Raw genomic sequence first — 49099 nt, forward strand, 5'->3', positions numbered from 1 at the left:
CGCGCGGCGGCACCATATCGCCAATGATGGCTTGGGCCACCGAAATCATCCCGCCGGCACCGATGCCCTGGATGATTCGCGCCAGCACCAGCTGTTCCATGCTTTGCGCCATCGCACAAAAAGCCGACGCCAGGGTGAACAGCCCAACCCCGAACAACATCAGGCGCCGACGGCCATACAGATCGCCCAGCTTGCCGTAGATCGGCACGGCGACGGTCATGGCGACCATATAACCGGAGATCACCCAGGCCAGCAGGGAAACATCGTTGAATTGCGCAGAAATGGCAGGCATCGACACGGCAACGATGGTTTGATCAAGGGCGCCGAGAAAGATCGCCAGCATCAGCGCGACCAGCACGCTGCGCAAGGCAGGTTTGGGAGTGTTCAGATCGGTCACGGGCAGCCCTGGAAGCAGTGATGCCCGCACGCCAGGCGCGCGGGCTGAAGTGACCGTCAGTGTACTCGATAGCTAGCTAAGCGTCTTACTCGATCGCTCCGTAAGGCAGGTTCTTTCGGCGCATGAGCGGGATGTCGCCAAAGACTTATCGGCAGCTCGGCAGCTCGGCGGCAAGGCCGAAGCATCTACCTGACAGCAGCCATCGAGGCGGTGTGCGGAACGCACTGGGTGAACATGCACGACGACTGGTCGCGTGGCGCATTGCGGGCTTGCTCGAGGCGATAGGCGGCGGCTGCATACAAGCCAATCACGGCGGCAATGGCAAAGATAAACGCGCATTTTCTTGTTTTTAGGGTCATGACACTCACCTCTTGCACGTAAAAAGGCTCTGTCTGAAGCGTAGGCCAGGATCAGCGACCGCGCTCAGTCCAGATCGCAGGTCCAAAAGCCTGCGCGCGCACGTTAACGCTCCCCGGCCTGCCGGCACAACCAATCCATCAACTCCAGCAATCCTGGTGATGGTGTACTGCGTGGCGGCAATACCACGTAGTAGGCCAGTCCCGTGGGCACTTTCAATTCGAATGGCATCACCAGCCGTCCACTGGCCAGGTCCTCGGCAATCAACGCCCAGTCGCCGATGGCCACGCCCGTCCCTTGCGATGCCACTGACATCGCCAAGTCCAGCGTCTCGAAATGCTGGCCCTTGCCGATGTTATTCAGCGTGATGCCCGCCACCTTCAGCCAGGTTTCCCAGTCCTGCTCGTCGCAAGTCGGGTGCAGCAGCATGTGCGTGTCCAGGTCGCTGTAAGTGCTCAACGGCAGGGGGCCGGCCAGCAACCTGGGTGAGCAGACGGGTGTCAGTTGTTCATCGAACAGATGCCGCGCGGTCAGCCCGTGATTGGGTGGCGGGCCATAGACCACTGCCGCATCGAACGCCTCGCGGCGAAAGTCCACCCCGTGGGCGACTGTGGTGGTCAGCTCCACCGGCACGTCCGGGCGTTGCGCCTGCCACTGCATCAATCGCGGCAACAACCAGCGCATGACACAGGTCGGGGCCTTGAGTTGAAGGGCTTCGCGCTTGGCGCCGACGTGCTCGACGGCCTCGTCAATCAAATTGAACACCTGTTGAATCCGCGCAAACAACTCGCGCCCCTGGGGTGTCAGGGCCAGGCCCCGGGCCTGGCGAAAGAACAGCGCATAACCCAGATGATCCTCCAGCCCGGCGATCTGTCGGCTCACCGCGCCTTGGGTGATATGCAATTGCTGGGCGGCCCGGGTGAAGTTGCAACACTGGGCGGTAATCAAAAAGGTGTGCAAGGCCGGCAAGGGCGGAAGGCGTTTCATGGCGGTACCAGGCATGATCTGTGGACATGGCTAGTATGACTATTTTTGCATTGTGCAGGTACGTCGCCGCCAGTTCCAATGAAGCCACTTTTCAGTGTTCCTCGAACAAAAGACAGGCATTCGAACATGGCTACTTGTGGCGAAGTGTTGGTAAAACTGCTTGAACGCTACGGCGTCGACCAGGTATTTGGTATTCCCGGCGTGCATACCGTGGAGCTTTACCGCGGGCTGGCCCGCTCCCCGATCGAGCACGTGACCCCTCGCCACGAGCAAGGTGCCGGATTCATGGCTGACGGCTATGCGCGCACCAGCGGCAAGCCGGGTGTCTGCTTCATCATCACCGGCCCCGGCATGACCAACATCACCACTGCCATGGGCCAGGCCTATGCCGACTCGATCCCGATGCTGGTGATTTCCAGCGTCCAGTCCAGTACTCAACTGGGGGGCGGGCGCGGCAAGCTGCACGAGTTGCCGAACCAGGGCGCATTGGTGGCGGGCGTGGCGGCGTTCTCTCATACACTGATGAGCGCTGACGACCTGCCCAGTGTGCTGGCCCGTGCCTTTGCTGTGTTCGAGGGCGCCCGCCCGCGCCCCGTGCATATCGAAATTCCGTTGGATGTTCTGGTGCAGCCGGCCGACCACTTGCTGAGCAGCGAACCGGTGCATATTGCCCGTGCCGGTGCCGCACCTGAGGCGGTGAGTCAGATGGCCGCACTGCTGGCCGAGGCCAGTCGCCCGCTGATTCTTGCTGGCGGGGGCGCCATTGATGCTGCCGCAGCACTGACCCGCCTGGCCGAACACCTGCAGGCGCCGGTGGCGCTGACCATCAATGCCAAAGGTATGCTGCCTGGCAAGCATCCGCTGCTGATCGGCTCGACCCAGACCCTGGACACTACCCGAGCACTGATCGAGGAAGCCGACGTGGTACTGGCCATCGGCACCGAGCTGGCGGAAACCGACTACGACGTCACCTTCGCCGGCGGCTTCAAGATTCCCGGCACCCTGCTGCGTGTGGATATCGACCCGGATCAGACAGTGCGTAACTACCCGCCGAAGGTGGCGCTGGTTGCAGACGCCCAGGTGGCCGCCCAGGCCCTGTTCGACGCAGTGGTCGCCTTGCCCTTGATCGAACGTGTGGCCGATTGGGGCCCAGCCCGGGCTGCGGCCTTGCGCGAGGTCAACGAGGCCTCGTGGGATACCGCCATGCGTGGCCAGACCCTGTTCCTCGACACCTTGTTGGAAGAACTGCCGAACGCGGTGCTGGTGGGCGACTCGACCCAGCCGGTCTACACCGGCAACCTGACGCTGAACCCGGACCATCCGCGCCGCTGGTTCAACGCTTCGACCGGCTACGGCACCCTTGGCTATGCCTTGCCGGCGGCCATGGGAGCCTGGCTCGGCGGCAGTCCATGGCGCGATTCCCGTAGCCCCGTGGTGTGCCTGATCGGTGACGGCGGCTTGCAATTTACCCTGCCGGAACTGGCCAGCGCCGTTGAAGCGCGAATCCCTGTCATCGTCCTGCTCTGGAATAACCAGGGCTATGAAGAGATCAAAAAGTACATGGTCAACCGCTCGATCGAACCGGTTGGCGTAGACATCCACACCCCGGACTTTATCGGCGTTGCCAAGGCCTTGGGCTGTGCCGCCGAGGCGGCGGATGGGGCGGAGGAACTGCGGGTTGCGCTGCGTGCCGCGAGCGAGCGCAACGGACCGACTCTGATCGAGATTGACCAAGGTGTCTGGATGAAAGGCCTTAAAGCATGCTGAATTTTCCCCAAACCCTGCCGGGTGTTTACATCAATGGCACGTGGCAACACGGCAACGCACCGTTGACGGTGATCAACCCTGCCACTGAACAACCGCTGGCGCAGGTCGCCGGTGCCGACACTGGGGCGGTAGAGCACGCGGTCCAGGCCGCGCAGGCTGCCTTCAGCGCTTGGTCGACGACCTCAGCCGCCGAGCGCGCCGTGTACCTGCGTGCTATCGCTGAGGGTGTTGCCGCCCGGCGTGAGCACCTCATGCAGCTTCAGTCGAGCAACAACGGCAAGCCGCTGTTCGAAGCCGGCATCGACGTCGATGATGTGATCGCGACGTTCAATTACTACGCCGACCTTGCCGACGCATTGGGTGTGTCCCAGGACAGCAATGTGCCGCTGCCGAGCGACGCCTTCAGCGCGCGCGTGCGCCGTGAGCCCTGCGGCGTTGTCGGCCTGATCGTGCCGTGGAACTTCCCGATGGTCACCACGGCCTGGAAGCTGGCGCCGGCCCTGGCGGCGGGGTGCTGCGTGGTGCTGAAACCTTCGGAAGTCACGCCGCTGCCTGAGCTTGAACTGGCTGCAATCATCGCTGAAAGCGGCCTGCCTGACGGAGTGTTCAACCTGGTCTGCGGTACCGGGCTTGCTGTCGGTGCGCCACTGGCCGCTGATCCGCGTATTGCCAGGATCTCGTTCACGGGCAGCAATGCCGTCGGTGTTCAGGTCATGCAGCGCGCGGCAGAAACGATCAAGGGTGTAAGCCTGGAGCTGGGCGGCAAATCATCGTTGCTGGTATTGGAAGACGCCGATCTGGAACTGGCCGTGGAAATGGCCAGTGGCGGCGGCTTCTTCAATGCCGGGCAAATGTGCTCGGCCACCAGCCGGGTGGTAGTGGCTGATGCTCTTTACGATGAATTTCTGGAACGTCTGAAAACCCGCGCCGAGGCCATCAAGGTTGGTGATCCCTTTGCCGAGGACACCGAAATGGGCGCCCTGGTGAACCAGGCGCAGTACGAGCGTGTGCTGGGGCATATCGATCGGGGCGTGAGCGCCGGTGCGCGACTGATTTGCGGCGGTCAGCGTCCGCAACACCTGCCGTGCGGCTACTTCTTGCGCCCGACGGTGTTTGCCGATGTGCCGCAAGGCAGCGCCTTGTGGCGGGAAGAAATCTTTGGCCCGGTGTTGTGCGTGCGCCGTGCGACCAGTGAAGCCGAGGCCATTGCCCAGGCCAACGACACTGAGTTTGGCCTGGTGGCCAGCGTGGTCGGGCAGGATCCCGAAAGGACCGAGCGCGTGGCCAATGCGTTGCTGGCTGGTATGGTCTGGATCAATGCGCCGCAGGTGATCTTCCCGCAGACCGCCTGGGGCGGTTACAAGCAGAGCAGCATCGGCCGGGAGCTGGGGCCGTGGGGCTTGAGCGCGTTCCAGGAGATCAAGCACGTCGTGCGAGCGGTGTGACAGGAAGGGCGAGCCTTACGGCAAACTCCGCAACCTCGCCATGTCCCGCAACGGCGGCGCCCCATACAACCGGCTGTACTCGCGGCTGAACTGGGAGGGGCTTTCATAGCCCACCCGGTAGCCTGCCGCCGACGCTTCCAGCCCCTCACTGAGCATCAACCGTCGGGCCTCCTGCAAACGTAATTGCTTCTGGTATTGCAGGGGGCTCATAGAGGTCACGGCCTTGAAACGATGATGCAGGGTCGACACGCTCAAATTCACCTGCCGCGCCAGGTCATCGATCCGCAACGGGCTCTGGAAGTTGCTGTTGAGCCAATGGATCGCCTGGCTGACGCGGTGGGTCTGGGTGTTGCCCAGGGCAATCTCATACAGACGGTGGCCTTGCTTGCCACGCAGCAGGCGATACAGGATTTCGCGGCGAATCAAGGGCGCCAGGATCGGGATGTCCTTGGGCGTTTCCAGTAGCCGGGTCAGGCGCAGCACCGCGTCGAGCAAGTCTGAATCCATCTGCTCTACATACAGCCCACGTCCTGTGGGGCGGCTGGGCACACCCAATGGCCCGGCCTCGGCAATCAGTGTGTTGATCTCGCTCGGGTCGATATCCAGCCGAATAGACAGGCTCGGGTTGCTCTGGCAAGCCTCCAGAATTCGACCGCTGATCGGCATGGCGACCGAGACCACCATGTAGTTGAGCGGGTTGTAGAGGTAGGTTTCATCGCCCAGGCGAACCTCTTTGCTGCCATTGGCCATGATGCACAATGCAGGCTGGGCGAGCGTCGGAAAGGAGGACGTACGTTCGCAGTAGCGCACCAGGTGCAACGACTCGATGGCCGTGCAGAAGCTGCCTTGTTCCGGGGTGTGGCGACCGATCAGGTTGGCCAGCTCGGTGCGCTGCTGCTCAAGGTCGGGCGGCAACGGGAGGCTTGGGTGTTCACTGTTCGACATGGGGGAATCCTGAAGGCGAGGGCCGCTGACCGGATCAGAATACGTTTGTGCAAGCCGGGACGGTAGGCGGATTCTGCGAGGTTCTTGCCTGATTCTGTCGTGGAGTCGTTCGACTGGAGGGACAGTGGGGCCCCATCGCGGGCAAGCCCTGCTCCTACCGCAGGCCGGTAGGAGCGAGGCTTGCCCGCGATGCTTTTTTGCACATTCATTGTCGCCGCGATCTGCACGGTCCGGCGCGCTATCAGCCGCCTTGCCCATGCCCCGCGCAGAATCAGGCAAGTCATCGACAGGATTCGTCTAACGGCGGCTGGCAGCCACCCCGTAACCTGTGCAACGTGGCCTGATTGGGGTCGCGATCACCCAGGGAGAATCCTTCATGAGCCAGCCGTCAGCGGTCAGTCATCTTGCGTTAGTGCGCGCCAGCGCCGGTTCGTCCGTGGCATTGGGCGAGCGTTTGCACGGTTTGATCGAGCCATCGCGCAAGGCCCCGGGGTGCTTGCACTTTGCCCTGCAACGCTCCCAGTGCGACGCCGATTTGTGGATGATCAGCGGTTTCTGGGCCAGCGAGCCGGCCATGACCGCCTACTTCGCCTCGCCGGCCATGCAGGTGTTCAGCGAGCTGGTGCAACACCTGATGGTCAACAGTCTGGATCTGCATACCTTCAGCGAGGTCTCGGCTAGAATGCCCGCCGTTGAATAATTGGCAGGGTAAGCAACATGGCACGTAAAGAGTTCGCCCACTTCGAAGCGGTTTCGGCCGTGGTCCCAGGTGAAGGTGGTTACAACGCGGCAATCGCGGTCAAGGGCCTGGGCGCCGGCGGAGCACCGCACTTTCACAAAGTCCTGGAAGGGCAAACCTTCAAGACCGCATTGAGCGCCGATGACGCCGCCAGCGCCGAGCTGGCAAGGCTGGTTGATGTGAACAGCGAAGGCGAGCTGGTCTGGTAAATCAGCGGTTAGCCTGCGGCCGGTTCATCTTGAACAATTCTCCCAGACGGAAGTAATCGGCCGGGCCGCCGCCGCGCAGAATCGGGTCGGCTGCGGCGGTGTCGTAGATACCGTCCTTGAGTAGCGACTTGTCGATATGAACGGCGACCACTTCGCCGAGAATCAGCCAGCTGGGCACGAGTTCTTGATCAGCGCGCTGCAGCTGGACGATTTGCGTCACCTTGCATTCAAACGAGACGGGGCTTTCCAGCACTCGAGGCACCGCGACCACGCGTGAAGCCATCGGGGTCAAATGGCTCAGGGCGAACTCGTCGACCTCCGGCGCCACGGCTGTGCAACTCTGGTTCATGGCCTCGGCCAGCGGAAAGGTCGCCAGGTTCCAGACGAACTCACCGGTTTGCTCGATGTTGTTCAGGCTGTCTTTGCGCCCGACACTGGAAAAACCAATGATGGGCGGAATGTAGTTGAAGGCATTGAAGAAGCTGTAAGGCGCAAGATTCAGGCGCCCGTCGCGGTCATGCGAGGAAATCCAGCCAATCGGGCGCGGGCCGACAATGGCGTTGAACGGGTCATGGGGCAGGCCGTGGCCCTGTGCGGGTTCGTAGAAATACTTGTCGTCGGACATACCGGATTCCTTGGTGTCGCAGCCAGCGACTTCAGACGTGAAAAGCGCACAGTGTGCTGGGCAAATGCCGGGCGTGCCACTGTTCACGATTCAAAAAGCCCATCCAGCATCAGGCATGAAAAAGGGCGATGCCGTTACCGGCATCGCCCCTTTTTTGCGCTACGAGATCAGTTGCTATCGATCTTCGAATGCTTGCGGGTGTCTTTCATGAACACGTACACCAGCAGCGAAACCGCAATACAACCGGTCACGTACCAGTAGTAGCCGGTTTCCATGCCGACGCTCTTGAACCACAGGGCCACGTATTCAGCGGTGCCGCCGAAGATCGACACGGTCAGTGCGTACGGCAGGCCGACGCCCAGTGCGCGGATCTCGGTCGGGAATAGCTCAGCTTTGACCACGGCGTTGATCGAGGTGTAGCCGCTGACGATGATCAGCGCGGCCATGATCAGGAAGAACGCGCCCCACCAGGTTTCGATGGTGTGCAGGGTGGTCAGGATCGGCACGGTGCAGATCGTGCCCAGCACGCCGAAGGCGATCAGGATCGGGCGACGGCCGATCTTGTCCGATAGCGAGCCGATCACCGGTTGCAAGCACATGAACAGGAACAGCGTGGCGGCCGAAATGGTGGTGGAGTCAGAGATGCTCATCCCGGCGGTGTTCACCAGGTATTTCTGCATGTAAGTGGTGTAGGTGTAGAACGCCAGGGTGCCGCCCATGGTCAGGCCGACCACGGTCAGCAGCTCCTTGGGGTGACGCATCAGGATGCGCATGGTGCTTTCTTTGGGCTTGTCCTGCTTCTTGGTGAAGGATTCGGTTTCCTCCATGCCGCGACGCAGGTACAGCGCCACCACGGCACACAGCGCGCCGATGGCGAACGGAATGCGCCAGCCCCAGCTGTGCAGCTCTTCGGTGGTCAGCACTTGTTGCAACACGATCAGCACGCCCAGCGCGATGAGCTGGCCGGAGATCAGGGTCACGTACTGGAAGCTGGAGAAGAAGCCGCGACGTTCCTTGGTCGCCATCTCGCTCAAGTAGGTGGCGGAGGTGCCGTATTCGCCGCCGACCGACAGGCCCTGCAGCAGGCGAGCCAGCACCAGCATGATCGGCGCACCGACGCCAATGGTCTCGTAGCCGGGGGTCAGGGCGATGATCAGCGAGCCGAAGCACATCATGACGACCGACACCATCAGGGCGGATTTTCGGCCCTTGCGGTCAGCGTAGATGCCCATGATCCAGCCACCGATCGGGCGCATCAGAAAGCCCACGGCAAAAATGGCGGCAGTGTTCAGCAGTTGAGCAGTGGTATCGCCGGCCGGGAAGAAGACCTTGGCGAAATAGAGGGAGAACGCAGCGTAGACGTACCAGTCGTACCACTCGACCATGTTGCCGACCGAGCCGCTGAAAATCGACTTGAGGCGGCTGGAGGTGGTTCGTTCGGCAGCGGGTGCAGCCGCCGCCCCAGCAGGCAGGGTATTGGAATTATCCATGATGGATCCTTCTAGTTGTTTTTGTGGAGCGCGTTGAAACGCAGCCTGGCAAGGCTATAGCAGGAGCTGTGCCAGGTCTGTAACGCCCGTTCTAGAAGGGTTTAAGGGTGTGGAGTGAGCGGAAATCCGCTCATTACCCTGCAATGGATAAGCGGAAATCTGCCGATCAATCGCCTTTGAGGAAGTCTTCACGGAGCAAACCGTGGCGCTGCATCTTTTCGTTGAGCGTACGCCGGGGGAGTTGCAACTCATTGAGTACGGCTTTTATATCGCCCTGATGGCGCGTCAGTGCTGCGCGCAGGCACTGGGCCTCGAATGCTTCCTGCTGGGCGGCGAGCGATTGCCCGCTGGCCGATACCTCGGTCCAGGTGCCGTCCAGCCCCAGGACATGGCGCTCGGCGGCGTTCGCCAGTTCACGGACATTGCCTGGCCAGTCGTGACTGAGCAGCCGCCCCAGTTGCGCACCATCGAGTGGGTTGAAACGACGGTCCAGGCGTTCTGCGGTGCTGCGGGCAAAATGGTCGAAGAGCAGGGGAATATCTTCGCGCCGGTCGCGCAGCGGTGTCAGGCGCAGTTCGGCGACATTCAGGCGGTAGGCCAGGTCTTCGCGAAAGCGCCCAGCCCGGGCTTCGTCGAGCAGGTCAGGCTTGGTCGCGGCGATGATCCGCAAATCGACCGTGATGCTCTGGTTCGACCCCAGCCGCTCAAGCTTTTGTTCCTGTATCACGCGCAACAGCTTGGCTTGTTGCGCCAGTGGCATGCTTTCGATTTCATCGAGGAAAACCGTGCCGCCGTTGGCGAATTCGAGTTTGCCGATGCGTTTACCCTGAGCGCCGGTAAAGGCGCCGCTTTCATGGCCGAACAGTTCGGCTTCGAACAGCTGCTCGGGAATTGCCGCGCAGTTGAGTGCCACAAACGGCTTGCTGGCGCGGGGGCCGAAGTCGTGCAGGCAGCGGGCCACGCGTTCCTTGCCGCTGCCGGTTTCGCCACGAATCAACACATTGACTGGCAGGCTGGCCAGATCGAGCACTTGTCGACGCAGGGTTTGCAGGCCCTGGGAGACGCCGAGCAGGGTATCGTCCAGGCGCGCCTTGAGGTCGGCCTGTTCGTGCAGGCGGCGGTTTTCCAGGACCAGACGGCGTTTTTCCAGGGCGCGTTGCAGGCTGTTGAGCAGGCTCTGCGGGCTGAACGGCTTTTCCAGAAAGTCGTAGGCACCGCTGCGCATGGCCTCTACCGCCATGGGCACGTCGCCATGGCCGGTGAGCAGAATCACCGGCAAGTCGGCGTCCAGCGCCTGCAGCCGTTGCAGCAGTTCCATGCCGTCCATGCCGGGCATGCGCACGTCACTCAGAATGACGCCGGGAAAGTGCATCGGCAGCTGCGCAAGGCAATCCTCGGCGCGGCTGCACAATTGCACCTGGAAACCCGACAGGCTCAACCACTGCTCAACCGCGGTGCGGATGCTGGCCTCGTCGTCGACAACGATCACCGAATTCAACATGGGGCCTCCGGGTTCGCGGGCAGGGTCAGGGTGAAGAGTGCGCCAGCACCGCGATTATTGGCCGTGAGCCGGCCGCCCAGTTCGTGAACGATGCCGTAGGACACCGCCAGACCAAGGCCCAGGCCATCACCCACCGGTTTGGTGGTGAAGAACGGGTCGAACACATTGGCCAAATGCTCTGGGGCAATGCCGCCGCCACTGTCGCCAACGCTCAAGTGCCAGTCGCCCTGGGCCTGCTCGATTCGCACTTCCAGGCGCTTGAGCGGTTTATTGCTCATGGCGTCCAAGGCATTGCGGATCAGGTTGATCAATACCTGTTCAAGGCGAATGGCATCGCCGCGGACCCAGGCCGGGCGGGTCAGGTGTAGCACCGTGCTGACCGCTTCGGCACGAATGCGCGGGTCCAGCAGGTGCAACGCCTGGTCGACCACACTGGCCAAGTCCAACCGTTCGCGCAGGCCACCGGGGCTTTTGCGGGCGAAGGTTTTCAGGTGCCCGGTCAGGGCGGCCATGCGCTCGAGCATCTGATCCAGCGGTTCCAGTGCCTTGTAGGCATCATCGGCGCGGCCGTGCTCGAGCAGCAGGCGCAAGGTGGCCAGTTGCATCCGTTGGGTGGTCAAGGGCTGGTTGATTTCATGGGCCAGCGCCGCCGACATCTGCCCCAGTGCAGCCAGTTTGGCCGACTGCACCAGGCCTTCCTGGGCTGTGCGCAAGTCACGGGTGCGTGCTTCGACCAATTGTTCGAGTTCTTCGCGGCTGCGCTGACGCATGCGCGCCAGGCGCCAGCGCTGGTTGAGGAACAACAGCAGAAACACCAGGCTTAGCCACACGGCCGCAGCGGCAAACGCGGCATTGCGCCCGTCTTCATTGGCGTGGTGTTGGCGCAGCAGGTGCAATGTCCAGCCTTCGGTCTGCAGTGGCAGGGATTCCCACAGGTAATTGGCCTCGCCCTGCGGGCCTTGGACGCGAACCAGGTCGCTGTTGTCGGCGAAGCGATCGAGGGTCTGGCGCTCAAGTGGGGTGAGTGGCTGGTTGTTGTATTGACGGGTCGCTGCCAGTTCGGCGCGATCACTTGCCGACAAGGGTTGCAGTTCGCGATAACGCCAGCCGTCCTGATTGGCGATAAAGACAATCCCGCGGGCATCGCTGACCAGGATGGTATCGCTGCCCTGACGCCAGTCGCGTTCCAGCTCCGGGAACTCCAGCTTGACCACCATGGCACCGAGAAAACGGGCATGTTCGTCGGTCACGGCACTGGCGAGGAAGTAGCCGGGGATCCCGCTGGTTACCCCCACGGCGTAAAAACTGCCGCTGCCGGTGCTGCGAGTCTGCTGGAAGTAAGGGCGAAAGCCGTAATTCTGGCCGACATAGCTGGTCGGCAGGCGCCAGTTGCTGGCGGCAACCGCCATGCCAGTGCGGTCCAGCAATTCAAGGGTCGAGGAATTGGCGGCACCGTTGATGCGTTCCAGCTTGAGGTTCAGCGCGTCCTGAATGCTGCCGTTGACCGTCCCGCGCAGGGCGTTGATCAACTCCGGGTCCAGCGCCAGCACGGCCGGCAAGGCGCGGTAACGCTCGATCAAGGTGTGCAGTGACGTGGCATACAAGTGCAGCTGTTCATTGGCCCGCGCTGCTTCATCAACCATCGCCACCCGCTCGGCATGACGCATGGCGAGGCCGGCTGACATCAGCGTGCCGAGCAGGATCAGCAGAACGATCAGCGAGAGGCGCAAGGCGCGAACGGATGGGCGCATGGGAATCAGAAAGGACCAGGGAGGAGGGCACGATAGCATTTATGCTCGTTGGACGCTGAGCCTGCAAGCGCCTGTAGGGGGCGCTCCAGGATCAATGACCTGACGAGAAATCACGATGGTGTACGTAGGAAATTACACATAACGGGTAGGGGCCGGGCTTGCCCGCGAATAAGGACACCGCGGTCTTTCAGGCATTGCGCGGTGCTTTCATTCGCGGATAAATCCGCTCCCACATGGGTCTCGCCTTAACTGACTGACATTGGGGCAAGCCCTGCTCTTACATTGGCAGCAGGGCCAGCGGCTATCTCAAAGCAGCTCGAAACTCTGCTGCTCCACCGCCTGCGAATCCAACCCGACCTGCACACTGAACTCCCCAGGTTCGGCTGCGTACTGCAGCTGGGTGTTGTAGAACTTCAGATCGTTCTCGTCGATGGAGAATTTAATGACTTTCGACTCACCGGCCTTGAGCAATACCTTCTGGAAGTTCTTCAGCTCTTTGACCGGCCGGCTCATGGAAGCCGTCACGTCCTGGATGTACAGCTGCACAACGGTTTCGCCATCACGCTGACTGGTGTTTTTCACGATCACGCTGGCTTCGAGCTTGCCGCCCTTGTTCAGCGTCTTGTTCGACAGTGCAAAACCGGACAGTTCGAAACGGCTGTAGCTCAAGCCATAACCGAAGGGGTACAGCGGGCCGTTGGGCTCTTCGAAGTACTGTGAAGTGTAGTTGCCCGGCTTGCCCGGTGTGTAAGGGCGACCGATGCTCAGGTGGTTGTAGTACATCGGAATCTGCCCCACCGAGCGTGGGAAGGTAATCGCCAGCTTGCCGGACGGGTTGTAATCGCCGAACAGCACGTCAGCAATGGCGTTGCCGCCTTCAGTACCGCTGAACCAGGTTTCCAGGATCGCGTCGGCTTCTTCGCGCTCACGGCTGAGCGCCAGCGGGCGGCCGTTCATCAATACCAGTACCAGCGGTTTGCCCGTGGCTTTGAGCGCCGTGATCAGCGCGCGCTGGCTGGCCGGGATTTCCAGTGAGGTTCGGCTGGAAGACTCGTGGGACATACCACGCGACTCACCCACCGCCGCGATCACCACGTCAGCCTGACGGGCTGCCTTGACGGCTTCCTCGATCATCGCTGCCGCCGGACGTGGGTCAACCTCCACTTCTGGGTGGTTAAAGTTGAGGAAGTTCAGGTAGTCGACGATTTTCAGGTCGTCGGTCACGTTCGCGCCTTTGGCGTAGAGGATTCGCGCGCGATCGCCGACGGCCTTGCGCAGCCCGTCATGCACGGTCACCGACTGGCGCGGAACACCGGCGGCGGCCCAGCTGCCCATCATGTCGATGGGGGCATCAGCCAGCGGGCCGACCAGGGCGATGGTGCCTTGTTTCTTCAGTGGCAGGATCTGGTTGCGGTTCTCCAGCAGCACCAGGCTCTTGCGCGCCACGTCACGGGCGGCTTCGCGGTGCAGGCGGCTTTCGGCGTTGGTGTCGGCCGGATCTTCGCTGGCGACACCAATGCGGCGGTATGGGTTGTCGAACAGCCCCATGTCGTACTTGGCGCCGAGGACTTCGCGCACCGCGTTGTCCAGCTCTTGCTGGCTGACTTCGCCAGACTTGAGCAGGCCTGGCAGCTCTTGGCCATACAGCGAGTCATTCATGCTCAGGTCGATACCGGCCTTGATCGCCAACTTCGCAGCCTCACGGCCATCACGGGCGACGCCGTGGCGCACCAGCTCGGTGATCGCGCCGTGGTCGCTGACGGTCACGCCCTTGAAGCCCCAATCCTTGCGCAGCAAATCTTGCATCAGCCAAGTGTTGGAGGTGGCCGGGATGCCGTTGACCGAGTTCAGCGCCACCATCACACCGCCAGCACCGGCGTCGATGGCCGCGCGGTAGGGCGGCAGATAGTCCTGGTACATTTTGGTCGGGCTCATGTCGACCGTGTTGTAGTCGCGGCCACCTTCAACGGCGCCGTACAGGGCGAAGTGTTTGACGCTGGCCATCAGGCTGGTGGGCGAGGCGGCGCTCTGGTCCTGGAACGACTTGACCATCTGCGCGCCGATCCGCGATACCAGGTAGGTGTCTTCGCCGAAGCCTTCACTGGTGCGGCCCCAACGCGGGTCGCGGGCGATATCGACCATGGGCGCGAAGGTCATGTCGATGCCGTCGGCACTGGCTTCGATGGCCGAGGTGCGGCCGACCGTGGCGATGGCGTCCATGTCCCAGCTGGAGGCCAGTGCCAGGCTGATCGGGAAAATGGTGCGGTGACCGTGGATCACGTCATAGGCGAAGAACATCGGGATCTTCAACCGGCTGTTCTTCACGGCGGCGTCCTGCAGCGGGCGGTTTTCGCTGCGGGTGATCGAGTTGAAGGTACCGCCGATGCGTCCTGCCGCGATCTCTTTGAGGATCTGTGGCTGAGGCATTTCCGGGCCGATGCTGATCAGGCGCAATTGGCCGATTTTTTCAGCCTCGGTCATCTGCTTGAGCAAATCGGAAACGAACGCGTTTTTTTGCTTCAGCGCATCGGCTTGCGTGTCGGCAAAGGCCGAGTGACTGGCCAGGCTGACAAGTAGGCCCAGCAAACACAACTTATTCATGTATTCAATTCTCAAGGCTCACAACAGTCTGCACGGCGCAGACTGTTCAGCCGAAGTTGGGGGAGCGGCTATTGTTGTATTCGCTGGTGCATCTTTTAGCCAATCGGGCAGGCGCAATCCAGCAGTGGCGACGGATTATGCCTCAAGTCCCGGGCTTGAGGGCGAAATGGGCCAGGTTCCCTCCATTGAGGAGCGTTACGCACATGCACGACCATCGGGTATCAGGCGCCGGTTTCAAGGTGCTGCTGTGGATGCTGCTGACCAGCCTGCTGGCCGGCTGCGGCATCAACAACATCCCCAGCTACGACGAGCAGGTCAAGGCGGCGTGGGCGCAGGTGGAAAACCAGTACCAGCGCCGCGCGGACCTGATCCCCAACCTGGTCGAGACCGTCAAGGGGTACGCCAGGCAAGAGCAGGAAACCTTGACGGCAGTGATCGAGGCGCGGGCCAAGGCCACGTCGATCCAGGTCGACGCCAGCACCCTCGACAACCCGGAAAAACTGCGCCAGTTCCAGCAGGCCCAGGAGCAGCTTACCGGCGCCTTGAGCCGTTTGATGGTGGTGTCCGAACGCTACCCGGACCTCAAGTCGAACCAGAACTTCCTGGCTCTGCAGTCCCAGCTTGAAGGCACGGAAAACCGCATCGCCGTGGCCCGGCGTGACTTTATCGCCGCAGTGCAGCGGTACAACACCGAGATCCGTACCTTCCCCGGGCGGTTCTGGCACATGGTGATGTACAGCAGCATGCCGGTGCGGGAGAGCTTCGAGGCGACCAGCGCGGATGCCGATAAAGCGCCAGAAGTGAAATTCTGATGCGTGCGCTCAGGCTATGCCTGGCGCTGCTGCTGATACTCGGCGCGGCGGCGGTGCGCGCCGAGCTGATCTTCCCGGCCTTGACCGGTCGGGTGGTGGACAACGCCGGCATGCTCGACGCCAACACGGCGACCCTGTTGACCGACATGCTTGCCGCCCACGAGCAGGGCACTGGCGAGCAGGTGGTGGTGGTCACCCTGGCCGATTTGCAGGGCAGCAACATCGAAGACTACGGCTACCAACTGGGCCGCCATTGGGCCATCGGCCAGCAGGGCAAGGACAACGGCGCCCTGTTGATCGTCGCCCGCGACGAGCGCAAGCTGCGCCTCGAAGTTGGCTATGGCCTGGAAGATCGCCTCACCGACGCCCAGGCCTCGGTCATCATCAATCAGGTGATGACCCCGGCGTTCAAGCGCGGCGACTTCAAGCAGGGCATTCGTGCCGGTACCATTGCCATCATTCAGGTGCTGGGGGGTAACCCTCTGGCCGAGCCGGCGCAAGCCTTCGGGCAGTCCGCTTCACAGAAAGCACCGGGCTGGGTCATCAGCCTGATCGTGCTGTTGTTCATCATCGTCTTTATCAGCCAGGGCCTGGGTATCAGCGGGGTCGGCCGCCGTGGTGGTAGCTCGGGTGGGTTCGGCGGTGGTTTCGGTGGCTTCGGGGGTGGAGGAGGAGGCGGCGGCGGTTTCAGCGGTGGCGGTGGGAGTTTCGGCGGCGGGGGGTCGTCGGGCGGTTGGTAAAACAATAATGAGAACCTCGAGCCATGGCTTTATTGAGTGAGTACGAACAACGCCAGGTTGCCGAAGCGATCGCCCGCGTTGAACAGCAAACCGATGCGGAGCTGGTGACCGTGCTGGCGGCGCGCGCCGACGATTACGCTTACATCCCGCTGCTATGGGCCAGCCTGCTGGCGCTGGTGGTGCCGGGGCTGGTGAATTACCTGTTGGGGCTTCTGAACGTACACACTTTGCTGATGGTGCAATGGCTCTGCTTCTTTGTCCTGTGCCTGCTGTTTCGCATTCCGGTCATCACCACCCGACTGATCCCTCGCTCGGTGCGCCACTGGCGCGCCTCCAACCTGGCGCGGCGTCAGTTTCTCGAACAGAACCTGCACCACACCGTCGGCAGTACCGGCATGCTGATCTTCGTCAGCGAAGCCGAGCGCTACGTCGAAATCCTGGTCGACGAGGGCATCTCCAGTCGCCTCGACAACAGCGTCTGGGATTCGATCGTCAAGGCTTTCATATTGCAAGTGAAGGCCGGGCAGACACTGGAGGGGTTTATCAGCTGCATCGAGGCGTGTGGGGAGTTGCTCAAGGTGCATGTGCCGGTGACCCATGTGAGGAATGAGTTGCCAAATCGGTTGGTGGTGCTCAGCTGAACCTGAAAGATTCAGGTGGCAACAACCGCACAGCCGCTTTCCTTCTGCATCTTTTCGGCTGACCGGCGCACAGGGAAACCACAAACCCTGTGCCCTATCGGCGCAACCCCCGTAAAATGCCCGGTATTTGCGCTTGCGCGCCCCGCAATTCGAGGCACCTGAATGTCCGTTACCGTTCCCTGCGCCAAACCCGCACCCGATCAGCGTGCGCAGTTCCTGACCCTGCTTGAGACCAGCCTTGAGCAAAACGCGCTGGTGAAGCTGGTGTTGGCCCGTCATGTAGGCGCGCAGGTGGATTTGCAGCGGCTGATCATCAAGCCGTTGACGGTCAAGGAACAGCCTTGCCTGTCATTTGTGTACCGCTACAAAACCCGCGACATAACCCGCAACTTCCCGCTCGATGAGGCGCAAGCGCTGGTGGCCGAGCTGTTGCCGGAGAGCTTTCGCAATGCGCACCTGCTGACCCTGACCGATGAGTTGCAACTGGAGTTCAGCAAGAAGGGCAAGCCGATGCTGCACCGCACCGCGGCGCAGCAAACCCGGGAAGCACCGGCCGCCGGGCATGATCGGGAGAAGAAGCGTTATCTGGAGCTGGCCCGGCCGTTTCTGGTCGACCTGGGCGTGACCGATCGCCAGCACCAGTTGATCCCGGCGATGTCGCGCAAGTGGAAGCAGATCAACAAGTTCATCGAGGTGTTTTCCCATGCTCTAAGCAGTTCGGTGCTGTCGGCGGAGCAGGCGTTGCGGGTGGCGGACTTCGGTTCCGGCAAGGGCTACCTGACCTTCGCCATTCATGATTACCTGACCAACACCTTGCAGCGCCAGGCCCAGGTCACCGGGGTGGAACTGCGCCAGGACATGGTGACCCTGTGCAACACCGCCGCCGCACGGCTGGAGCACCCGGGGCTGACCTTCGAGCACGGTGATGTGCGGACCGTGGTGCCCAGCGAGATCGATGTCATGATTGCGCTGCACGCCTGTGACATCGCCACTGATTACGCCATTCACACCGGTATCCGCTGTGGGGCGGCGATCATCATGTGCTCGCCGTGCTGCCACAAGCAGATCCGTCTGCAAATCCAGAGCCCGGGCCTGCTCAAGCCCATGCTGCAATACGGTCTGCACCTGGGCCAGCAGGCGGAGATGGTCACCGATAGCCTGCGCGCGCTGTACCTGGAAGCCTGCGGTTACGAAACCAAGGTGTTCGAGTTCATCTCGCTGGAGCACACCAACAAGAACAAGATGATCCTCGCGGTCAAGCGCGCCCAGCCCGCAGACCCGAGTGCATTGCTGGAAAAAATCCAGGCGCTCAAGGCGTTTTACGCCATTGAAGAGCACTGTCTGGAAAGCCTGCTCAAAGCTGATGGCTTGTTAGGCTGAACCAGAGCGACCTGCCTCAGGGCAGGTCGCTTGCCGTACCCCTTCCTTCCCCCGCGTTACACATCATTTGTAGCAACTGGAACGACACCCCCCCGTCGTTGCCCGGCTGTGGTCGCGCGCCCACACTTTCTTCCGTAGGTAAATTCATTGCGGCGTGCAGCTTGGCACCCCGCTTATCGGCAGGAAGCGTATTCAATGCAGAAACTTAAGGAAGGCCGTTCCGGTACGCCGGTCTGCGCCAGGCAAGAGGGCGACAACACGACCGACATCGTGCTGACGCCGCGAGAACTGGATGTGCTGGGCTGGTTTTCGTTGGGCAAATCGACCTGGGAAATCGCTCATATTCTGAGTTGCACCGAAGCCACCGTGAACTTTCATTTCTGCAATATCCGGCGCAAGTTCGATGTTTCTTCCCGCACGGCTGCGCTGGTCAAGGCGCTGAGACTGGGGATAGTGAACCGTGAATGAGCCACCGTTGGATTTAAAAGGGAGCGCAGCACCGGTGGGTGCTCGCTGTATCAACAGCGACCCGTTCTGGCCTTCCATTGACCTGGACAATTTGCGCCAGCAACTGCAGATACCTCCAGCGATCAGCGATGCGCGCCTGGAAGTGGCGGCCATTGGTGCGGTGATTCGGGTCAATCGTGAGTTCGGGCAGTGGCGCCGGGGGCTGAAACTCAAAGGCTACAACTGCCTTGAGCAGTTGCGCGCCGAGCCCGAGGACGAAACGCCGGTATTGGTCCGTTGTTATCTCAAGGCTGTGGCAGCCCAGACCGCGCTTGAGCTTGAAAGCCATTTTCGAGAAACCGACCAGAGGCTTCGGTGCCATGACGGCAGGATTGACGCCACCCGCAAGAAAGGCAAAAAAGGAGACAACGGCCATGGCTGAGCCGTCCAGCAGTATTACCAGTGTCTATATCGGACTGGCGTTGGCCGCTGTCGCGCCGAAAATTGATGGCGATGCGTTGTTCGGGTCGTTGCTGGGCGCATGGTTGGTGTCCAGCACGCGCCAGCACTTGAAGGCGTGGCAGCGGCTCGGTTCATTGACGCTGTCGGCCGGAGTTGGCTACCTGTTCGCGCCGATGGTGTTGTCCGTCGCGCCGTTTCTGTCCACGGGTGTAGCGGCGTTTATCGGGGCGGTTGTCGTTATCCCCATCTGCATCAAGGTCATGGTGTGGCTTGACGCCGCTGACTTGCGTGAGGTGCTGCAACGCTTGCGGACTGGACGCTAGCGCGCTGCGCTGATCTGGGCCAGAGAGGCGGACAGCAGTTCGACGCGCTGTTCCAGGTCTCGCAAACGCTTCTTTTCCTGGGCCGCGTTGTGAATGAACTGTTGATCCGCCGCATTCAGGCCGCGAAGCAGGTCGAGCAGTTCAAGCTCTCGGGGGGTATGGGTCTGGTCCTGCGCATTGAGCCCGGTACGGTCCCGTCGCAACATCGGGCCTTCGCCCGTCAGCAACCAATCAAGGGAAATGGCGTTTTTTTCAGCAAGGTCTATGCAAATTGCATAGGGAATACTGTCGCGGCCTTTCCAGCTGCTGAGTGTCTGCGGGCTGACGCTGAGTGCTGACGCCAGCTGTGAGTCAGTGTTTGTTTCGGTCACGCGTTTCAGCCGACTCAACACAGCCGTAGATCCTTTGTTACGCATTTTAAGTATATCCATTTGACTTAATTGTTATATATCGCAAAAAATTATGCGAAATGCGTACCTTTATGCACTCGGGGACACCAATACGATGAACTTCGGTAACGCAATGCCTAAAAATCCCAAATCAAAGAAGGAAATTTCCTTCTTTGATTGGGCGTACTTGCTTACATCCATAAGCTTACAAGAGAGATTGGAAGTCATGAACAAAAGTCATTATCTCAGGGGCGAAACAAAGCGCAGCGCCTTGTATGTAAGGTTCTGCGAGGCTGGTCAGTTCTGCGGGAGTCCTCAATGAGCACGTATAAAATGGTCTGCCCGCATTGCTTGAGCCGCATGCGTATTCGCACCAGTGAAGGTCGGCACATTTTCTTGCGAATTGCTTATTTGCAATGCACGAACGAAGCCTGTGGCTGGTCGGTACGCGCCGAGTTCGAGATGACCCACGAACTGTCGCCCAGCGGCATGCCCAACCCTGAAGTCAGGCTGCCGCACGCGGAGGGTGAGTTGCGCCGAGCTGCCGCCAAGCCGGTGCAGCCTGCAGAGGCAATGGTTGCTGAGCCAGCCTTGTGACGCAAACGATCACGGTCGTTGGGAAGGGGATGAGGGTTGCCGGGCAGACACGGTCCCGGCGCCCCGGCGGCAGTCATGCACTCAGCGCCGCCGCTTTGCAGGCCCCAACAACTCGACCGGCACATTCAAGCCAGTGTCGCCCAGCGGATGGCTGGCCGAATCAAAGAATTCCAGGCTCACACCCCCAGCGCCGAACAAACGGCTGTAGTGCTGTTTCTGGCTGATGATCGAGGCTTCGCTCAACGGAAATACCGAGATCAACAACTGCTTTACACCGCTCTGTTGAATCGCCGCAACGATATGGTCATCGCTGCGGCCCAGGCTGTGGCCGAAGATGCACAAGGCGCCTTGGTGATGGGCCAGTTCGCCGTAGCACCAGCTCAAGTAATCCGAGCCGCGAATCATCCGCAGCTTGTCTTCGGCTGTGCTTTCGTTGACGAACAGCGGCACATCCCCCGGCGTATTGATCGCAAAGCCATCGAGCAGGTTGCTGGCGCTGGCGCTGCGTTGGCGGGTGCTGGCGTCCTGGTTCTTGAGCAGGTGCAGGCCACCGTGCAGGTAATGCACGCGGGCGCCTTCGGCGGGAATCGTGGCACTGTTGAAGCCTTCGTCAGTGTGCAACAGGTCGGCAAAACCTTCGGGCTGCTGCTGGACGGCCCAGTGGCAGAGCAGGTCGTAATTGGTCGAGTACACCCGTTCGTACTGTCGCAGTTCGTGGTTGATGGTCTGCAAGGTCTGCGGCTGCACCAGCCGCCAGGGGATATGCACGCTGCGCAGGGCGTGGATCAATGCTTCCTTGATGGCGTAGTAGCGATTAAGCGGGGAGGACGAACTGATCGCCAGTGCGGCGTTGACCCTGACCGTGGTGTTGAGGGCGCTGAGCACCTGTTCGAAGCTCTCGGTACCCATGGACTTGAACAGCGCCAGGTCGGTCTGCCCCAGCGGCTTGTTGCGCACCCGCTGGGCCCGCTCGAACAGCGACTCATAGGCAAAGTTGCGCCAGATCGCACGGCTTGCGCCGTTGCCCAGCAGCAGCCCGCTGCAGCGGGTTTGCAGGTCAGGCCAGTGGGCCAGCGCAGAGTCGAATGCTTCGGGTTCCATGGGGTGTCTCGTCTTGTTCGCGGGTATCAACGGGCGGCGACTTTAGCACAGCCTGGTCGGCTTCCCAGTAGGAGCAGGGCTTGCCCGCGATGCAGGCGCCGCGGTGTACCCGAAACACCGCGGCGCCTGCATCGCGGGCGAGCCCTGCTCCTACCCCGCGGTCCATCAACCCTTCAATCAGAACGATGTCGCAAACACCAACTGGCTATACAGATTCGTGTCGTTGTTCCCCAGCTGCGTCCCACCGTGCTCGGCGCTCTTGTCCGGCTGATACAAGCCGATCACCGGCATGACCATCAAGTGTTCGTTGACCGCCCACTCTGCATACAGGTCCAGCTCGCGGCCATCGGTGTTGCCCAGGTTTTTGTCGAGGGTCTGGAAGTCGAACCACAGTGCGCCAATGCTCAGGTTCTCGAGCGGCGAGACTTTCAGGCCGACATGGTGCACCTGGGTGTTGCTATTGAAGGGGCCTGAGTAGTTGCCCGCCACTTCACCCTGGAACCAGGTGCCATAGCCACGGCTGAAGCCGTAGAACAGCGGGTCGAAGGCTTCCGAGAAGCGGCTGTAGCGATAACTGACAGCCGGGGTCCAGGGTGCGTCGGCGAATTTCCAGCCGGCTTCCAGGTACCAGGCGTCTTCGTTGCCAGCCTCGCGTTTGTCCTGCCAGGCGTACTCGCCCGACAGCGAGAGGTTTTCCACGCCGGCGTTGCCTTGCCCGCGCAAGCTGTACGTTTTCATGTTGTCGCGGTCGAGCTGGAGCGGCGAGGCGAATGCTTCATCCACATCGGTGACTTCAATGTAGGTCAGGCCCACAGTGCCGGCGTCTGCGACATGCTCCAGAGTGCCCACCACCAGCTCCGATTTGGCCTGGGCGCGGTTATCGGACTTGAGCCACATCAGGTCGCTGCGCCAGCCCTGTTTGCCGCCCAGGCGCAGCACAGCGGTCTGATCGAAATTCTTGCGCGCCGCCAGGTAATAGCCACCGCCACGATTGAACTCGCCATCGGCCACGCCGTGACCCAGGTTGAGTGCGTCGCCGTTAATCAGGAAGCCATCGCCCACCATGATGTTCTGCCGTCCGAACGACAGGTCCACGCCATCCTCCCCCAAGGCCTGAAACAGGTTGCCCGAGCGCCAGCCCAGCGACGCATCCTCGATTTTGGTGGTGCGTTCGGAGCCGTCGCTGAAGCCGGCTGCATCGCCATCGCCCCAGGTACCGGAGCTGAGCAGACCGAACGCGCCGTAGGCGGTGCCAACGGCGCCCAGCCCTTGATCGAACGCCAGGCCGTATTTGATGTAGCCCTCTTTCCAGGACGACGAACCTTCACTCAGTCGCCCCGACAGGGCGTAGTTTTCCTGGCTGTGAAACAGGCCGAACACCGCTTCGACCTTGGCGTTCAGGTGGGTGTCGTCATCGGCGTACAGTTCGTAAGCGCTCGCGTGCGAAGCCGCGCTGACCAAGAATGCAAGGGTGGATAAGCGGAGCAACGGCGAGGATCTCATGGACGGGTTTCCATTGTTATTTGTTTGTCGGCCGATACTAAGGCGCTGCTGGAATCCGGCCTTTAACCTGCTTGCCATTCACTTGACTGTGATTGCCAGATTTGCCCAGCAGCGCTGTTTTTCAGTTATCTGTGGCACGCCCGCCAATGGCTCTGAAGATTTCCCCAATAGGCAGTCCGCGCGCGTTGTGCCTATAGTCGCCAACGCTTGATGAACCGGCCGTGAGTGCCGGTATGACTATAAAAACACTGCATCCATGAGGCTTCGAAAGCCATGACGACTGCACCTGTACAACGGGTGGACCGCTTTGACCAATGGCTGGACCAGGTCAATCAGGTCTGCGGCAATTTTTCGGCAACCACTTTGGGCGACAGCTTCGAGGGCGCGATCAGCGAATATCGGGCGGGCACTATCAAGCTGAGCGTGGTCGACGTCGCCCAGGCGCGGCTGTATCGCGCTCAGGATGAGCTGGCGCGCAGCGACGCCGCGCACTATTACGCAGCATTCCAACTCAACGGCCAGGCCTGTATGGAGCAGGCGGGCCACAGCATTGAACTGTTGCCCGGCGACGTCACCCTGATCGACTCGACCCAACCCAGCAATTTCGTCTACACCGGCCAGTCGCGCCAGCTGTCGCTGGTATTGCCGCGGCAATTGGTGGAGCACAGCCTGCGCTTTGCCGGAGTGAAATGTGGCCAACGGATTCCGGCCAGCTCATCGGGTGCGCTGCTGGCGCGGCAGTTGATTCTGGAATCGACCCGCCAGCCCGACTTCAGCGTGCCGGAAAGCGAGGCAACCCTGGAAGCCATCGTCAGCCTGCTGCGCCCGGCCATCAGTGCGCTGGAGCCTGAAGACGCCCACGACCGGCTGCTGCGCAAGGCCATGCGTTATATCGATGAGCAGTTATGCGGCGAAGAACTGTGCCCGGAACGGTTGGCGCGCGAGATCGGGGTTTCGGTGCGCGGGCTGTATCGGTTGTTTGCGAAGAAGGGGCTGGTGGTGGCGCAGTACATCAAGAACCGCCGCCTGGACTTTTGCGCGCAGAGCTTGCGCCAGAGCGGGGCAGAGCAGAAGTTGTCGGCACTGGGGTATGCCTGGGGGTTTGCGGATTCGAGCCACTTTTCGACGGCGTTCAAGGCGCGGTTCGGGGTGTCGCCCGGGGAGTATCGGCGGCGGTATCACGCGTCGTGATCTGTGATTTTGGGGCCGTTTCACGGCCCATCGCGGCCAGGTCCGCTCCTACATAAACCGCGTACCTCGTGTAGGAGCGGACCTGGCCGCGATGGGCTGCGCAGCAGCCCCGGCTCAACTCAGTACGCCATCGGCATCCCATCTTCAATGGCAATACCCTTGGCCCGCATCTGCTCAATCAACCCGGCCCGGGTCTGCGGCAGGTTCAACATCGGCACCTTGCGAATCCTTCCGACTTCCTCACCGGTATACGGCTGGTAGTGCTCCGGCACGCTCTTGCCGGCCATGCCATCAGGGCGCATCAGCCAGTTGATCAAGTCTGCCAGCTGATCATCGTTGAGCGCCGATTGCGACATTCCCGGAACCTGCACCAGAAACTCACGGCCACCCGGTACCTTCAGAAAGTTACCGACAAAGTCCTTCATCCGCGGGGTGTCGTTGGCCACCGAGCCCTCACCGTTGCCCAGGTGGCAGCCGGCACATTGCAGCTGGTAGTTCACCGGCGTGCTGTAACCGGCCTGGGCAATCGGCGTTTGTGGCGACTCGTTGCCCGGTGCATGTGTCTGGTTCGGGTTAGGGATGGCGCGAGCCAGCGCCAAAGGGGCTGCCATGGCGCTTGCCAGTGCCACGATCCACAGTAAACGCATGTTCGCCCCCAGGGTTCAGACCGCGACGCCGCGGATGATCGAAACGGTGCAGTGGTAGATATGCGACTTGGCCGCCAGGCACCAGTTGATGTCGTTGTTGTTGAACGGACGGTAGGCCGGTTCCTCGCTGTCGTTACGGGTACAGGCACACTGGGCGCAGCTGTGCTTACCGCAGCAGTCGTTATAGGAAATGATGTAGTCCTTGCCATCGGCCGGGTTGCGGCAGGTGCCGATCCAGGTCACTTGCGAGACTTCGGTGCCCGGTGGGCAGGAGGTCACCGAGCCGCCGCAGCAGCTGCACAGAAAGCCGTCGACGGAGCAGTAGCGCCAGTAGTCGCAGCTGTTCGGATCGCCCGGGTCACCGGCCATGGGCTTGTCGGCGGCCAGCGCCTTGCTGGTACGGTCGATCGGCAGCAGCACCGGCAAGGCGGCGCCGGCGACGATCAGCGAGCCGAGGCGCGCCAGCAGCTTGCGCCGCGAAGTGGTGTCGGCGACATGCCGGCTGGAGCGTTCGAACAACAGGTCGAGCAGTTTCATGGGGTTTGCCCTTCTTGTCAGTGGCTGTGAGTGTGGGAGTGCGGCTGCGTCTGACCGTGCAGGTATTGCTGCAGGGTCGCACTGCCCAGGTGCTCAGCCTCGAACAGGCTGTCCAGGTGCTCACGAGAATTGACCAGCCCTTTGGAGCGCAGGATGCCGGCCTGGTCGATCAGTGCTGCGTAGGGCAACTTGCCGATCTGGTAGGTCATGCCGACTTCCGGGCCGACCACGTAGGTCGCGTTTTCCAGTTTGTGCTCACGGATCAGCGCCTGCTGCGCGTCCATGTCGCCGTCGCTGACGTAGATCACGTCGAGGCGGTCGGCCTGGTCCCTGGCGATCGATTTGATCGCTGGCAGCAGTGACTTGCAGATCGGGCAGGTGGGCGAAAGGAAGAACAACAGCTGGCTCTTCTTGCCGGCATAACCGAAGTTCACGGGCTGGCCGTTACGGTCAGCGGCGGTGACTTTGGGTGCTGGCTCATTGACCGCCACGCCCTTGTCGACCATCAGGGCACCGGCAGGCGCCAGGCGCGAATGCAGAATGCCGATCTGGCGAACCAGGCCCATTACGACAAAAGCCAGTGCCAGCAGCAGGCACCAGAGCAATACGTTGGAAACAATCAAGCCTTCCATATCTCACCTTCCAATCAGTTTGAGCAGACGTGGGCTGTTGGCCAGCAGGCCATCGGCCGCGGCGTACAGCAGCAGGGTGACGGCGCTCGCGGCCAGTACCACAAAACCATCAAAAAAGCCCAGTTCACGCGCCTGTGGGCTCAGGCTTGCGACCAGCGCCAGTAGCACCAGCAGGCTGTTGCGCAGCAGCAGCGCCGGGCGAATCGGCTGGGCCTGGTCGGGGCCGGCGCAACCGCAGTCGATGTCGTTGCGACCGCGCCACAGGTTCAGCCCGATCGCTGCCGCATACAGCGCCAGCAAGCCAGCGGCCAGCGGCGCGGCATAAGGGCGGCTGAACGGCGCCAGCAAGGCCAGCGCAGTGCCCGCTTCCAGCACTGGCAGCAGCCGAGCGACCAGGCGCACCAGGGCCTTGGGCAGCAATTGGTAGTCTTCGACCTGGTTGGCAAACCTGGCGGGCGCACGAAACTTGTGGGTCGCGGCGCTGGCCAGGATCACGGCGACCGTGACGGCGCTGGCGATGACGAGGATCGGATCAAGTTGCATGCTGCACCTCTCAGTGGCTGAGAACCTGGGTCGGCGTCTTGGTGATCTTGTCCATGGTGCCGGTGTGCTTGCCGCTGGTCAGGTCGAACACTTCCAGGCCGCCCTCGATGTTGGTGCCCAGCAGCAACGGCTTGCTGTCGCTGGTGGCGTGCAGGCTCCAGATCGGCTTCGGCGCTTGCAGCGTGCCAACCTTCTTCTGGGTCTTCAGATCAAAGGCCCAGACCAGCGGGCTCGGGTCTTCCCACTTCATGGGTTCGTGGGCGTCGTGCATCAGCACGTACAACCGATTGAGCTTGGGTGCCACGGTGATCAATTGCCAGCCGCCCGGCGCCCAGCCGGCTTTCTTCTCTTCTTCGCTGACCAGCGACCAGCTCGGCAGGGCCTTGGGTTCGCTGCCGGAGAAGTCGACCGGGCGCACGGTGCCGGTGGTGGTGACGAAGTAGTAGGTGTCGCCCACGGCGATCCCGCGTTCTACCAGTTTCTCGGCGTTCGGGTCGAAGAACGGGGTCTTGCCGCGCGAGACTTCCTTGCCGCTGTCATCGAGCGTGACCAGTTGCAAGCTGCCGTCGCCGCACAGCGACGCAAAACCGCGCTTGCCGACCGGGTAGTTGAGCACGCAACCGGGGATGGCGATTTCGCCGGCCACGGTCTTGCTTTGGGTATCGACCACGGTGACCGAGGTCGATGGGGTGAAGTTGTAGACATAGACAAAACGGTCATCGCTGCTGGTGCCCAGGGCGTAGCGTTGGCTCAGGCTTTCGGAGCGTTTGGTGGGGATCAGCACTTCCCAGCTGGGCGACAGGGTCGAGGTGTCCCAGGCGGTCAGCACGTCGGTACGGGTGCCGCGAGTGCCGCGCGAGTAGAACAGGTCGGCGGTGTACAGCGTGTGGTTGTCGCGGCTCAGGGTCGACGGCGCGGCAAAGCCGGTGCTGACCATGCCGAGCATGCGTTTCTTCTCAGGATCGACCACCACGACCCGGCCGGTCACAAAGTTTTCGAACTCTACGTCGACGATGTAGGCGCGGTGCGGGTCTGGCGGGAACGGCAAGGTGGTCTGGCCGATACCGGTGTCGGCGGGCAACTCGGCGCTGGCCTGGCTCAGGCCGACCAGCGACGCGCCAAGCGCAAGCGTCGTATGGGCGAGGATCCTGGATATTCGCATGGGGGGCTCCCTTGATTATTGGACTGGCGGATCGCCGATGCACGGGCAGAAATCTGCAGTCCAAGTCTGCCTTGTGACAGCGCGCCCGGAATTGTTCTGCCTGCCAACCTTTTGTCTGTGCATGTCAGGCCGGCAGGCGGGCGCTGGAAGACTTTCAGCATAGTTGCTGTGAGCGGCTCAGGCCTTGGGCAGGGAGAAGCAGAACCGCGCGCCGCACGGGTTGACGTTCTCGGCCCAGATATCGCCGCGATGGCGGCTGATGATGTTTTTGCACAACGCAAGACCAATGCCGTTGCCGTTGACCTTGGAGGAGAAAAAGCCATCGAACAGCTTCTGCTCGTTCCCGCTCTGGATACCGCGGCCACGGTCTTCGACGCACAGCAGCACGCGATCACCGGCGCTCTGGGTGTAGATACGCAGGCTGCGGCGCTCCACTGGCAAGGCCATCAGCTCGTCGATGGCATTGAACGCGAGATTGAGGATGACCTGGCCGATCAGGACTTTTTCGCAGTTCACCATCAGCGGTTCACGGCTGCTGCTCAGCTCAAGCCGCACCGCCGCGGGCTCGCCCTTCAGGGCAATGAAATACTGGCTTTCGGCAAGGATGTCGTTCAGGTCCAGGCGCTGTTCGGCTTGCTCAAGCTTGACCACGTACTCACGCACGCTCTTGATGATGTCCGAGGCGTGCTCGATCTGCCGAGTGGCCTGGTGCAAGCCCCAGACGGCCTTGCTGGCCGCCTCGTCGTCGGCTGGCAGGCGGCGGATCGCGCCTTCGATAAAGTTGCGGGTAGCCGCCAGCGGCTGGCTGAGTTCATGGGCAATGGCCACTGCCATTTCGCCCATGGCATTGTGGCGGGCCATGTACTCCAGCTGGCTTTCGGTGCGCTTGAGCTCAAGTTTCACCTGCTCTTCGGCGCCGATGTCGCGAAACTGCACCAGCAGCACTTCGCGCTCGGTCAGGGACACTCGGGTGGCAATGGCTTCGGACAGTATCTCCACGCCGTCTTTGGCCCGGTAGCACCACTGGATCGTGTGCTGGCCACTGCGCACGGCCTCTTCCAGCCACTTGAGGCCGATCTCGCGGCGGTATTTTTCGGTGCGCTGGCTCATGTCCGGGGCCTTGAGCGGTGTCAATTCCTCGATGCTGAACCCCAGCACCTTGCACGCCGCCGGGTTGGCCCAGAGGATCGCCTTGGTTTGCGCGTCGTGCAGGATGATGCACAGCGGCAGGGCTTCGAGCAGTGCCTTGAAGTCGCGTTCAGCGGGATGGAACATCGCAGTGCGGGGCCTCGTCGTCGCTGATGCTGATCACGTCCCTGACCAGCATGGCAATGCTTGAAACACCCATCTTTTCCTTGATTTTGGTGCGGTGCACATCGACCGTCTTGACGCTGATATTCAACTGGCTGGCGATCAGTTTGCTGGCCTTGCCGTCCACCACCAACTGCAGGATTTCCCGTTCGCGGCTGGTCAGCAATTCAAGCCTGGCCTTCAGTTGCTGGCGCCGCAGCGAGCCGGCATGGTTCTGCTCGGCCTGCCTGAGCGCAGACTGGATGCTCTCCAGCATCAGCTGCGGGTTGTAGGGTTTTTCGATGAAGGTGAACGCACCGTTCTGCATCGCCCTGACCGACATGGGGATATCGCCGTGGGCTGATACGAACAGCGTCGGAATGCTGATGCCACGGGCCTTGAGGATGTCCTGGAGCTGAAAGCCACTGGTGTTCGGCATGCGCACATCCAGCACCAGGCAGGCCGGTTGCGAAGGGTCATACTGCTGCAAAAACTCATCGGCGCCGCTGCAGCATTGAGCCCGCACGCCAACCGATTCGAGCAACCAGGCCAGGGAAGTGCGCAGCTCCTTGTCGTCATCGACGATATACACGAGGGGTGTTGACGGGGGCATCGGTCGGTCAGCCAGTGACGGTTTGAGGTTGTTATCCGACAAATGCCGCGCGCGCGCAACGGCTTGTCTTCAAACATCGGTGCAAGGCAATGATTGGTATGCTCGCGTGCCTTGACCCAGACCTATCCCATTCGCTGCGCGGTGGTATCAGACCGGATTTCGGCTACGGCTGTGACTTGCGCCACAGCCGATATGCCCGCATCCCCGCCCTGACCGAGGCAAACAGCAGCTTGTCCTCCCTCTCCCGGGCCAGCCCGGAACGCAGCAGCATGCGCAAAAAGGTCCCGCGTGCGCGGGCGATGCCGAGCATGATTCCCCGCGCTGCCAAGGTATCGCGGACTTCGCGCAAGGCGGATAAGCCACTGACATCAATCGACGTCACCGCCTCGGCATCAAACAACATCGCGCGGGGCGTGGCATCGCTGTCCACGGCTTCCAGAATCCGTGACTTGAAGTAGTCGGCATTGAAAAACAGAATCGCGTCGTCGAAGCGATACACCACCAGCCCCGGCAAGGTCCGAGCGTCGGGGTTGCGACGGATGTCCACCTGGCCATCGACCCCGCGCACCCAGCCCAGCACCGCGTCAGTCGGCTGGTAGATGCTTTGCAGCAGGCGAAGGATCGCCAGCGTCACGGCAATGATAATCCCCGGCAGCACGCCGACACCCAGCACGCCCACGGTGGTCAGGACGCACAGCCAGAATTCGAACCGGCTCAACGCACGGATCTTGCGCATCGAGTGCAGATCGATCAGTCCCCAGCCGGCCATCAACAGCACCGCCCCCAGCGCCGCGTGGGGAATCCAGGCGAGCGGGGCGGTCAGAAACAGCAGGATCAAGGCAATCACCAAGGCGGCAATAATGCCCACCAGCTGGCTTTTGCCGCCGACCATGTCATTGACCGCAGTGCGCGAATCGGCACCGCTGATGGCGAAACCCTGGGACACGCCAGCGGCAATGTTGGAAACCCCCAGGGCCAGGAATTCATGGTTGGCATTGATCGTGTCACCATGCCTGGCCGCAAAGCTGCGGGCCGTCAGCATCGCGCTGCAAAAACTCACCGTTGCGATACCCAAGGCATCGCGCAGCAGTCGCTTCATCTCGCCCAGGTTGGTTTGGGGCCAGGCCAGCTCGGGAATCCCCGCCGGCACCGTGCCCAGGATCGATACGCCATAACGGTCCAGCCCCAGCAGCTCCACGCCAACGGTTGCAATCGCTACGGTGACCAGAGCAGCCGGCAAGCGGGCAAAGTGGCGCGGCAACCAGATCAACAAACTCAGCGAAACCGCCCCGACCGCCAGCGTCGGCAGGTGAGTCTCGCCCAGCCGCGAAAGCATATTGATCAGGCTCAGCACAAAGCCGTCGCCTTCGATTTTAAAGCCGAGCACCTTGCCCATTTGCCCGGCCAGCAAACTCAAGCCGATACCGTTCAAATAGCCGATCAAAATCGGCCGGGAAAAGAAACTGGCGATAAACCCGGCCCGCGCCACCCCGGCAAAGATCAGCATCAAGCCCACCAGTACCGTAACAATCACCGACAACTGCACCATCCGCTCCGGGTCGCCCATCGCCAGCGGCGCGATCGCACCACCAACCATGGCGCAAGTGGCCGCGTCCGGCCCCACCATCAACTGCCGCGAACTGCCCACCAGCGCATACACGATCATCGGCAAAATGCAGGCATACAAGCCGTACTGCGGCGGCAAACCGACAATCTGGGCATAGGCGATGGCAATGGGAATCTGAATGGCGGCGACCGACAGGCCGGCCTGCAAGTCCGCAGCGAACCATTCGGCGCGGTAGTGCAGCAGGTTGGCAAGGCCAGGGAGCCAGCGGGCCAGGGGCATGGGCGCTACCTTTTGGGCTGAGTTACAGCTTGCATTGGATTAAAGGTTGCCGGTGCAGAATAGCTGAATGATAGTGGCCCGGTGCCCGTGAGGGGCTTAGTGAGACTCCATTTCATCCGGGTACCGGTACGTGGAGCCATACAGGCATAGGGCAATGACAAGCCCGCTTGTTTGCGAATGAGGCGCCGAAAGGCGCCTCTTGTCATGTCAGGAGTCGTGACTCTAGTTAACTTGAGCTGATAACGGCACCCCGGCGAAATAGTCCTTCAAATTTTCGAACGTCATACTCAGCATCGCTTGAACAGTCGCATCCGTAGTACTGGCCATATGCGGTGTCAGCACCACATTGGGCAGCTCCAGCAGTGCCTGCGAAACGTTCGGCTCATTGCAAAACACATCAAGCCCCGCTGCGAGAATCTTGCCGTCGCGCAACGCCTGCACAAGGGCATCCTCGTCGACGATGGAACCGCGCGCGATATTGATCAATACACCGGACGGGCCAAGCTCAGCCAGCACGGCCGCGTTGATCATGGCGTGAGTGGCGTGGACATCTGCCATGCCGCCGCCCAACGGTGAGAGAGGCTTATTCAAGAACGGTGGGATCGCGCCGGATTTCCTCGCGAGCCATGGCTTCCCACAGGAACGGGAACCCATTGGCATCGGTGCGCTCCCCGGTTGCGAGCGCAACGCTGGCGGGCAACGGTGAGCCGCCGCCGAGCATCTCGACACGCCAGGCCAGACGGCTGCGCCACTCCAGTGTGATGGCGCGCAAGTGCGCCTGGCGAATGCCGTTGGCCACCACCAGCACGCCATGGTTGGCGAGCAACGCCCATTTTTGTGTACCCAGTGCGTCCACCGCAGCGCGGCCCAGTTCGAGGTCTTCGACCGTGCCTCGATACTCGTCATAGAGCACCGGGTCAGTGTCAACCAGAGCGGAGGTCTGGTCGTAAATCGGCGGAATGCGCCCGGCCGCCGACCACACCGATCCCCATTGCGGATGATTGTGGATCACCACGCCGACATCATGCCGTACAGCGTGTACATCAATGTGCAGGTTGATGGCGGGGGTGATGTTCCATTCACCCTCGATCACCTTGCCTTGTTGATCGAGGCGCACGATATCCGAGGCCGTCACTTCACCCCAGGTCAGTTCCCACGGGTTGGCCAGGTAAGTGCCGTCGTCCTGGCGCACGGTGATATGGCCGGCGATGTGGTCGTTATAGCCTTCGCGAGACAACACCCGGCACAGCAATGCCACGCTCTGGCGCGGTGTCAATTCGGGCAGCAGCGCATAGCGACCTGGCCTGGGAATGTAACGGGCCAGCAAATCGTGGTTCAGCTCATCCTTCAACATGGCTCTTTCCTCTTGAGCAACGGTGGTAAACGGTGATCAACCCATCAACGAATCACGCGTGGAAAGGACCGCGAGCGAATACTGAGGTGCGCTGCATGCGCCGTTGGTGCGGTTTATAGTCCAGGATGGCGTTGTGGAGCACGCTGCGGTTGTCCCAGAGCACCATGTCACCGACTTGCCAGCGATGGCGGAAACCAAACTGGACGTGTTGGCAGTGGGCATGCAGGTAGGCGAGGATGGCATCGCTTTCGGGGATGGCCAGGCCGTCGATATGGGTGGTGTAGGTTGGGCTCAGATACAGCGCCTTGCGCCCGGACACCGGGTGCTGAATGACCAGCGGGTGCAGGTGCCGGCGGTTCATTTTGACGACCTCGACATAGCGCTCATGCGTGACGACGTTCTGGCGCAGCGCCGCCGTCATCGGCCCGTTCATGTCGTGCCAGGCGCTGAGGCCTTCAAGGTAATGCTTCATGCGTTCGGACAGGGCGTCGTAGGCCGTGGTCATGCTGATCCAGCAGGTGTCGCCGCCAGACGGCGGCAGGATCTGGGCGTGAGTCATGGTGACAATCGGTGGGCTGGGCAGGAAGCTCTCGTCGTGGTGCCACATATCCGCTCGATCGCCCAGCCTGGAGTCGATCACGGTGATCTGTTCAAAGCCCTCGCCCAGATTGGGATAGAAGGTGTGAATTTCGGGCTCACCGAAATACCGTGCAATCGCCAGGTGTTGCTCGGGCCGTAGCCCAGGGACGTGCAGCACGATGGCTTCATGTTTGACGAGTGCCGCCTCGAGCGCCGCCAGCGTTTCTGGCAAAAATACTGAAGCAGGATCCAGATCAAGTACTTCGGCGCCCAGGTTTGGACCAAGCGGCCGGACGGTGAAAGATGACGACATGGGCAATCTCCCGGTAGGGTTGGAATATCCAATCTCGTAGGGCGCATCACTGCGCATTTGGACGTTGTCTGCTCGACGAAAACGATCATACTCACGTCGCCAAGGCTGAGATATTCGCATTCCAGGGTCGCCTGAATTCCTGGTTAAATTATTGATTTAACTAATAAATATTTGAAATTTCACGCGGCGTTTCAAACAGCACTCGGATTCCCATGAACAAGAAAGGCAGTGAACCCACGACGGGCCCCAGGCCTACGCCGGAGCAGCTTCCCTCGTTACGCAAGCGTCCGACCCAATCACGCTCGCGCGCACTGGTCGACGCCGTGGAGCAGGCGTGCCTGCGGATTCTGGATGAATCAGGCGAGGCAGCGCTGACCGTCGCCCGTATTGCGGAGATATCAGGGGTAGCGGTCGGCTCGATCTATCAATATTTCCCCAACAAGGACGCGATCGTGGCCTTGCTGTACGAGCGTGTTCTGGATGAGGAATCCGAGGAGCTACTGAGGGTGCGCGAAAGGCTGATGGGCGTGCCTTTGAAATCGGCCCTGCGGGATATTCTGGCCAACATCATTCGGGTCGAAACGCGCCTGTTCAAATTGAACAAGGCTTTTCACTTGCGTTACCACTCCGCCCTGCACTTGGGTATGTGGCGCGGCCCTTACCACACGGCTGGCGAATTCATCGAAGCGACCTGGCTGCCGTTCCTGCAACTGTACGAGCATGAGATCACCACCGAGCACCCCGCCCTGGCGGCCTATCTGCTCGGGCAGGGGTTGCGCAGCGTGATCCGTTCGGTACTGGAAGATATTCCAACGCAACTGGAATCCTCGGCATTACTCGATAGTCTGGTCGCCATGGCGATCGGTTGCCTGCGTCCGCAGACATTCAACTAAGTAACGAGACGTGATGCTGAATATCTACAGTTATAGGTAGTGAACAGGTTTTAAGTGATTAACTTAATGTTGGGATTGGAATATCTGGGCATCGGGTTTTTCAGAAAAGCGCTTGTTCCGTCCATGCACTATACTTCTTGCTGTGCTTTGCCGCCAGGAGGGGTGGTGCTTGTGTTCAGTGGCAATGCTTTTGCATAACCAATGAGTAACAGGAACAGGATGAAGAGAAATGGCAATAGCAATTATCTTGATTCTAATCGTTGTTGCATCAGTGCTGTTCCACATCGTAGCGCCTTGGCATGCGACACCGGCAGCGTCCAACTGGGGGTCAATAGACACCACCCTGTTCATCACCCTGATCATTAGCGGAATATTTTTCATCGCCATCACGGTATTTATGGCGGTAGCCGTGATGCGTTATCGTCACAAGGAAGGTGCCAGGGCGGCCTACCAGCCAGAAAATAAAAAGTTGGAGTTATGGTTAATAATCGCTACCTCGATCGGTATTGCCGGGATGTTGGCGCCAGGTCTGGTTGTGTACAGTGATTTCATCCAGGTACCGAAAAATGCTTATGAACTTGAAGTGGTCTCCCAGCAGTGGCAGTGGGCCTTTCGTTTTCCCGGCCAAGACGGGAAGCTGGGCAGATCGGATGTTAAGTTTATTGATTCCGCCAATCCCCTCGGCCTTGATCCCAAGGATCCCGCTGGGCAGGACGATGTGCTGATAAGGAACAATGAAGTCCGCCTTCCGCTCGATCGGCCGGTTAAAGTTTTACTGCGTTCCAAAGATGTGCTGCACAATTTTTATGTGCCGCAAATTCGCAGCAAGATGGATATGGTGCCAGGGATGGTGTCGTACTTTTGGTTTACGCCGACCAAAACCGGGAAATATGAAGTCCTTTGCGCTGAATATTGTGGCTTAGGTCATTACAATATGCGCGGCCATATGATCGTGGAAGAACAGGACGCCTTCAATCAATGGCTCAATAGCCAACCGACTTTTGCGCAGACATTAACGACAGCTGCCAGGCCCAGTCGGGACAGCGTGCTGGAAAAAGGCCGCCTGTTGGTCGAAAACCTCGGCTGCAGTGCCTGCCATAGCCAGGATGGCAGTGCCAGTCTCGGTCCGGGATGGAAGGGCCTGTACGGCGGCACTGAACAGCTTGCCGATGGCACCAGTGTGCGGGTCGATGAGGCCTACCTGAAAGAGTCGATCCTCGATCCGAAGGCCCGAATGGTACAGGGCTACCCGCCGGTCATGGTGGCCTATACTCTCACTGAAGATGAACTGGGTGCTCTCGTCGCCCTGATCAAATCACTGGGTGCTGCGCGACAAGACGATGGACTTTCTGCCGACCAGGGCCCCGGTGATGACTTGGCGGCACAAGGACAGCGGCTGGCCGAGTCGCTCGGCTGTCTGGCCTGCCACAGTGTCGATGGCAGCAAGGGCATCGGCCCCAGCTGGCAGGGCCTGTATGGCAAGACACAAACCCTTGCCGACGGTACGAGCATAAAGGTCGATGAGGGCTATATAAAAGATTCGGTTCTTAATCCCAGTGCCGTAATCGTCAAGGGTTATGCAGCCGTCATGCCGGTCTTTGCTCCGAGCGATAAGGAGTTGAGCGCACTGATCGCTTTTATCAAGTCCAAAGCGAATGCCGACGCTGATGCGAGCAAGGCAGCGCCAGGAAAGTAGCCGTAAAGGAGCCAGAAAGACACCGAAACTTCAGCAGGAGGATGACGTGATGGCCTATGCGGAGCCAGCCGAAACAGAAGCACTGCACGAACCCAAAAGCTTCCTGACCCAATATATCTGGAGTCAGGACCACAAGGTCATAGCCATTCAATATTCCTTGACGGCTATATTCGTGGGTCTTATCGCCGTGGTGTTGTCCGGCTTGATGCGCATGCAGATAGGCTTCCCCGGTAGTTTGGAGTTCATGGACGCCAGCGCTTACTATCAGGCGATGACCATGCACGGCATGATCATGGTCATTTATTTGCTGACGGCCTTGTTTCTGGGCGGCTTCGGCAACTATCTGATCCCACTGATGGTGGGCGCCCGCGACATGGTCTTCCCCTACGTCAACATGCTGAGTTACTGGACCTACCTGCTGGCGGTACTGGTGTTGCTCGCCAGTTTCTTCGTCCCTGGCGGCCCCACCGGTTCGGGCTGGACGCTCTATCCGCCACAGTCCATTACTCAGGGCACACCGGGGACCGAGTGGGGCATCGTACTGATGCTCGTCTCACTGGCGATTTTTATTGTCGCCACCACCATGGGCGGGTTGAACTACGTCACCACGGTGTTGCAGGCGCGCACGCACGGCATGACATTGTTTCGCATGCCGCTCTCCGTATGGGGAATCTTCATGGCCTCGATTATGGCCTTGCTGGCCTTCCCGGCGTTGTTTGTCAGTGCGGTCATGATGCTGTTTGACAAACTGTTGGGCACCAGCTTCTTTATGCCGGCGATCATCTCACTGGGGCAGCAGCTCGATCACCAAGGTGGCAGCCCAATATTATTCCAGCATCTGTTCTGGTTCTTCGGCCACCCGGAAGTCTACATCGTTGCGCTCCCCGCGTTTGGTCTGGTCTCCGACTTGATCAGCACGCATGCGCGTAAAAATATCTTCGGCTACCGAATGATGGTCTGGGCCATTATTGCGATTGGCGTGCTCAGCTTTGTGGTCTGGGCGCACCATATGTATGTCAGCGGAATGAACCCCTACTTTGGTTTTTTCTTCGCCGTCACCACCTTGATCATCGCGGTGCCGACCGCACTGAAAGTCTACAACTGGGTGCTGACCCTGTGGCGGGGTGACATCCATCTGACCGTGCCGATGCTGTTTGCCCTGGCCTTTATCGTCACCTTCCTGGTCGGCGGCCTGACCGGGTTGTTTCTCGGTAATGTGATCGTGGATATTCCGCTCTCGGACACCTATTTCGTCGTCGCTCATTTTCATATGGTCATGGGTGTCGCACCGGTACTGGTGGTGTTCGGCGGCATTTATCATTGGTTCCCGAAAGTAACCGGGCGCATGACGAACGACACCCTGGGCAAGCTGCATTTCTGGATTACCTTTCTGGGCACCTACGCCATCTTCTTCCCCATGCACTACCTGGGTTTCCAGGGCATGCCACGCCGCTACTACGCCTATGAAAACTACGCGTTCATCCCGCAGTCGGCGCAAGATTTGAATGCCTTCATTACGGTGGTCGCATTGGTCGTCGGCGTTTCCCAACTGCTGTTCCTGTTCAACCTGACCTGGAGTGTATTTAAAGGCAAGCCCGCAGGCAGTAATCCTTGGGGCGCGGCCAGTCTGGAATGGCAAACGCCGAACACCCCGCCGATACACGGTAACTGGGGAGCGAAGCTGCCGGTCGTGCATCGCTGGGCCTATGACTACAGTGTGCCGGGGATCGAACAGGATTTCGTTCCGCAAACGGTCTCCGCCGAGGAGCTGGAGCAGCTGCGGCAACTCAGTGCCGGAACCAAGATAGTGGACGTTAAAACATGAGCAGACTGCTATTGAGAAACGCCGACGGCGCTGACCCCGGCGGCAGTTGGAGTCGAGATCCTGAGGGTATTCAGGCCGCCGAGGGTGCCGATAGAAGCCAAACCGCAAGGATAGGCCTGCGCTTGTTTCTGGTCGTGGTGAGCTCGTTATTCTTTCTCTTCCTGTTCGCCTTTATCGCCCGCTCACAAATGGCCGACTGGCTACCCCTGACAGAGCCCCTGGCGCCGTTAGCCAATCCATGGCAGCTATGGCTGAATTCGGCTTTTCTGGTATTCAGTTGCATCGCACTGCAGTGGTCGCGTATGGCCGCCCGGCAGGCTCGCCTGGGCGCAATGGTCATTGGTTTTGCATGGGGGGGCGTCTTTGCAATTGCCTTTCTGGCGGGGCAACTCTGGGTCTGGCAGCAGTTTGTCGCCTGGGGCTACTTTGTCGCCAGCAATCCGGCCAACAGTTTCTTCTACCTGTTGACCGGCCTGCATGGGCTCCACCTGCTGGGCGGGCTGATAGCCTGGGGCAGAACCGTCGCTAAATTCCTGCATCGCGTGCCGTTGCCGCAACTCAGTGCCAGCGTAGAGCTCTGTGCCATCTATTGGCATTACTTACTGGGTCTTTGGTTCGTGCTGTTCGCTCTGCTGACCAGCACGCCACAAACCTATGAAGCCATCGCCAGATTCTGCGGCCTGAGGTGAAAAGCCATGGCATCGCACCCACCAGCCCCAGGCGAGTCCAGTTCATCCAATCCACCGAGCTCGCCGCCTGCACCAGGATGGCGGGGCATCGCCAGCGACTGGGCCTCGGATAGAGACGCTTTCAAGCAGGTCCCCTGGGGCAAGGCGATGATGTGGATATTCCTGCTCAGCGATACTTTTGTATTCACCTGTTTTTTAATCGGCTACATGTCGGTACGCATGACCATCACCGCCCCTTGGCCGAACCCCAGTGAAGTGTTCGCATTGACGATCGGCGGTAGAGAAATCCCACTTATTCTGATCGCCATCATGACCTTTGTGCTGATCAGTAGCAGCGGCACCATGGCCATGGCCGTTAATTATGCCTATCGCCGTGATCGCGCGAAAACCGCTGCCCTGATGCTGGCGACCGCAGTCTTGGGTGCGACCTTCGTCAGCATGCAGGCATTTGAATGGAGCAAGCTCATCGCAGAAGGGGTGCGTCCCTGGGGGAACCCCATGGGGGCGGCGCAATTTGGTGCCAGCTTTTTCATGATTACCGGTTTCCACGGACTGCATGTGTCAATCGGCGTCATCTACCTCAGCATTGTGGCGCTGAAAGTACTGCGGGGAGACTATGAGCGCTCCGGAAACTATCAGAACGTCGAGATAGCCGGGCTTTACTGGCACTTCGTGGATTTGGTGTGGGTGTTTATTTTTGCTTTCTTCTATTTATGGTAGGTCTATCGTCAACAGGTTCTGAAGAGGAGCACTGATGATGGCGCATGTTCAGGGTCAACAACATCCAATCAGTTTGTACCTTAAAATTTGGGGGCTGTTATTCGTCCTCAGCACGCTGTCGTATCTTGTCGACTATTTTCACTTCCAAGGCTACCTTAGGTGGTCCCTGATTATCACGTTCATGTTGTTGAAGGCAGGTTTAATTGTCTCCATCTTCATGCATATGGCCTGGGAACGGTTGGCCATGGTCTACGCCATATTGGTGCCACCTTTGTGTTTACTGGTGCTTGTGGGGCTGATGGCCACCGAGGCGGACTATGTTTTCCTCAGCCGGGTCATTTTCTTCGGCCAATAAAAAAACTTCCGGATGGCCTTGAGCCTCCAGGGGCTAACCCCCAATAGATGGCTTTATATCGTTCGCTTGAACTGATGCCATCTGTGCAGCCAGGCGACTGTCCAGTGGGGGGCTGCCGTTCCCATGCCGGCGATCTTCAGCTTTGGATGATGTTCGATTACCCGGTCCAACACCGATTCCTGATCCGGCTCAACATCCACGAAGAAGATATGTTTGCCTTCTTCTACCATCTTTTTAAAATTGCGGAAGTGAGCGTTCGGTAGCTGGATACCCAAAAAACCACCTTCCCAGATGCAGAAGCCAAATATAATAATGGCAAGGAAGATAAAAGGCACCCAACCTGCGGCGGATTCGGTCCAACCCATCCAATAGGCGCCGCCAAGGACCAGCGCCGCGAGTGGCAAACCGACCACCGCACCAATCTCGCCAGAGTGAACAACATCTTGTTTCATTAACGAGTTAACCTCGTGGAGGTGATGTTCTTCAACATCAGCAACTTGTTCACTGAGCACATGAATTTGTTCGGTGTTGATGCCGTTGGCTTCCAATTCATTTTCAACGGCTTCAAGGTCGTCGAGATTATCACTGATGTAATAGTGTCGATTCATGCCACACCTCCCATCTCGTGTTTGCTGTAGACCTCCTCTGTCCTGCAGCCGTTGACTGAGATTTGCAGTCGGTATATGTACCCGTGTGGAACGTTGCACACTTCATGCAATCACAAAGAAGTATAGCACTCGATAAGCATGCAGGGCGGGCAGCGTCAAGATCCTGAAAAACAGCATCAGGGCCTGTCGCACCCCGACGATTTCTGCATCGCAGCGCCACCAGCAGGTTCGCCCAACGAGGTCGGAAACAGGTCATTCGTTTCAGGATTTTCTCCAGACGAAAAAAAGGCCATCAGGCCATTCGTTCTTTATCGCGTCTAGAGAGGAGAAGTCGTTGCTCGAAAAGCTGTCGTTCTTGCGTTCGGTTTTGTCCCACACTGGCACATGCGGCTCGATGTTTTTTTTCTCCACCATCCAGGCCAGCATCGGCGCAGTACCGTAAGCGGTGTTGCCGATGAGGCGTTCCGGCTTGATCTCGAACTGCGCTTCGACGCGGTCAATCATTGTCTTGGTGCTCTCGACTTCGGCGGTGCGATGAGCCGGTGTGGGTTCCACATCCATGATCACGCCGTGCTAATTCGTGGAGTAAGCGTAGAACGCTGGGCCACCTGGAGCTGCGGTCCAGCGGGCCTGAGGATCAGTCAGCGATAGGCGCTTCGGTAGCGTTTCGGCCAGAGCCTCTTCATCGAGTGCCGCAAGGTATTCACGCACGGCGCGGGTGCTCAGGGACGGATCGCTCCAATTGACCTGTTCATCACCCGGTACACCGCGCTGGCGACTCGCATCCGCTTTGATGATGCTGGCGTCCACGGCAAATCCTTCGCCCTTGACCCAACCCGCATCCATGCAACGGCGCAGCACTTCATTGAACAACCAGCGAAACAGATCACTGTCCCGAAAACGGCCGTGTCGATTTTTGGAGAAGGTCGAGTGGTTGGGGACTTCATCTTCCAGTCCCAATCGGCAGAACCAGCGATAGGCCAGGTTCAGATGAGCCTCTTCGCACAAACGCCGCTCGGAGCGGATGCCATAGCAGTAACCGACGACCAGCATGCGGATCATCAGCTCAGGATCGATCGAAGGCCGCCCAATCGGGCTATAGAAATCGGCGAGGTAATGGCGCAGGTCGGTCAGATCGAGACACCGATCAATGCTGCGCAGAAGGTGATTGGCTGGGATGTGATCTTCAAGGTTGAACGAGTAAAACAGTCGCTCCTGCCCACCCGATAACTGTCCCATCATGCTGCGTGCTTCCCTGCTGGCCAATGCAGAGATTTTGCCGGAGGCCAGACAGGGGAGCTACTTTTCAACAGAATCGGCCAAAAGCAGCCTTTCACTGCAAATGCCTTATGCGTTCAAACCGATCCAGCCATGGAAGCCCACATAAAGACCAACACTGATGATCATCACGCTGGATAGGTACGGTGCACGACGAGCCACGCTGCCCAGCCACGGCCAGCGGTTGGAAGCCTGTTTAGCACCAATGGCCGCAGCAGCTCCCACCGCCACCAAGGTGATCGCCAAGCCAATGCTGAAGCACAGGACGAGCATGCCTCCCAATGCCACCTCTTTCACCTGAAGGCACAACAGCAGCACGGTGATGGCAGCAGGACATGGAATCAGACCACCAGTCAGACCGAACATGACGATCTGCCCCGTGGTGACCTCGCGGTTGGTGAAGCGTTTACGGATATCGTTGGCATGCGCACGTTCGTGCGCATCCTGATAGCCGTCAATCGACAGCTCCAGACCTTCCAGCTCGGAATGCGCATGCCCGTGATCATGCTCCTGGTAGTCCAGGTCATAATCATGGGAGTGGCCCGCATGCCCGAGACTCAAGCGAGCACTGAACTCATGAGGTTCCGGGATATCGACTGCCGACTCCAAGAAGCCTTCGCGCTCGACAAAAGAGAACGATTGCGTGCTGCCATCTGGACGAGTAGTCATCAGGCGAACATCTGAGGCAGCCCAAGCGTGTCCGGTCAATATCTTCAAGCGCCAATGCGGCGGCATGCCTTCTTCGAAGATCGACAGTTCGACACGGCCATGGCCGGTATCGATTCGGTGGGTTTCATCATGATGGCCATGGCCATGCTCGCCGTGGTGGTGGTCATCACCTTGCTCGAACTTGAACATCTGCTCGCCGCGCCAGGTACTCCACAGCATCCAAAGCGCAATTACGATGATCAGTGCAGAGGACGCAAGCTGGAAGTACGGCTCAGTGGTTTGAGCGTCCAGACCTTTGCCCAGGTACATGCCGCCGATGGCGACCAACCACACCACAGCTGTGTGCGACAGCGTCGCGGCCAAGCCCAACAAAACGGCCTGTTTGACCGAGCCACGGATGGCCACGATGAAGGCCGCCATCATGGTTTTTGAATGGCCCGGTTCCAGGCCATGCAAGGCACCGAGCAAAATAGCGCTCGGGAAATACAGCCAGGCGTGAGCCCCGCCTTGTTGCAGCAGTTCAGCGAAGTTGGGCATGTCAGACCTAGAGGTACTTGGTGATTTGCTTGAAGGCTTCCAGTGGTGCGCGCTCGCCATTGTTCAACGCCGAGACGGTGTCCTCCAGGCAATGATCGATGTGATCCTGAATGAGCGTGCGCTTGGCTTGGCATACCGCTTTTTCGACCGCATGCAACTGTTGGGCAATGTGCACGCACTCACGACCCTCTTCGATCATGGTGATGATGCCGCGTAAATGGCCGTCCGCCCGCTTGAGACGTTTAATGATCGCCTCATGACTTTGGTGGGTATGAGGATGGCTGTGTTCGTGTTCGTGTTCGTGTTCGTGCTCACTCATGACTTGAGCCTCAGGCCTCAATGAATTACGCTGGCATCCTATCCCCCCCTGGGGGATATGGTCAAACGCAGCAAAGCCCTACAAAACGAGTCGAAACCCGAACGCTATGTTCAGCAGAACACTGACAACGACGGTGGTAATCGCGCTTGCTCTCGCCATGTTTGTGGCCTGGGCCGGGCATACCTATACGTTGTCAGTGACGTCGAAACATCCAGCCTGGGAGATTGCGCAAGACGCCCATCACTCCCATGAACAGCAAGCCGAGATGTCGTGTGCGAGCTGCTCGGATCACTATCACTCCCCGTTGACCCCTGACCATCAGCACGAAACGCCACAACTCACCTCCGCGTTGAGTCTGGCCGCGCAGCCGAAGCTCTCTATGCGGGTCGATGCGCCACGCTATTCCGTTCCCCGTCCGCCGATTTTCTTGATCGAGCGGCCACCCCGTCCTTCGTTCGCATCCTGACCATGGCCGCACTGCGGCCTTTGATCCCTGCAACGTAGGATTGATCTATGCATTCGCACTCGATGAGCGGCGTTGACGCATTTACTGCGCCTTCGCGTCGCCTGCTACTGCTGCTGTTTTTATTTGTCGCGTCACTTTTCCTCGCAATGCCCGAGGCGATGGCTCATGCCGTCGCTGAAGGTGACAAGGGATTCATCCAGGAAAGCTCCGGCGTCATGTTGCTGCCCTTCATCTACATGGGCGCCAAGCACATGATGACAGGCTACGACCACCTGCTGTTTCTGTTCGGGGTGATCTTCTTCCTCTACCGCCTGAAAGATGTAGGGCTCTACGTCACGCTTTTCGCCGTAGGCCACTCGGTCACGCTGCTGCTGGGCGTGCTGACTGAGATCAGCATCAGCTCGTACATCATCGACGCCATCATTGGTTTCTCGGTGGTGTACAAGGCGCTGGATAACCTGGGCGCATTCCAACGCTGGTTCGGCTTCCAACCCAACACCAAGGTGGCCACGCTGATCTTCGGCCTGCTCCATGGTTTCGGTTTGGCCACCAAGATTCAGGAGTACGAGATCTCGCCTGATGGCCTGATTCCGAACCTGATCGCCTTCAACGTTGGTGTCGAGATCGGCCAATTGCTGGCCCTCAGCGCGATTCTCATTCTGATGGGGTATTGGCGTCGCACCGGCAGCTTCTGGCGCCACGCCTATACCGCCAACGTCGCCATGATGAGTGCCGGTTTCCTCCTAATGGGTTACCAGATCACCGGCCTGTTTGTCTCTGCCTAAGGAATCCTGACCATGTTCAATACTCCGCTTCCAACCGTTAATGAATTGCCTAGCACTCGCAAGCTGGTGCGTTCGACTGTCATTGCACTGCTGACTGCGGTCGGCCTGCTGGTGACAGTGGTCATGCCTTCGGAATATGCCGTTGATCCTACGGGCGTGGGCCGCGCACTGGGTCTGACCCAGATGGGCGAATTGAAGATCATCCTTGCCCAAGAGGCGTTGGCGGATGCCGCGCCACCGCAACCGGCAGCTCCAGCTCCAGCTCCGCAGGTTGCGCAAGTTCAGCCTATTGCGAATCCGGTGGCGACACCTGCCCCTGCTTTGAAGACGGATCAAATGACTGTCACGCTCAAGCCAGGTGAAGGGACAGAAATCAAACTGGAAGTGCTGAAAAACAAGACTATCAGCTATGAATGGACAGTTGCTGGTGGTCCTGTGAACTACGACACCCATGGCGAACCCTACAACGGTGAAAAGGGTTACTTCCACAGTTACAACAAGGGCAAGCAGGTCAAACGTGATAAAGGTGAATTCACCGCCATTTTTGACGGCACCCACGGCTGGTTCTGGCGTAATCGCGGCAATAACGACGTGACTATTTCATTGAAGACGAGCGGTGATTACCTGAACGTCAAACAGTAATCCGAAGTAGCGATGGCTTTCCTACTGCCGAAAACGCGGCACTCAGCCTGAACACAGACCATTTATTTCATCCATTTTTGGAAGAGTCTTCCCATGAAAACCCCAACCACTCTGATTCGTTCGATGCTCCTGATCTGCTTCCTAGGCCTGATGACGGCATGCGGCGGCGGTGAGAAAGGCGCAACCTCCGAGAGCGCTGAGCACGGCCATTCACACGAGTAACACCCGAAAACAAGGCCGCATTTGCGGCCTTGTTTGCTTATGCATGAAAATGAATGCCTGCTTTGGGTCGAGGCTGTGTAAAAACACTTTTGTGCAGATTCAGCATGCGGACTCCGCGACCATCCGGCCACCTATTCCATGAACATCCGGCCACTGATTCCACGATGATCCGGCCACCCATTCCACGCGCATCCGGCCACTGATTCCACAGCCATCCGGCCACCCTTCAGGCAGGCAGCCACGCAGGATTAATTCACTACCATCGACCTCTTTTTTCGAAGCAGAGAGGTCGTCGTGGAGCGTTTATCCATGCGTAAGATTCGAGAAGTTCTGCGCCTCAAGTTTGAGGTGGGTCTATCTGCTCGCCAGATCGCGGGCAGCTTGCAAGTGGGACGAGCCACCATCGGTGACTACCTCAATCGCTTTGCTGCCTGCGGGCTGACGTGGCCCTCTGCGCTGACCGACGCCGAATTGGAACGTCAGTTGTTTCCGCCTGCGCCGACCATCCCCAGTGAGCAGCGTCCGATGCCTGACTGGGCATGGGCTCACGCCGAACTGCGCCGCCCCGGCGTCACCCTGGCCCTGCTCTGGCAGGAGTACCGACTCAGCCATCCGCAAGGTTACCAATACAGCTGGTTCTGCGAGCACTACCGGCTCTGGGCCGCCAAGGTCGACGTGGTCATGCGCCAGGAGCATCGCGCCGGTGAAAAGCTGTTCGTCGACTACGCCGGCCAGACCGTAGTGGTCATTGACCGGCACACCGGCGAGATCCGCCAGGCCCAGGTCTTCGTCGCTGTCCTCGGCGCCTCCAGCTACACCTTTGCCGAGGCCACCTGGTCGCAGCAACTGCCCGACTGGCTGGGCTCGCACGCCCGTTGCCTCGCGTTTCTCGGTGGAGCGCCCGCGATCCTGGTGCCGGATAATTTGCGCAGCGGCGTCAGCAAAGCGCATCGCTACGAGCCGGACATCAACCCCAGCTACCGCGATCTGGCCGAACATTACGGGGTCGCCGTGTTGCCCGCTCGCGCCCGCAAGCCCAAGGACAAGGCCAAGGTCGAAGTCGGCGTGCAGGTGGTCGAACGCTGGATCCTCGCGGCCTTGCGCAACCGCCAGTTCTTCTCGCTGGGCGAACTCAACACCGCCATCGGCGTGCTGCTGGAGCGACTGAATCAACGGCCCTTCAAGAAGCTGCCCGGCTCACGCCGCTCGGCCTTCGAGGCGCTCGACCAACCCGCGCTACAACCGCTGCCAGAACGTCCTTACGTCTACGCCGAATGGAAAAAAGTAAGGGTGCACATCGACTACCACATCGAAGTCGACGGCCATTACTACTCGGTGCCGTACCAGTTGGTGAAGCACCAGCTCGAAGTGCGCCTGACTGCGCAGACCGTCGAGTGCTTCCACGCCAACCAGCGCGTGGCCAGCCATGTGCGCTCGCCGCACAAAGGCCGTCACACCACCCAGACCGAGCACATGCCCAAGAGCCACCGCGAACATGCCGAGTGGACGCCGCAGCGGCTGATCCGCTGGGCAGAGCAGACTGGGCCAAACACCGCTGGTGTCATCGCCCACATCCTCGAGCGCCGAGTCCATCCGCAGCACGGCTTCCGGGCTTGCCTGGGCATCCTGCGCCTGGGCAAACAGCACGGTGAAGAACGGCTGGAAGCCGCTTGCCAGCGCGCCCTGGCGTTGGGCGCATGCAGTTACAAGAGCCTCGAATCGATCCTGCGCCAAGGGCTGGAACGGCTACCGCTGGCCCAGCAGAACCTGCCGCTGTTGCCCGATGAACACATCAACCTGCGCGGCCCCGGCTACTACCACTGACCTGAAGGAATACTCCCATGCTCCCCAATCCCACCCTGGACAAGCTGCAAACCCTGCGCCTGCACGGCATGATCAAGGCGCTGAGCGAGCAACACGCAACGCCCGACATCAACAGCCTCAGCTTCGAGGAACGCCTGGGCCTGATGGTCGATCGCGAGCTGACCGAACGTGAAGATGCGCGCCTGAGCACTCGCCTGAAAGCGGCCCGACTGCGCCACAACGCCTGCCTGGAAGACATCGATTACCGCAGCCCGCGTGGGCTGGACAAGTCCCTGATTCTGCAGCTGGGCAGTGGCCAATGGCTGCGCGACGGCCTGAACCTGATCATCGGCGGCCCCACCGGCGTGGGCAAAACCTGGCTGGCCTGCGCACTGGCCCACAAGGCTTGCCGGGACGGCTACAGCGTGCGCTACCTGCGCCTGCCGCGCTTGATGGAGGAACTGGGTCTGGCCCACGGCGACGGTCGCTTCGCCAAACTGATGGCCGGTTATGCCAAGACCGATCTGATCATCCTGGACGACTGGGGAGTGGCGGCGTTTACCGCTGCGCAACGGCGCGACATGCTGGAGCTGCTGGACGACCGCTACGGGTACCGCTCGACACTGGTGACCAGCCAGATGCCGGTAGACAAATGGCATGAACTGATCGGCGATCCGACCTTGGCCGACGCCATCCTCGACCGGCTGGTGCATAGCTTACCGCATCGAACTCAAGGGTGAATCGATGCGCAGACGCGCTACGAAATTGACTGCAACAGGGACTTCAGACTAACAATGCAAACCTGCGTCGCTGCGCTCCGACTGCCCGGCCGGATGGCCGTGGAACAGGTGGCCGGATGTGCGTGGAATACCCGGCCGGATAAGCGTGGAATGAGTGGCCGGATGGCGTGGAATCCGCAGATTCAGCATTCAAAATCGGCGCGAAAATCACGCTCCTGCGCAAAATCTAGATCTGCTGACTAACCGAACGCTTGCAGATTTAACGTAGAAGCGAGGACTTCAAAACGGCGTCTGCGTTTTTACACAGCCTGGGTCGCTTGCCGAAGTTCAAGGAACTCCCATAAACATGCTTATGGCTTAACGTACGGTTTCGTCCATTTCGTGAGCTGCCCCCTCATAGGCCACTACCATTTATGCGACTGAACCGCACAAGTGCGGAGCCCCGCCGCAACCAGTATCAGGAGAGAGAGATAGCGTTGGGCTGATGGGGAAGTGATGACGCAAGGTTCTCTGTCGATCGAAAGCAGAGACGCGGAGGGCGTCCGTGAAGGGAGTGGGGGCTGGGGAGCAACAGAACAGAAAGTGAACTTAAGCCCCGCGCCTCCCCGAAAATCCTTGTGGCAAGCCTGCAACCTCTTCAGGCTCGGTGACCCCGAGGCTTGCACTCATGATGCCGCCCTGGCTGAAACCAGCGATCACGGTGGGCAGCTTGGGCTGCGCTTCGATGAAAGAATGCAGGCGTTTGCGGCTCGATTCCGCTTGGAAGAAGTCTCACGCATGAAGGCTTGACGCCGGCAGGTGTTGCATGTCCTTTAAGGGTGTCGAATGGACTTCAATTCGACACTCCTTTTGCGTTTCCGGCTTATACGGTTCTCAGCGACCCAGCGGGTCACCGTGAAGTCGATCTCCGGGACACCTTGGAGCATTTCGCTCGGG

48 protein-coding genes and 3 pseudogenes (1 of these 51 running past the window's edge) are annotated in these 49099 nt (G+C 60.0%); 23 read left to right on the forward strand and 28 right to left on the reverse strand.

Features of this window, described 5'->3' with window-relative positions:
* The 3 genes from GUY40_RS07075 to GUY40_RS07085 all read right to left on the reverse strand — a co-directional run.
* On the reverse strand, positions 1–397 hold the 5' end (the start) of the coding sequence (locus GUY40_RS07075) for an MDR family MFS transporter (protein ID WP_166568234.1). Its footprint begins 1124 nt before the window's first position; only the first 397 of its 1521 coding nucleotides appear in the window; it begins with the start codon at positions 395–397; the stop codon falls past the left edge of the window.
* A 185-nt stretch (positions 398–582) separates the two neighbouring features.
* Positions 583–756 carry a hypothetical protein gene (locus GUY40_RS07080; RefSeq protein WP_166568235.1) on the reverse strand — a complete coding sequence of 58 codons (174 nt, stop codon included), beginning with the start codon at positions 754–756 and terminating at the stop codon, positions 583–585.
* 103 nt (positions 757–859) lie between these two features.
* Positions 860–1741 carry a LysR substrate-binding domain-containing protein gene (locus tag GUY40_RS07085; RefSeq protein WP_166568236.1) on the reverse strand — a complete coding sequence of 294 codons (882 nt, stop codon included), beginning with the start codon at positions 1739–1741 and terminating at the stop codon, positions 860–862.
* A gap of 126 nt (positions 1742–1867) precedes the next feature.
* Between GUY40_RS07085 and GUY40_RS07090 the strand changes: the two genes are divergently transcribed.
* Together GUY40_RS07090 and GUY40_RS07095 are read left to right on the forward strand one after the other, a co-directional pair.
* Positions 1868–3508, forward strand: a complete 1641-nt coding sequence (locus tag GUY40_RS07090) for a 5-guanidino-2-oxopentanoate decarboxylase (protein WP_166568237.1) — start codon at positions 1868–1870, stop codon at positions 3506–3508.
* Complete coding sequence (locus tag GUY40_RS07095; protein ID WP_166568238.1) at positions 3502–4953, forward strand: aldehyde dehydrogenase family protein; 1452 nt, start codon at positions 3502–3504, stop codon at positions 4951–4953. Before GUY40_RS07090 ends, GUY40_RS07095 begins: the two co-directional genes overlap by 7 nt.
* A gap of 15 nt (positions 4954–4968) precedes the next feature.
* Here the strand turns inward: GUY40_RS07095 and GUY40_RS07100 are convergent, their stop codons facing one another.
* Positions 4969–5898, reverse strand: a complete 930-nt coding sequence (locus tag GUY40_RS07100; RefSeq protein WP_166568239.1) for an AraC family transcriptional regulator — start codon at positions 5896–5898, stop codon at positions 4969–4971.
* Positions 5899–6274: 376 nt separating this feature from the next.
* On the opposite strand from GUY40_RS07100, the gene GUY40_RS07105 reads away from it, so the two are divergent.
* Together GUY40_RS07105 and GUY40_RS07110 are read left to right on the forward strand one after the other, a co-directional pair.
* Positions 6275–6598, forward strand: a complete 324-nt coding sequence (locus tag GUY40_RS07105; RefSeq protein ID WP_166568240.1) for a putative quinol monooxygenase — start codon at positions 6275–6277, stop codon at positions 6596–6598.
* Between the two features lie 17 nt (positions 6599–6615).
* Complete coding sequence (locus tag GUY40_RS07110; RefSeq protein ID WP_166568241.1) at positions 6616–6846, forward strand: hypothetical protein; 231 nt, start codon at positions 6616–6618, stop codon at positions 6844–6846.
* Between the two features lies 1 nt (position 6847).
* Here the strand turns inward: GUY40_RS07110 and GUY40_RS07115 are convergent, their stop codons facing one another.
* The 5 genes from GUY40_RS07115 to bglX all read right to left on the reverse strand — a co-directional run bounded on the left by GUY40_RS07115 (position 6848) and on the right by bglX (position 14814).
* Entirely contained in the window at positions 6848–7471 is a 624-nt protein-coding gene (locus tag GUY40_RS07115) for a flavin reductase family protein (RefSeq protein ID WP_166568242.1), read from the reverse strand.
* 167 nt (positions 7472–7638) lie between these two features.
* On the reverse strand, positions 7639–8961 hold the full coding sequence (locus GUY40_RS07120) for an MFS transporter (protein WP_166568243.1): 1323 nt from the start codon (positions 8959–8961) through the stop codon (positions 7639–7641).
* A 166-nt stretch (positions 8962–9127) separates the two neighbouring features.
* Positions 9128–10462: a sigma-54 dependent transcriptional regulator gene (locus tag GUY40_RS07125; RefSeq protein WP_166568244.1), complete on the reverse strand. Its 1335-nt coding sequence runs from the start codon at positions 10460–10462 to the stop codon at positions 9128–9130.
* Positions 10456–12213 (reverse strand): ATP-binding protein, encoded by a 1758-nt coding sequence (locus tag GUY40_RS07130; protein WP_166568245.1) that lies wholly within the window; start codon positions 12211–12213, stop codon positions 10456–10458. The genes GUY40_RS07125 and GUY40_RS07130 overlap by 7 nt, the downstream gene beginning before the upstream one ends.
* A 306-nt stretch (positions 12214–12519) precedes the next feature.
* Positions 12520–14814: a beta-glucosidase BglX gene (bglX, locus tag GUY40_RS07135; protein ID WP_166568246.1), complete on the reverse strand. Its 2295-nt coding sequence runs from the start codon at positions 14812–14814 to the stop codon at positions 12520–12522.
* Positions 14815–15017: 203 nt separating this feature from the next.
* Between bglX and GUY40_RS07140 the strand changes: the two genes are divergently transcribed.
* The 7 genes from GUY40_RS07140 (at position 15018) to GUY40_RS07170 (ending at position 19619) form a co-directional block, all read left to right on the forward strand.
* A complete protein-coding gene (locus tag GUY40_RS07140) occupies positions 15018–15626 on the forward strand; it encodes a LemA family protein (protein ID WP_166568247.1) in 609 nt (202 codons plus the stop codon).
* Positions 15626–16366: a YgcG family protein gene (locus tag GUY40_RS28550; RefSeq protein WP_166568248.1), complete on the forward strand. Its 741-nt coding sequence runs from the start codon at positions 15626–15628 to the stop codon at positions 16364–16366. The genes GUY40_RS07140 and GUY40_RS28550 overlap by 1 nt, the downstream gene beginning before the upstream one ends.
* A gap of 23 nt (positions 16367–16389) precedes the next feature.
* On the forward strand, positions 16390–17007 hold the full coding sequence (locus tag GUY40_RS07150) for a TPM domain-containing protein (protein ID WP_166568249.1): 618 nt from the start codon (positions 16390–16392) through the stop codon (positions 17005–17007).
* A 162-nt stretch (positions 17008–17169) separates the two neighbouring features.
* Entirely contained in the window at positions 17170–18387 is a 1218-nt protein-coding gene (locus GUY40_RS07155) for an SAM-dependent methyltransferase (protein WP_166568250.1), read from the forward strand.
* Between the two features lie 195 nt (positions 18388–18582).
* A complete protein-coding gene (locus GUY40_RS07160; RefSeq protein WP_166568251.1) occupies positions 18583–18855 on the forward strand; it encodes a response regulator transcription factor in 273 nt (90 codons plus the stop codon).
* Positions 18856–18889: 34 nt separating this feature from the next.
* Positions 18890–19276, forward strand: coding sequence for a head completion/stabilization protein (locus GUY40_RS07165; RefSeq protein WP_371924731.1), 387 nt, complete (start codon positions 18890–18892; stop codon positions 19274–19276).
* Positions 19269–19619, forward strand: coding sequence for a putative holin (locus tag GUY40_RS07170; protein ID WP_166568253.1), 351 nt, complete (start codon positions 19269–19271; stop codon positions 19617–19619). The genes GUY40_RS07165 and GUY40_RS07170 overlap by 8 nt, the downstream gene beginning before the upstream one ends.
* Here the strand turns inward: GUY40_RS07170 and GUY40_RS07175 are convergent.
* Positions 19616–20035 (reverse strand): helix-turn-helix domain-containing protein, encoded by a 420-nt coding sequence (locus GUY40_RS07175; RefSeq protein ID WP_166568254.1) that lies wholly within the window; start codon positions 20033–20035, stop codon positions 19616–19618. The two genes, GUY40_RS07170 and GUY40_RS07175, sit on opposite strands and share 4 nt — an antisense overlap.
* A 291-nt stretch (positions 20036–20326) precedes the next feature.
* Between GUY40_RS07175 and GUY40_RS07180 the strand changes: the two genes are divergently transcribed.
* Positions 20327–20605 (forward strand): ogr/Delta-like zinc finger family protein, encoded by a 279-nt coding sequence (locus GUY40_RS07180; RefSeq protein WP_166568255.1) that lies wholly within the window; start codon positions 20327–20329, stop codon positions 20603–20605.
* Positions 20606–20686: 81 nt separating this feature from the next.
* Here the strand turns inward: GUY40_RS07180 and GUY40_RS07185 are convergent, their stop codons facing one another.
* Positions 20687–21706 carry a DUF4917 family protein gene (locus tag GUY40_RS07185; protein ID WP_166568256.1) on the reverse strand — a complete coding sequence of 340 codons (1020 nt, stop codon included), beginning with the start codon at positions 21704–21706 and terminating at the stop codon, positions 20687–20689.
* A 177-nt stretch (positions 21707–21883) separates the two neighbouring features.
* Entirely contained in the window at positions 21884–23209 is a 1326-nt protein-coding gene (locus tag GUY40_RS07190) for a hypothetical protein (RefSeq protein ID WP_166568257.1), read from the reverse strand.
* Positions 23210–23482: 273 nt separating this feature from the next.
* Here GUY40_RS07190 and feaR point away from each other — a divergent pair, with 273 nt between their 5' ends.
* Complete coding sequence (gene feaR / locus GUY40_RS07195; protein WP_166568258.1) at positions 23483–24400, forward strand: transcriptional regulator FeaR; 918 nt, start codon at positions 23483–23485, stop codon at positions 24398–24400.
* 119 nt (positions 24401–24519) lie between these two features.
* On the opposite strand, the gene GUY40_RS07200 is transcribed toward feaR, so the two are convergent.
* The 11 genes from GUY40_RS07200 to GUY40_RS07250 all read right to left on the reverse strand — a co-directional run bounded on the left by GUY40_RS07200 (position 24520) and on the right by GUY40_RS07250 (position 33916).
* Entirely contained in the window at positions 24520–25047 is a 528-nt protein-coding gene (locus tag GUY40_RS07200; protein ID WP_166568259.1) for a cytochrome c, read from the reverse strand.
* A 15-nt stretch (positions 25048–25062) separates the two neighbouring features.
* The gene (locus tag GUY40_RS07205) at positions 25063–25584 is read right to left on the reverse strand and encodes a methylamine dehydrogenase light chain (protein WP_166568260.1); all 522 of its coding nucleotides are present in this window, start codon (positions 25582–25584) and stop codon (positions 25063–25065) included.
* Positions 25585–25601: 17 nt separating this feature from the next.
* Positions 25602–26216 carry a methylamine dehydrogenase accessory protein MauD gene (gene mauD, locus GUY40_RS07210; RefSeq protein ID WP_166568261.1) on the reverse strand — a complete coding sequence of 205 codons (615 nt, stop codon included), beginning with the start codon at positions 26214–26216 and terminating at the stop codon, positions 25602–25604.
* Between the two features lie 3 nt (positions 26217–26219).
* Positions 26220–26759 carry a MauE/DoxX family redox-associated membrane protein gene (locus GUY40_RS07215; RefSeq protein ID WP_166568262.1) on the reverse strand — a complete coding sequence of 180 codons (540 nt, stop codon included), beginning with the start codon at positions 26757–26759 and terminating at the stop codon, positions 26220–26222.
* Positions 26760–26769: 10 nt separating this feature from the next.
* Positions 26770–27921, reverse strand: coding sequence for an amine dehydrogenase large subunit (locus GUY40_RS07220; protein WP_166568263.1), 1152 nt, complete (start codon positions 27919–27921; stop codon positions 26770–26772).
* 177 nt (positions 27922–28098) lie between these two features.
* A complete protein-coding gene (locus GUY40_RS07225; protein WP_166568264.1) occupies positions 28099–29196 on the reverse strand; it encodes an ATP-binding protein in 1098 nt (365 codons plus the stop codon).
* The gene (locus GUY40_RS07230; RefSeq protein ID WP_166568265.1) at positions 29180–29824 is read right to left on the reverse strand and encodes a response regulator transcription factor; all 645 of its coding nucleotides are present in this window, start codon (positions 29822–29824) and stop codon (positions 29180–29182) included. Before GUY40_RS07230 ends, GUY40_RS07225 begins: the two co-directional genes overlap by 17 nt.
* A gap of 163 nt (positions 29825–29987) precedes the next feature.
* Positions 29988–31670 carry a SulP family inorganic anion transporter gene (locus GUY40_RS07235; protein ID WP_166568266.1) on the reverse strand — a complete coding sequence of 561 codons (1683 nt, stop codon included), beginning with the start codon at positions 31668–31670 and terminating at the stop codon, positions 29988–29990.
* A 222-nt stretch (positions 31671–31892) separates the two neighbouring features.
* Positions 31893–32228, reverse strand: a complete 336-nt coding sequence (locus tag GUY40_RS07240) for an NAD(P)-dependent oxidoreductase (protein WP_256675660.1) — start codon at positions 32226–32228, stop codon at positions 31893–31895.
* A gap of 25 nt (positions 32229–32253) precedes the next feature.
* On the reverse strand, positions 32254–33024 hold the full coding sequence (locus tag GUY40_RS07245; RefSeq protein WP_166568267.1) for a class II aldolase/adducin family protein: 771 nt from the start codon (positions 33022–33024) through the stop codon (positions 32254–32256).
* Between the two features lie 52 nt (positions 33025–33076).
* Entirely contained in the window at positions 33077–33916 is an 840-nt protein-coding gene (locus GUY40_RS07250) for a TauD/TfdA family dioxygenase (RefSeq protein WP_166568268.1), read from the reverse strand.
* 212 nt (positions 33917–34128) lie between these two features.
* On the opposite strand from GUY40_RS07250, the gene GUY40_RS07255 reads away from it, so the two are divergent.
* From GUY40_RS07255 to GUY40_RS07280, 6 genes are all read left to right on the forward strand, one after another.
* On the forward strand, positions 34129–34809 hold the full coding sequence (locus tag GUY40_RS07255; protein WP_166568269.1) for a TetR/AcrR family transcriptional regulator: 681 nt from the start codon (positions 34129–34131) through the stop codon (positions 34807–34809).
* 229 nt (positions 34810–35038) lie between these two features.
* Positions 35039–36505 carry a c-type cytochrome gene (locus GUY40_RS07260; RefSeq protein WP_166568270.1) on the forward strand — a complete coding sequence of 489 codons (1467 nt, stop codon included), beginning with the start codon at positions 35039–35041 and terminating at the stop codon, positions 36503–36505.
* Positions 36506–36554: 49 nt separating this feature from the next.
* Positions 36555–38330, forward strand: coding sequence for a cytochrome c oxidase subunit I (gene ctaD, locus GUY40_RS07265; RefSeq protein ID WP_166568286.1), 1776 nt, complete (start codon positions 36555–36557; stop codon positions 38328–38330).
* Positions 38327–39019 (forward strand): cytochrome c oxidase subunit 3, encoded by a 693-nt coding sequence (locus tag GUY40_RS07270; protein WP_166568271.1) that lies wholly within the window; start codon positions 38327–38329, stop codon positions 39017–39019. The genes ctaD and GUY40_RS07270 overlap by 4 nt, the downstream gene beginning before the upstream one ends.
* A 6-nt stretch (positions 39020–39025) precedes the next feature.
* Positions 39026–39739: a heme-copper oxidase subunit III family protein gene (locus tag GUY40_RS07275; RefSeq protein ID WP_166568272.1), complete on the forward strand. Its 714-nt coding sequence runs from the start codon at positions 39026–39028 to the stop codon at positions 39737–39739.
* Between the two features lie 37 nt (positions 39740–39776).
* A complete protein-coding gene (locus GUY40_RS07280) occupies positions 39777–40094 on the forward strand; it encodes a cytochrome C oxidase subunit IV family protein (protein WP_166568287.1) in 318 nt (105 codons plus the stop codon).
* 53 nt (positions 40095–40147) lie between these two features.
* Here the strand turns inward: GUY40_RS07280 and GUY40_RS07285 are convergent, their stop codons facing one another.
* From GUY40_RS07285 to GUY40_RS07300, 4 genes and pseudogenes are all read right to left on the reverse strand, one after another.
* Complete coding sequence (locus GUY40_RS07285; protein ID WP_166568273.1) at positions 40148–40702, reverse strand: magnesium transporter; 555 nt, start codon at positions 40700–40702, stop codon at positions 40148–40150.
* 324 nt (positions 40703–41026) lie between these two features.
* A pseudogene (locus GUY40_RS07290) lies at positions 41027–41944 on the reverse strand (transposase); the annotation flags it as partial.
* Positions 41945–42049: 105 nt separating this feature from the next.
* On the reverse strand, positions 42050–43186 hold the full coding sequence (locus tag GUY40_RS07295; protein WP_166568274.1) for a nickel/cobalt efflux protein RcnA: 1137 nt from the start codon (positions 43184–43186) through the stop codon (positions 42050–42052).
* 7 nt (positions 43187–43193) lie between these two features.
* Positions 43194–43505 carry a metal-sensing transcriptional repressor gene (locus GUY40_RS07300; RefSeq protein WP_166568275.1) on the reverse strand — a complete coding sequence of 104 codons (312 nt, stop codon included), beginning with the start codon at positions 43503–43505 and terminating at the stop codon, positions 43194–43196.
* Between the two features lie 513 nt (positions 43506–44018).
* On the opposite strand from GUY40_RS07300, the gene GUY40_RS07305 reads away from it, so the two are divergent.
* The 4 genes and pseudogenes from GUY40_RS07305 to istB all read left to right on the forward strand — a co-directional run bounded on the left by GUY40_RS07305 (position 44019) and on the right by istB (position 48215).
* Positions 44019–44756, forward strand: a complete 738-nt coding sequence (locus tag GUY40_RS07305; protein WP_092238496.1) for a HupE/UreJ family protein — start codon at positions 44019–44021, stop codon at positions 44754–44756.
* A 12-nt stretch (positions 44757–44768) separates the two neighbouring features.
* A complete protein-coding gene (locus GUY40_RS07310; protein ID WP_166568276.1) occupies positions 44769–45398 on the forward strand; it encodes a transmembrane anchor protein in 630 nt (209 codons plus the stop codon).
* 531 nt (positions 45399–45929) lie between these two features.
* Complete coding sequence (istA, locus tag GUY40_RS07315; RefSeq protein WP_166568277.1) at positions 45930–47444, forward strand: IS21 family transposase; 1515 nt, start codon at positions 45930–45932, stop codon at positions 47442–47444.
* A gap of 17 nt (positions 47445–47461) precedes the next feature.
* Positions 47462–48215, forward strand: a pseudogene (istB, locus tag GUY40_RS07320) (IS21-like element helper ATPase IstB).
* A gap of 572 nt (positions 48216–48787) precedes the next feature.
* On the opposite strand, the pseudogene GUY40_RS28200 reads toward istB, so the two are convergent.
* Positions 48788–48925: pseudogene (locus tag GUY40_RS28200) on the reverse strand (phospholipase); the annotation flags it as partial.
* Positions 48926–49099 lie beyond the last annotated feature (174 nt).

It is taken from the genome of Pseudomonas sp. R5(2019), assembly GCF_009905435.1.
In the GTDB taxonomy this organism is placed as follows: Bacteria; Pseudomonadota; Gammaproteobacteria; order Pseudomonadales; family Pseudomonadaceae; genus Aquipseudomonas.

Excerpts from the sequence above, each read along its gene's own strand:
- GUY40_RS07080 (WP_166568235.1), bottom strand. The coding sequence starts at position 756 with ATGACCCTAAAAACAAGAAAATGCGCGTTTATCTTTGCCATTGCCGCC.
- GUY40_RS07085 (WP_166568236.1), bottom strand. The coding sequence starts at position 1,741 with ATGAAACGCCTTCCGCCCTTGCCGGCCTTGCACACCTTTTTGATTACC.
- GUY40_RS07090 (WP_166568237.1), top strand. The coding sequence starts at position 1,868 with ATGGCTACTTGTGGCGAAGTGTTGGTAAAACTGCTTGAACGCTACGGC.
- GUY40_RS07095 (WP_166568238.1), top strand. The coding sequence starts at position 3,502 with ATGCTGAATTTTCCCCAAACCCTGCCGGGTGTTTACATCAATGGCACG.
- GUY40_RS07100 (WP_166568239.1), bottom strand. The coding sequence starts at position 5,898 with ATGTCGAACAGTGAACACCCAAGCCTCCCGTTGCCGCCCGACCTTGAG.
- GUY40_RS07105 (WP_166568240.1), top strand. The coding sequence starts at position 6,275 with ATGAGCCAGCCGTCAGCGGTCAGTCATCTTGCGTTAGTGCGCGCCAGC.
- GUY40_RS07110 (WP_166568241.1), top strand. The coding sequence starts at position 6,616 with ATGGCACGTAAAGAGTTCGCCCACTTCGAAGCGGTTTCGGCCGTGGTC.
- GUY40_RS07115 (WP_166568242.1), bottom strand. The coding sequence starts at position 7,471 with ATGTCCGACGACAAGTATTTCTACGAACCCGCACAGGGCCACGGCCTG.
- GUY40_RS07120 (WP_166568243.1), bottom strand. The coding sequence starts at position 8,961 with ATGGATAATTCCAATACCCTGCCTGCTGGGGCGGCGGCTGCACCCGCT.
- GUY40_RS07125 (WP_166568244.1), bottom strand. The coding sequence starts at position 10,462 with ATGTTGAATTCGGTGATCGTTGTCGACGACGAGGCCAGCATCCGCACC.
- GUY40_RS07130 (WP_166568245.1), bottom strand. The coding sequence starts at position 12,213 with ATGCGCCCATCCGTTCGCGCCTTGCGCCTCTCGCTGATCGTTCTGCTG.
- bglX (WP_166568246.1), bottom strand. The coding sequence starts at position 14,814 with ATGAATAAGTTGTGTTTGCTGGGCCTACTTGTCAGCCTGGCCAGTCAC.
- GUY40_RS07140 (WP_166568247.1), top strand. The coding sequence starts at position 15,018 with ATGCACGACCATCGGGTATCAGGCGCCGGTTTCAAGGTGCTGCTGTGG.
- GUY40_RS28550 (WP_166568248.1), top strand. The coding sequence starts at position 15,626 with ATGCGTGCGCTCAGGCTATGCCTGGCGCTGCTGCTGATACTCGGCGCG.
- GUY40_RS07150 (WP_166568249.1), top strand. The coding sequence starts at position 16,390 with ATGGCTTTATTGAGTGAGTACGAACAACGCCAGGTTGCCGAAGCGATC.
- GUY40_RS07155 (WP_166568250.1), top strand. The coding sequence starts at position 17,170 with ATGTCCGTTACCGTTCCCTGCGCCAAACCCGCACCCGATCAGCGTGCG.
- GUY40_RS07160 (WP_166568251.1), top strand. The coding sequence starts at position 18,583 with ATGCAGAAACTTAAGGAAGGCCGTTCCGGTACGCCGGTCTGCGCCAGG.
- GUY40_RS07170 (WP_166568253.1), top strand. The coding sequence starts at position 19,269 with ATGGCTGAGCCGTCCAGCAGTATTACCAGTGTCTATATCGGACTGGCG.
- GUY40_RS07175 (WP_166568254.1), bottom strand. The coding sequence starts at position 20,035 with ATGCGTAACAAAGGATCTACGGCTGTGTTGAGTCGGCTGAAACGCGTG.
- GUY40_RS07180 (WP_166568255.1), top strand. The coding sequence starts at position 20,327 with ATGAGCACGTATAAAATGGTCTGCCCGCATTGCTTGAGCCGCATGCGT.
- GUY40_RS07185 (WP_166568256.1), bottom strand. The coding sequence starts at position 21,706 with ATGGAACCCGAAGCATTCGACTCTGCGCTGGCCCACTGGCCTGACCTG.
- GUY40_RS07190 (WP_166568257.1), bottom strand. The coding sequence starts at position 23,209 with ATGAGATCCTCGCCGTTGCTCCGCTTATCCACCCTTGCATTCTTGGTC.
- feaR (WP_166568258.1), top strand. The coding sequence starts at position 23,483 with ATGACGACTGCACCTGTACAACGGGTGGACCGCTTTGACCAATGGCTG.
- GUY40_RS07200 (WP_166568259.1), bottom strand. The coding sequence starts at position 25,047 with ATGCGTTTACTGTGGATCGTGGCACTGGCAAGCGCCATGGCAGCCCCT.
- GUY40_RS07205 (WP_166568260.1), bottom strand. The coding sequence starts at position 25,584 with ATGAAACTGCTCGACCTGTTGTTCGAACGCTCCAGCCGGCATGTCGCC.
- mauD (WP_166568261.1), bottom strand. The coding sequence starts at position 26,216 with ATGGAAGGCTTGATTGTTTCCAACGTATTGCTCTGGTGCCTGCTGCTG.
- GUY40_RS07215 (WP_166568262.1), bottom strand. The coding sequence starts at position 26,759 with ATGCAACTTGATCCGATCCTCGTCATCGCCAGCGCCGTCACGGTCGCC.
- GUY40_RS07220 (WP_166568263.1), bottom strand. The coding sequence starts at position 27,921 with ATGCGAATATCCAGGATCCTCGCCCATACGACGCTTGCGCTTGGCGCG.
- GUY40_RS07225 (WP_166568264.1), bottom strand. The coding sequence starts at position 29,196 with ATGTTCCATCCCGCTGAACGCGACTTCAAGGCACTGCTCGAAGCCCTG.
- GUY40_RS07230 (WP_166568265.1), bottom strand. The coding sequence starts at position 29,824 with ATGCCCCCGTCAACACCCCTCGTGTATATCGTCGATGACGACAAGGAG.
- GUY40_RS07235 (WP_166568266.1), bottom strand. The coding sequence starts at position 31,670 with ATGCCCCTGGCCCGCTGGCTCCCTGGCCTTGCCAACCTGCTGCACTAC.
- GUY40_RS07240 (WP_256675660.1), bottom strand. The coding sequence starts at position 32,228 with ATGGCAGATGTCCACGCCACTCACGCCATGATCAACGCGGCCGTGCTG.
- GUY40_RS07245 (WP_166568267.1), bottom strand. The coding sequence starts at position 33,024 with ATGTTGAAGGATGAGCTGAACCACGATTTGCTGGCCCGTTACATTCCC.
- GUY40_RS07250 (WP_166568268.1), bottom strand. The coding sequence starts at position 33,916 with ATGTCGTCATCTTTCACCGTCCGGCCGCTTGGTCCAAACCTGGGCGCC.
- GUY40_RS07255 (WP_166568269.1), top strand. The coding sequence starts at position 34,129 with ATGAACAAGAAAGGCAGTGAACCCACGACGGGCCCCAGGCCTACGCCG.
- GUY40_RS07260 (WP_166568270.1), top strand. The coding sequence starts at position 35,039 with ATGGCAATAGCAATTATCTTGATTCTAATCGTTGTTGCATCAGTGCTG.
- ctaD (WP_166568286.1), top strand. The coding sequence starts at position 36,555 with ATGGCCTATGCGGAGCCAGCCGAAACAGAAGCACTGCACGAACCCAAA.
- GUY40_RS07270 (WP_166568271.1), top strand. The coding sequence starts at position 38,327 with ATGAGCAGACTGCTATTGAGAAACGCCGACGGCGCTGACCCCGGCGGC.
- GUY40_RS07275 (WP_166568272.1), top strand. The coding sequence starts at position 39,026 with ATGGCATCGCACCCACCAGCCCCAGGCGAGTCCAGTTCATCCAATCCA.
- GUY40_RS07280 (WP_166568287.1), top strand. The coding sequence starts at position 39,777 with ATGGCGCATGTTCAGGGTCAACAACATCCAATCAGTTTGTACCTTAAA.
- GUY40_RS07285 (WP_166568273.1), bottom strand. The coding sequence starts at position 40,702 with ATGAATCGACACTATTACATCAGTGATAATCTCGACGACCTTGAAGCC.
- GUY40_RS07295 (WP_166568274.1), bottom strand. The coding sequence starts at position 43,186 with ATGCCCAACTTCGCTGAACTGCTGCAACAAGGCGGGGCTCACGCCTGG.
- GUY40_RS07300 (WP_166568275.1), bottom strand. The coding sequence starts at position 43,505 with ATGAGTGAGCACGAACACGAACACGAACACGAACACAGCCATCCTCAT.
- GUY40_RS07305 (WP_092238496.1), top strand. The coding sequence starts at position 44,019 with ATGCATTCGCACTCGATGAGCGGCGTTGACGCATTTACTGCGCCTTCG.
- GUY40_RS07310 (WP_166568276.1), top strand. The coding sequence starts at position 44,769 with ATGTTCAATACTCCGCTTCCAACCGTTAATGAATTGCCTAGCACTCGC.
- istA (WP_166568277.1), top strand. The coding sequence starts at position 45,930 with ATGCGTAAGATTCGAGAAGTTCTGCGCCTCAAGTTTGAGGTGGGTCTA.